The sequence below is a fragment of the Dyella japonica genome (genome assembly GCF_040545895.1).
Lineage (GTDB): Bacteria > Pseudomonadota > Gammaproteobacteria > Xanthomonadales > Rhodanobacteraceae > Dyella > Dyella japonica_D.
In genome coordinates, this window is record NZ_JBEPMU010000001.1 from 745511 (window position 1) to 801875 (window position 56365).

Sequence of the window (56365 nt, forward strand, 5' to 3'; positions counted from 1 at the left end):
ACAGGTCGGAATGATCGACCGAGAGCACGAGGCCTTTTTCGCGCGCCTTCCCGATCATGGCGTCGCACTCGGCCACCGAATCGGCCATCGGCTTCTCCACGAATACGTGACAACCCATGTCGAGCGCACGCAAGGTCAACGCACAATGACTGGACGGTGGTGTGAGCACGTAGATGGCCTGCGGGCGGCAGTCGGCCAGTTCGGCAAGATCCGACACCACATGCTCGATGCCGAACGCCTGCGCCAGCTTGCCCGCGGCCTCGCGGTCGAGATCGCAGATGCCTACGATCTCCACATAGTCGAGCCGCTTCAGCGCCTCGATGTGATAGCGCGCCACGTAGCCGGCACCGACGATGCCGATGCGCAGACGATGGTCGACGGAAGCATTCATCCAGGTACCCGACGGTCAGCAAAAGTCATGTCCGCCGCGGCGAGCGTGGTGGCGACTTCGCGCAACACATCCTCCACACGGCGATCCCAGGTTTGATCGGCCACCGACGCCATGCGCTCGGCCGCGCCCTTTTCCGGCCCGTCGGCAAGCACTTGCTCAAGGCCGGCGAGGAAGTCCTCGTGCCCATCGGCAATGCGCACCACGTGGGCGAAGCGCGCAATCTCCGGATTGCCCACGGCCACCACGGGTTTTCCGGTGGCGAGGTATTCGCGCAGCTTCAGCGGATTGGCGTTTTCCACCTGGCGGTTTCGGCGATACGGAATGATGGCCGCGTCGAACGCCTTGGCCCACGCGGGCAGGCTGCCGTACGGCTGCGCGCCGGCCAACACCACGTTGGGAAGCGCCTCGAGTTCGGGCAGCTTGATGGCGGCATAGCCCACCAGCAGGAAGGTCCACTGCGGACGCGAACGCGCCAGAAAGGCAATCAGCTCCACATCGATCCACTCGTGGATGGAACCGAAGTAACCCACTACCGGACCACGCAGGCTGCGCGCGAGTTCGGGAACCTTCGTTGCCGGATCGGACGCGCGCGCGAAGAGCTGCGCATCCACGCCGTGCGGCGAGAACCGCGTCTGCGGGTTCTGGGCCTGCTTGGTGGTCAGCAAGGCCGGCGGCGCGACGAACACGATGTCCGCGCGTTGCGTCAGGGCAAGGTCGCTGGCGGCGATGACTTCGGCATCCACGCCGGGATGCGCAGCGTAGTCGTCGATGCAGTAGTACACGCAGAAGCTCTCACCCAGCCGTCGCGCGAGAAAACCAGGATGCGGCGTCACGAACCAGGAGATGCGCTGGCGCGTGCCCAGCACACGCATGGCGCGGCGCAGCGCCCACTGGCTGAACAGGCGGTTGAACAACGGCACACCCGGAATACGGCGAAACGGCAGCTGCGGCACGGTGCAGTGCCAGAAATTGGTGTCCACGCGCTGCGGCGCACGCAAAGCCTCGCGCAACTTGCGGAAGGCGCGGCGCAGGTCGCGACCGCTGGCCTGTGGCGCGCGCATGCCCGGTGAATCCACGTAGAGCACCGGCATGTGAGCCGCCAATCGCGTGGCCACGTGATGGCTGCTGGTGCGGTTCTCGGCAAACCAGTCGTTGCCGAAATAGACGACGCCGTAACGCTCTAGCATGCCCCCTCCCGCGCGAGGGTCGGGCGTGTAGCCACCATGACCTGTCCCCTGTCCAGGTTGATCACGAGATGTGAAGACGGCGCATGGAACACGACGCGCCCTCGGGTCTGTCGGGCACGCTGCTGAGCCCGATGTCGACAGCACGAGCCTAACGCAACGCCCCTGGTGCTCCCATAAGTCGAATTGCCAAGGCGGAAGCGAGAAAAGCGCCTGATTTGGCGGTTTCCATGCGGTCGCTCCGTGTGCGCGGCGGGTCCATCGGCCGTTCGTCATAGCCTTTCGGTCGCATGCCCCATTGACTATGTGCCCAATGGATATCGAGGCGGCTTGGCGACAAAGTGCTCTTATCGGCTGGACCGTGTGTTCGCCGCCGACCGGCCTTTCCGGGGCACTCCCGGGGACCGGCCCTTCCACATCCTTTCCGTGCGAACTGTCTTCATGACGCTCCGACCGAAAAAGATGCAACTGCTGCAATGGATGCCACACGCCGTGGTGTTCACCCGCGCGCCCGACGCGGACAAGGCGCTGTACCTCACGTTCGACGACGGCCCCAATCCGGACCACACGCCTGCGTTGCTCGAGCTGCTCCGCACGCACGGCGCCAAAGCCACCTTCTTCCTGATCGGACGGGAAGCGGAGCGCTATCCACAACTGGTGGAGCGCATCGTCGAAGAGGGGCACGCGCTGGGCAATCATTCGTACAGCCATCCGATGTTCGATGCGCTCACGCATACCGAGCAATGGGTGGAGGTGGAACGAACCGATCAGGTTCTCTCGCATTTCGATGGACGCAGCCACCATGGCTTCCGTCCGCCGCGCGGTGTGTTCTCGCTGCTGCTCACGCTGCGTTTCGCCTTCAGCAGGCGCAAGCTGGCCTATTGGTCGTACGACTCGCTGGACTACCAGAAGCGCGAGCCCGATGAATTGACCGAACGCCTGCGCGCGCAACCGCCCCGCGCCGGCGACGTGATGTTGATGCACGACGACAGCGACTGCTCGCGCCGCATGCTCGAACAATTGCTGCCCGAGTGGAAGCGGCGCGGATTCACGTTTCGCGCGTTGCCTGCATGACGCCAGGCAACGCACCTTGCGACGCGCGCGTGCCAGGGCACCGCGGTCGCTGACAGGGGATGTGCAATGAATTGGGTGGCCATGGCATTGCTGGTATTGATCGTCCTCGCGGCCGCGTTGTGCGCCGTGGCATGGATGGCCATCCGCTCGCGCAACATGCAGGTGTGGCTGGGCAGCTACCTGAGGCGGCGTCCGCGCCCCGCGGTGAAGGGGCCCACGCACATCATGTTCTGTTTCGTGGATCACTACGAACCGGCCTGGGGTCGCGTGGATCTCGACACCCAGCGACGCCGTGTGGATCGCTGGCACACGGGCTACCCCGCCATGGCATCGCGGCATCGCGACGCCGATGGCCGTCCGCCGCAGCACACCTTTTTCTATCCCGAAGAAGAATACCTGCCCGAGCACCTGGACAAGATCGCCGGGCTTTGCGCGCAGGGTTACGGCGAAATCGAAATCCACCTGCACCACGACAACGACACGCCCGAGAATTTCTGCGCCACCATCTCGCGCTTCAACGAATTACTGCACGCGCGCCATGGCGCGCTGTCACGCGACCCGCGCACCGGCCAGTTGCGCTTCGGCTTCATCCACGGCAACTGGTCGCTGGACAACTCGCGCGCCGACGGCCGCTGGTGCGGCATCAACAACGAGCTGATCCTGCTGCGCGAACTTGGCTGCTATGCCGACTTCACCCTGCCCTCCGCGCCCAGCGAAACACAGACGCGCACCATCAACGCGATCTACTACGCCACGGACGATCCCTGCCGTCCGAAATCCCACGACACCGGCACACCGGTGCGGGTGAATGGCACGCCCACGGGCGACCTGATGATCGTGCAGGGGCCGCTGGGTCTGGACTGGAAGCGTCGACGCAAGCTGATCATGCCGCGCATCGAGAATTCGGATGTGCGCCACAGTTGTCCGCCCACGCCGGAACGTGTCGACGCCTGGGTGCGCACGGGCATCCATGTGGAAGGTCGCCCCGAATGGATCTTCATCAAGATCCACACGCACGGCACGCAGGAACGCGACATGGACACGCTGCTTGGCGAGCCCATGCACGCCATGCACGAACATCTGGAAAAGACATACAACGACGGGCAGCGCCACGTGCTGCACTACGTCACCTCACGCGAGATGTACAACATCATCAAGGCCGCGGAGGCCGGGATGGAAGGCAATCCTGTGCGCTATCGCGACTTCGAACTTCCCCCACCGCCCGGCGTCACCCGGTGGACATCGCCGGCACGGTCGCCTGACCACGCCACCGAAGCCGTCGCGAACGTCCCCGGCATGGAGTAATCACGATGCATTGGCGAGCCAAAGGCGTGCTGCAGAAAGTGCTGGGCCACGTGCCGGGCGGCGAGCACGCGCATTACGTGCTGCAACGCCGATTTGGCGGCTTGCGCGGCTTCACGCGCGAGTTCGACATCAAGATGGACGACTGGCGCCTGATGGCCGGCCACCTGCGCGAGGCGGGTGTCCCCATCAAGGGAGCGCGGCTGTTCGAGATCGGCAGCGGCTGGTATCCCACGTTTCCGTTTGCCTGCTATCTCGGCGGTGCACGGCAGGTCATCACGGTGGATTTGAATCGCCATATCAAGCTGGACCTGGTGAGGGAATGCGCGGCGAATCTCGGGCGCCACACGGCACTCATCGCCGAGGCGTGCGGCCTGGCCGAGGACGATGTCCGTCGACGCCAACAGCAACTGGTCGAACGGCTGCAACGAAGCGACGACGTCACCGCTGCCACCGACGGCGTGGTGATCTACGAGGCACCGGCGGATGCCTCGCGCACGACCATTCCTGCGCATGAACTCGATTGCGTGTTTTCCAACAGCGTGCTCGAACACGTGATTCCCGAAGCGGTGGATGGCATCTTCCGCGAGGCCATGCGCATCCTTGCTCCCGGCGGCATCATGTTCCACTCAGTGAACTGCGGCGATCACTACGCGTATGTCGACGGCAAGATCAACCAGCTCAACTACCTGAAGTACTCCGACCGCGAATGGCGGCGCTGGGACAACGACTTCCTCTACCAGAACCGCATGCGTGCCTACGAGTTCGTGGATCGCGCGACGGCGGTGGGTTTCGACATCGTGCTCAACACCGAGTGCCCGCGCGAGAAACGTCTGGCCGAACTGGCCGCGATGCAGGTGCACCCGCAATTTGCGCACATTCCGCCCGAACGGCTGTGCGTGACGTCGATCGACTTCATCGGTCGAAAGCGTTCCGCAGAGGCATCGCCATGACCTCCGCCCTGGTCAGCGTGGTGATGCCTGCCTACAACGCGGCGAAATACATCCGCGGCGCCGTGGCGTCGGTGTTGTCGCAAACCTATGCGTCCTGGGAACTGGTGATCGTCGACGACTGCTCCACCGACGACACGCCGGCGCTGCTCGATTCGCTCGCCGATGTGGACGACCGCGTGCGCGTGATCCACGCCAAGCAAAACGGCGGCGTGGCGGCGGCACGCAACGCTGCCATCGACGCGGCCAGCGGCAGCCATATCGCCTTCCTCGACAGCGACGATGGCTGGCATCCGCGCAAGCTCGAATGGCAGATGGAACACATGGAAGAAACGCGCGCCCGCGTTTCCTATACGCCGTACGATCGCGTCACCGAGCAAGGCCACCTGCTCTCGTGCGTGCGCCCGCCGGCTACCGTCAGCTACGCCCAGATGCTGCGCAGCAACCACATCGGCAACCTCACCGGCCTCTACGACCGCAGCCTGGGCGACGCCGCCTTCCGCGCCGTGGGCCACGAAGACTATGTGTTCTGGCTGGAAATGGTACGCCGCGCCGGCGCAGCCTCCTGCGTACCCGGCGACCAACCCCTCGCCTACTACTGCGTACGCGACGGCTCCGTCTCCGCCGACAAATGGCGCGCCGCCTGCTGGCAATGGCGCATCTACCGCGACATTGCACAACTGAGCTGGCTTTCTTCATCGCAGCATATGTGCCACTACGCGTGGGAAGCGGTGAGGAAGAGGATGGCTTAAGCAGCCATACGTTTCTTGCGCCTTCTGCGATACGCAATGCGGTGACTCGCCTTTAGAGCGGCAAACTGAAAGTCTTTAGCGAGCACCCGCCCGTCACCACCGTAAAGCTGGCAATGCCCCGGCCTTCTCCCCGAAAGGGAGAAGGACAAGTGCGGTGCATGGAGAGGACGTAAGAGCGAAGCCAAAGCAAAGGCCGATGCGAAGCGAGGCCCCGCTTTAAGTCCTCAGCGACTCGGGCGCGTTGTGCAGCGCTACGAATTGCCCGCTGTGTGGCCTCCCATGGGTGTCCCGCCACAACCATCCTCGAGCATTCGGGCTTATCCCAGCACAATGCTGCGAGCCTTTGCCCTGAAGGCCATTTTCTTTGGGTTACTTTTCTTTTGGGCCAGCAAAAGAAAAGTGACTCGAGCGGCGGCAGCCGATCGAAACGCCCGCTGCGTAGGCGGCGCGCTGGTGGAATCGCGACAACCGAAGCGCAAAGTCACTGGATCCCGGCCTACGCCGGGATGACGAACCTGGGTTGGCCTGCAACCCAAAGTTCCGCAACGCCCGGGCCTCCCGACAAAAACCACACCATCAAGGCACCCTCGGCATCGGCCCCTGCAACACCCCCAACACCCTCTTCGCCACTCTCCCCACCGGCCCCAACTTGTCCGTAATCATCCCCATCAACCGGAAATCCTCCTCGCTCCAGTAACGCACGAGGAAACTCGCCGGCAAGAAGATCGCAACAAACGTGATCGCCCCCGTGATGAAGGCGAAATGCCCAGGCGTCACATCCGCCACCAACCAACCCGCGCCCGTCGCCACCAATCCCACCGCAAGCAAGCGCATCATCACGGCCACCGGCAAACCCGCGCTGGCCACGCGACGGATATAGAACGTGCAGATCGCCAGTTCCGCCAGGCGCGTTCCCGCATAGCAGAGCACCGCACCCAGCAAGCCGAAATGCGGAATCAGGCTGAAACCCAGGATGACGTTGATGATCAGCGCCGAGCCCGAGATGCGCAGGCGATCGCCCTGGCGATCGGTTACCACCTGAAACGCAGCGATGCTGTTGGTGATGAGCAGCAGGCCGGCCAGCACCAATGTCACTTCGATGGCCGGAATCGCATCCACGTATTTGTTGCCGTACATCAGCGTGACCAGGCCAGGCGTGGTGACGAAGCCCAGGCCGGCGATCATCAGTCCGGTCGCCCAATAGAAACGCGTGGCTTCCGAGAGCACTCGGGTCGCTTGCGATTGCCCGCTTTGGCCGAACGCGCGCGCCATGTACGGCAGCAACGTACTGGTAAGGCCCACGGAGAACAGTTCCACTGCGCCGCGCGTGAGCGTGCCCGCGATGGCGAAGAAACCCACCGCCGTGGAATTGGCATAGGTGTTGAGCAGGAACACCTCGATGGTGTTGGTCTTGAGCCCAATCAGCAGGATGAGTACCGCGGTAAGACGTAGGTGGCGCGTCATGCGCCGCGACATCTCGTCGGGCACTTCGCCGGGACCGAACGGCAGGCAGTAGCGCCGGTACGCCATGCGGTTGATCAGGTTCAGCGTGAGGCAGGAAATGGCGAAGATGCCGACGAAGGCGAGCAGCCCCGCGCGGAACCAGGTCGCCAGCCCCACCAGTGCGAGCATGATCACGCCGGAGATCACCGTGGCGATCGACACCGGCTCGAAATGCTCCTGGCCTTTCGATATCGCCACCAGCAGGCTGTAGTTGGCCTTCGCCACCACGCCGATGGCGACCAGCACCGAAATGGGCATGATGACGCCCGTCCACTCCTGCGGCTGGATGATGGCCACGCCGGCAAAGAACAGCGCGACGACGATGGCGCAGCTCCACAACTGGTTGCGCATCAGCCGATAGGAAAGGTGCGAGGCAACCTCGGGCTGGCCTGCGCCATACGCCTCGGCGATGAACTTGGTCGACGACGTGGTAAGCGCGTGGTTGCTGCACGTCATCAGCCAGCCGCACAGCCACACGGTGAACGCGTAGCGGCCGAAATCCGCCGGACCCAGCGCACGCGCGATCCACACGCTGATGAACAGGCCCAGTGCGTACTCCACATAGGTGGAGGCCGACACCAGCGCCACGCTCCGTAGTGCTGCCATCCGACGATTCATCTCGACTTGCCCCTGCTCATGCCCTTGCCTTCCACTCAGCGCTACGGTGAGGTGTGTGCCGCCAGCGGCGACGTCGATCCGCTCCCGGGCGGTTGCTGCTGCAGCCACATCGCCACGCCGCTGCCGCGGTTGTTCCAGTTGAAGCGGCGCAACGTGTCGCCGATCTGCGCGCACTCGGTGTTGTACGACGAGGCCAGTGCATCGAGACGCCGTTTCAACGCCTCGCTTTCCTGAGGATCGCGTTCGAAGTAGTAGGCCGCCGCCACCGGCATGACCAGTTCAACGTTATGCGAATCGCTGTACCAGCCGTCGGAATCCTCGATATCCGCCAGCTTGCTGCGAGTGGCCTTCGACGATGCCCAGTACCAGGCGATCTGTCCCTTGTCACCCGAGCAAGGATTGCGCCATTCGTGGCCCTGGACGATGGTGTTCACGTCGATCCAGCCGTAGCGCTCCATGTAGCGTCCGAACGCCGTGATCATCTCCGGAATGCGGCGGTCGCCCGTCACCAGCCACGTGTGCCACAGGCCGTCGATGATGTTCTCGCTCATCCACGGCGACGATCCGCGCACGTCGGTCTCGGGTTTCCAGGAATCGTCCTCGTGGAGATTCCAGCTGTTGCGCCACGAGCCGTCGTCGCCGAGTTTGTCGGGATTGCTGCGCTGATGGTCGTACAACCAGCCCACGCGCTCGCGCGCGTAGCCGAGATAGCGCGCGTCGCCGGTCAGTTCGTAGGCATTGATGGTGGCCAGCAGGCCCAGGCCCGCGAGTCGTTCGGTAAAGCGCTCGCCAGGGCCGGTGTAAGGGCCTGGCGTGCCGCTCCAGCCGCCGTGCTGCCAGAGCGTGACCATCTTGTCGACGGTCAACGCATCATGTTCGCTGTCATCGCCGGTGAGCGCCAGCGCCAGCAGGATCGGCTCGACGTAGACGTACTTCACGTCGCACGGTTCCTTGCCGTACGTCCAGCCGCCACCGCAAAAGGGACTGAACGGCAGTCCGTCCCGTTTGATGTACTTCATGTAGAAGTGATAACTCTGGTCGGCAGCCTGCAGGTAGTCGAAACGGCCGGTGCGCACATATGCCTTGAACAAGGTGGTGGGGCGATCGAACAGCCACGCCGTGTGATCGTCCACCGGCAACTTCTTCGCCCACTCGAATTGGGTCGACACGTAGTTTGCGTACGCCTCGCCCTTGGTGGCAGGCGTCTGGGGACCGGCGATCAGCGACGCGCACAACCACGCAGGATCGAGCGTGGCGAGGGCTGCCGCCACGCGCACGCCATGCGAATCGGCAACCAGTTCCTGCGCATACGGCCAGCCGGGCGCCTCGCGCGTGCGTGGCTTGCCGGTCGAGAAGTAGTAGGTGCCCTCGCCCTTCACGAGTTGGGCCTGGAACTGTGCACGCACGGCACGAATGCTGCGGTCCCGCGCGTACCAGAGCAGCGTGACGTCGACGTGCGACGGCACTTCGTTGCCAGCGGCATCGAGGATGCGCAGCTGGTGCACGTCATGTAGTGCGGATGGCGGAAAGGGGATGCCGACCGTCACACGCACGTCCGTGGCATCCCCGACATTCTGGTGCACCACGATGCGTTGCGCCGCGGCACTATCGGCCGGCGCCTGCACGGTCGCTGCGGCCGGTGCCTTGGGGGACTCCGGCTTGGTGCGATGTGAATGTGGAGCCGACCAGGAGACCATGGGAAACAACAGGAGAACCAGACACGAAAAAACGATTGCCAGGCGTCGCAGTACCCGCTGAGAGCCAGGACCCGCCGCTGGCACCATCCACGTCATCACGCCACCGACGATAGCGGCGCGCGCTTGCTCACCATCTTGCGCTCCCACAACAGGGCCGTGCGCACGATGAAATCCAGGTCGTCGTACTGCGGCTGCCAGTCGAGCACCTGCTTCAGGCGGTCGCTGCAGGCGATGAGCATGCCCAGGTCGCCTTCGCGCCGCGGCAGCTCCACGATATTCAGCGGATGACCACCCACACGAGCCACCGAATCGAGCACCTCGCGCACGCTGTAGCCATGGCCATAGCCGCAATTGAGCTTGAGCGATGAACCATCCTCGCGCAGGTGATCGAGCGCGCGCAGGTGTGCGGTGGCGAGATCTTCCACGTGGATATAGTCGCGGATGCCGGTACCATCGGGCGTGTCGTAATCCGTGCCGTAGATGGCGAGGGATTCGCGCTTGCCCACCGCGTGCTCGCACGCCGCCTTGATCAGCAGCGTGGCCGACGGTGCGGAATGTCCAATGCGGCCCTTCGGGTCACAGCCGGCCACGTTGAAATAGCGCAGGATCACGTGGCGCATCGCGCCAGCTGCGCAGTAGTCGCACAACATCATTTCCGACATCAGCTTGGAACGGCCATAGGGGTTGGCCGGCTGCGTGGGCGTATCTTCGTCCGCCACGCCATGCTCGGTCAGGCCATATACCGCCGCCGTGGACGAAAAGATGAACTTGTCGACGCCTGCCTCCGCGCACGCAGCCAATAGGTTGCGCGTGTTGCAGGTGTTGTTGCCGTAGTACTTGAGCGGGTCGCTCACCGATTCGGGCACCACCGTATGCGCCGCAAAATGCATCACGGCATCGATGCCGTGGTGCTGCAGCACCGATGCCACCAGCGCGGTGTCGCCCACGTTGCCCACCACCAGCTCGGCGCCCTGCACCGCTTCGCGGTAACCGGAACTGAGGTTGTCGATCACGACCACGTGCTCGCCGCGTGACGTGAGCTGCTGTACGACGTGGCTGCCGATGTATCCGGCGCCACCGGTGACGAGTACCTTGTTCATGCTCACGACCCTGGCCGAGTGATGGGAAAGTGGTGACCCATCCACTGCGCGACATGATCGAGCAGGCGCTGGCGGTCACTGCTGAGAACGTAGGTGTGGTCCGCTTCCTTGAAGTAACTGACGCTGATGCATGGGTGATCGGCGAGACGGCCGAAGCACTCGCGAAACTGCCGGATATGGTTGAAGTAGCGCGCCACGCCGCCGCTGTAGATGAAATCGAGCTTGAGCCCACGCTGGAGCATGTCGGCCAGTTGCGCGCGCACCACTTTCGGCGGCAGCGGCTCCACCACGAAGGCAGGTTCGACCGGGCGCAGCGCCACCGGTATGCGCTGACGCGTGAACCGTTGGCGCCAGACGGAAAGGCTCAACAGGCGCGGCAGGTAATGGCGCACGCGTTGGCCGAAGGTGCGATGGCCGTACCCGTCGAGGAAGAACGCACCCGCCACGCGCGAATCAACGTAGGCGGTGGAGTGCGCATTCTGCGCGCCGGAACACAGGCCGAACAGCACGAAACGCGTGCAACCCGATTGCTGTTTCAGCAGCTCCATCGCATCGCGCACATCGGCAACCACTTGCTCTGGCCGCGACAGGCGCTGGCCGCTTGCACCGCTGTCGCCGATGGTGGACTGATCGAAGCGCAGCGTCGGATAGCCCAGGCCGTTCAATCGTCGTGCGAGTTCCACGTGCAAACGGAACGGACCCACGCGATACACCATGCCCGCGTTGAGAAGAATCACGCCCACGCCATGCTCGATCACCGCAGGCAAGCCCACCACCCCGACCAGATGCCGAGCGCCACCGAAGCGAAAGGCCTGTTCGTGCATCACGCCATCTCCTTCAGGTGGCGCCTGGCGGATTCCAGTAGTGGATGCGAAAGAATCGCCAACTCCAGGCTGTCAACGTCGTCCCAGCGCGGCGATACGTCGACACGGATCTGCTTACTGGCGTAGGGCTCGTCCAGACGCGACGCCTCATCCGGCGACGACGACGTCAGCCATGCCGAGGAAATGCCCGGATCGAGCAGGCGAAGCCCCAGCAGCTGTGAGCGCAGGCGCTCGCTCGTCTCGAAGCCGGGCCATTGCGTGCTTACATCGAGATCGGGTCGCGCGACCTCGAAACGATTCAGGTCAACCTTCAGCGCCTCCTGCATCCAGTCGTACTGCCGGACCAGTGCAGCGCCATCGGTAATCGCATCCCACGCCACCACGCCATCCAGTCGCGCCGCCTGCGCCACGGCCAGCGCGGCATTGGCACCCAGTCGCGCACCAAAGGCCAGCATGCGGCTGCCGCCGTAACGGTTGCGCAGTTCGGCCGCGGCGGTCGCCACGTCCGCCAGGCAACGCGGCCATTCGAACGAGCTGCTGTCGCCCGCGGAATCGCCGGTGCCGAAGTAATCGAAACGCAGCACCGGAAAGCCGCTCTCCGCCAAGCCGTGCGCCAATTGCCGGTACAAACGGTGGCAGCGGATGTGCTCCACGCCGAACGGAGGACACAGCAACACGGCCGTGCCCGTGACCGCAGCGGCTGGATGATAGAAACCGAACAGCTCCCTTCCGGGGCCGAAATAGAACGGCAGTTCGGCTTCGATGCGCGCCTTCATCGGTGATACACCAGCGAAACGAGGAATTCGTTCTCGTGATAGCTCTGCTGGACGGCGGTGCTGTTGCGTATTTGCCTGGTATAGGCGACGCGCCAGCTCCAGCGCTGCGTGAAATCGTGGCTGAGCGTCAAGCCGAAGCGGCTCGTCTTGTCCGTGCGATCGATATTGGTGTAGTCGAGGTGCTGGTAGTTGGCGAACGCGGTGAGAAAGTACGTCGGCTGCAGTTTGTACTCGACGCTGACGGCACCACTCTTCTCTTTCTGGTTGAAGGTGGTGTCGTTGAGGTAGGACAGCTTTCGATAAAGCGGCTGTACGGTGATCGACAGACGGTCACCGCGGTAGCTGTAGGTACCCTCGACGCTCTGGTCCAGGTACACCTGCGAATCCACCACCATGGTCCCGGTATTGATACCGCCGCGCGTGGGATCGCTGATCAGGTCCAATGGATTGGTCGGGACATTGGTCATGCTGTCCACGATGGTCTGGCCTGGCTGCAGCAACATGTCCTGCGCGGCGTCCGAATACTCGTAGCGCCCGGTGAGGCTGAAGCTGTTGTCCACGCTGGGCCGCCAACCCAGCGTGACGTTCGCCATCGGCTTGGAAGCGCTCGGTGCGTGGGTGAAGTCGATATAGGCCCAACCCAGCGAGGCGTCCACGTCGAAGTCGCGCAAAGTGTGGACGTAGTGCGCATAGAACTCGTTGCGCGTGTAGTCCGGGCCGGCACCGTTGTTCTTCAGGTCGACACGCTGTGCTTCCACGTTCAGCGACACCTGCGTGGTCGGGTTCACGTCGCGGATCACGCGAAACGCGCCCAGCCCGCGGGACGAATCGAAATCGTCCACCTTCGATGCGTAGCTGTTGAGGTACTTCAACTCGGCCTGGCCGCGCGTGGCTTCGTTGAACTGGAAGTGCAGCACCGGTCCCAGCGAAAGCACGTTGGTCTGCTGCTGGTTGTCGGGCGCATTACTGGCCAGCGTATCCACCGGCTGCACGCCGGCATCGTCCTCGATGGTGAAATCCAGACGTTGCGGAATCACCGACCAATTGGCCTGCGCACTGAGCGTGCCCAGCAGCTGGCTGTCGAAATTCTTGTTGCTGTAGTCGAGATACTCCACCGTACCGACCACGTTCGCCTGGAGCGTGGAGCCGAACTGCCGGTAGGCGAAGTTCACGCCGGGCACGAAGACGTTCGTGCTTTGCGGGTTTTCCGTGGAAAGCGCAATGTTGTCGCTGTGTTCCACGCTGCCGAACACCGAATATGCGAAGTCGCCAGCCCACGCACTGCCAGGCACGACGACGAGCGCAATCATGGTGGCGCGGGCGAGCCTGTTGTAAGCCGGCATATCCTTTCCTCTGACCGTTTCCCTGAGGCACCATCCCACCCTGTGACGGCGCCTCCCTCCCTAACTGTCTAGGGCGCTTGGTTGAACACGACTCCTGCGAGCTTGCTCGGTTCGAAATGACTCAATGCCTGGCTGATCGCGCCCGGCGTGTCTTTCCCATAGCCGGCCACCACCACCACGAAATCGGCGAGGTCCGCGAGGATCCGCGCGTCCGGCGCGCCCTTGATGGAAGGCCCATCGAGGAAGATGTAGCGGTCCGCATAGCGCGAACGCAGCGAGTCGATGACCGCGCGCATGCGATGCGAGGTGAAGTACTCGCTACTGCTCTCGCGCGATTTGCCGGCGGGAATCAGGCGAAGATGCGGCACGCCGGTGTGGTAGATGATCGATTCGATGCCGATGGCCGGATGGTCCATCAGGTCGATCAAGCCGCCACGTGCCGGCTCGACGCCCATCACCTTGTGCTGGTTCGGGTAGCGCACGTTGCAGTCGATCAGCAGGCTGGTCTTGGCTTCGTCGAACGCGAACGCCGCGGCCAGGTTACGCGCCACGAAACTGCTGCCCGAGCGTGGGCTCACGGCCACCACCAAGGTCACGAAGTTGTGGTTGCCGCCCATGGCGAGCAGGCGCGTGCGGATCTCGCGGAAGGCATCGGATTGTTGCCGCACCGATTCCTCGCGGTGAATCATGCGCCGCTGTTCGAGCTGGATAGGTGCCAGCGCTCCGCCCGCCTCGTGCATGCGCGCGATGGACTGGCTCGAGGTCTTGCGCAGTTCCAGGTTGTGCGCGGCCGCTTCCAGCACTTCGCTGATGCGTTCGGACATGTTGTCGTCTTCTAGGTTCTTCATGGTCATCCCTTCAGCCGTATCCAGACGGCAATGAGGTAGACGGCGCCCACACCGATCACGATCAACCCCACGATCGTGTTGCGCATGCGATCGCGGCGGCGATCACCTGGCGTCGGATAGAACGGAATCGTGGCCAGCACCGGCGTTCCGATGGCCTGTTCCAGTTGCCACACGGAGCGCACGCGCGGGTCGAACCACACCAGCGCAAGCAACAGACCCAGCGGAAGCGCCACCGAAAGCCCCATGCCCGCGAGGCCGAAATGCAGGAAGCGCAGGCCGGTCGGTGACAGCGGCATCACGGCCGGGTTCTGCACCAGGAAGTTCAGGCCGCGCTGCTCGGCGTCCAGGTTCATCGACACGCGTGCGTTTTCGCGGCGCTTGAGCAGATCCTGGTAGACGTCGCGGTTGACGTTGTAGTCGCGCGTGAGTTCGGCGGTGACGTTCTCCGAGTTGGCGATGCGCGCGCTACGCTGCAACTCGGCCTGCAGCATCGATTCACTTGCGCCCATGCGGGCGGCCGCCGCCGCACTGGCGGCGCGTGCGGAGGCCAGCTGCGTCTTGATCTGCTGGTACGCCGGATTGAAGGTCACGTTGTTGTCCAACGTGGTGGGCGTGCCGGCCAGTTGCGCCGCCTGCTGGCGCTGGTCGGAGGCTGCCAGCTGCTTCTTCAGGTCTTCGATCTGATGGCGGATGCGCACCACGTCCGGGTAGGAATCCGTATAGGTCAGCAGCAACTTGTTGAGCTGCGACTGCAGTTCGCCCAGCTGCATCTGCAGCACGCCATCGGCGGTCTGCACGGTGCTCACTTCGGATTCGCCGTTGAGCTGCGCGGCGAGCGAGCCTTCCTGCGAGCGGCGTTCCATCATGTCCATGCGCGCCGATTCGATCTGCGTGCGCAGCTGGCTGATGCGCGCGGCGGTGTCGGCTTCGCTGCCGGGACGCGCATCCGCGTTGGCATCGCGATACGCCTTCAGCTTGTCCTCGGCATCGGTAAGCTTGGTGCGATAAGCCTCGACCTGGCTATTGATGAACTCGTAGGCTTCGCGGCTTTCGCGCTGCTTCGATGCCAGGCTTTCGCTGATGAACAGCTGTGCAAACGCACGCGCCACTTCAAAGGTGCGCTTGGCGTTGTTGTCGCTGTAGGCGATGGTGATCAGGTTGTCGCGCGTGATCTGCACCTGCGTGCGCGACTTGATGCCTTCGGCCAGGCGATCCTGCTCCACCGGCGAAGGATTCGTGGCCATCCAGCCGCCCGCTTCGAGGATCTTCGCCATCACCTTGCGGCTGAAGATCACATCGCGCGCCATGTTGGCGCGATTCTTGTTCGCCGTGGGCGCGGCAGCGCCCTCCATCAGTGGCGTGATGATGCTGCTTTCCTGCGCAAGAATCGTCGTCGATGCGACGTACTTGCGCGGCCACAGCATGCCGGCCGTCAGTGCGGCCAAGGCGATCAAGGCAAACGCGATACCGAGCGCGAGGCGGCGTCGACGCGCCTCGTTGATCAATGCCGGCACAAGGCTTGCCATCGGCCTGAGTTCTCCACTCATGGCGACGTCCTCCCTCTTCCCCTGCGAGCGGCGTCAGAACGCACGCATCGGTACGGTGACAACATCCCCCGGTTGCACCGGGTAATTGGTGGCCAGGTCGCCCTTCTGCAGCACGTTGTCCAGACGCACCGCATAAGGCGTGGTCACGCCGTTCTTGTCTTCGCGATACAGTTCCGTGCGATCGGGCGCCGCGAACTCGGTGGTGCCACCGGCCGCCAGCACTGCATCCAGCACGGTCATGCCCTGTCGATACGGAATGGAGACGGGCGTGCGCACGGCGCCGGTAACGCGCACGCGCGAGAGGTATTCATGGCTGCGCAGCGCCGTGAGGATCACCGCCACCTGCGGGTCACGTACGTACGACTGCAGCTTTTCCTTGATCTCGGCCGCTACTTCTTCCGGCGTCTTGCCGCCGGCCATCACGTCGCCGATCAACGGCACGGTGATCTTGCCGTCCGGCCTTACCGGAACGCTGACGCTGAGATCGGGGTTCTGCCAAACGGTGACCTGCAACTGGTCGTCCACGCCGATCTTGTACGTGGATACCGCTTGCGCGGCCGGATCGATCTTGGGTGCCTCGGTGGAACCGCGCCCCGTGGCGCAGCCGGAAAGCACGACAGCAACGCAAACAGCAAAGAACAGCGAGAGAACTTTCATGGCGGGCCCCCTGCGTACAAAATGTGAACTGCGTCACTTACGAGTATATCCACGGCCCAAGAAAACTTGACAAAGCCATTCGTTCTATGTCTTGACGCACATGGATTCCAGGAAAACACGCTCGCGCAACGGCCACCGAAAAAGTGGCGGCCACGGCAACACCGGCCCGGCTCAAGGGAACGGCAAACCCTTGCAGCGCGCTCCGCAAAACCACGCCTTCCGGGTTTAGGCCGTTTGGCCGATAGCCCGGCAGACGATGCGCGAGCAGCAGTCGCTGGGAAGGCATCAGGAAACGTCGTCCACCCCGCCTATGCACGACATTCGCCAAGCTTTCGTCCCCATCCGCCAGGACACGTCCATGACGAAAACGCCTGACATCGCGCCCTTCGACGCCCAGCCACTGAAAGGCAAGACCGTTCTCATCACTGGAGGCGCACAGGGCATCGGCCGCGGCATGGCGCAAGCGGTGCTTGGCGCGGGCGGCAACGTTTTCATCGGTGACTTGAATGTCGACGCCGGCAAGGCCTGCCTCGACGAATGGAAGGTTGGCAAGCGCGCCGGCTTCGCGATGCTGGATGTGTCGCGCGAATCCATCGTCAAGCGATGGACGGCCGCAGCACTCAAGCATTTCGGCCACGTCGACGGGCTGGTGAACAACGCGGGCATTGCCAACCCGCATACCGGCCCGCTCACGGAGCTATCGCTCGAGCAATGGAACCGTTATTTGGCCACCAATCTCACGGGAGCATTTCTCTGCGCGAAGCACGTGCTTCCGGAACTGCGGCGTCATGGCGGCGCCATCGTGAATATCGCCTCCACACGTGCCTTGCAGTCCGAGCCGGATTCCGAAGCCTATGCGGCGACCAAGGGCGGACTGCTCGCCTTCACGCACGCCCTGGCCATCAGCGCGGGCCCCGACGTGCGTGCCAATGCCATTCTTCCGGGCTGGATAGCCACCGACGCATGGCGTGCGCCACCCGAACGCAGTGCTCCGAGGCTCAGTCGTCGCGATCACGCACAGCATCCTGCCGGCCGCGTCGGCACGCCGGAAGACATCGGTACTTTGGCCGTCTATTTGCTATCGGCGCAATCGTCGTTCGTCACCGGGCAACACTTCGTCGTCGACGGCGGGATGACGGTGAAGATGCAGTATGCATAACCACGTGGCGCGTCGTGCGCGGTGCGCACCCCGTGCACTCCCGAACACGACGTCACGCACCATCGCGCATCACTGAAGAGCACGCAAAACAAAAGGCACCTAGATTTCTCTAGGTGCCTTTCGAATTGGTGGGCCGTGAAAGATTCGAACTTTCGACCAATTGATTAAGAGTCAACTGCTCTACCAACTGAGCTAACGGCCCTGAAACTGTTTGTACTTACTCGATCAACTGGGGTGGAAGATGGGACTCGAACCCACGACCCTCGGAATCACAATCCGATGCTCTAACCAGCTGAGCTACATCCACCGCAAATCTTGAACTGGCGCGCCCGACAGGAATCGAACCTGCAACCGTCGGCTTAGAAGGCCGATGCTCTATCCGGTTGAGCTACAGGCGCTTGTGCACATTGTGCATAGCATCTGCATGGTCGGGGCAGAGGGATTCGAACCCCCGACATCCAGCTCCCAAAGCTGGCGCTCTACCAGGCTGAGCTATACCCCGATTTCGAAACCCTCAACCTTTTCGGGCTGAAGCTTTGAAATGCTACGGGTGACGCCTAGCCTAGTCAATCCGTATCAAAGCAACCGAACTTCCAATGTTACGCTCGGTCCGCGTGGCGATGGATTGCCTTGCGGTGCAAGCCGTGATGCGAACATCACAACCTGCTCTCAAATGGCGCGCCCGGAGAGATTCGAACTCCCGACCACCAAGTTCGTAGCCTGGTACTCTATCCAACTGAGCTACGGGCGCGTTTTTAACCTTTGCCTTGTCGCTTAACCACCGGAGTGGAAAGCGCCGAAGCGAGAAGCGGAATTATTCAGATTCGAGGGCAGTGCGTCAACACTTTTTTTCAGATTTTTTGCATCGCCGTCTGAGAATCTTCACGTTCGGCGACAACTGCACTTCCGTCGAGCCGCTTATTTTAGCCTTCTGTTTCACTTTCGGCTACACCTTCGCGCAAAAAAACGCACACGTCGAAACATCGCCGGCAACACCGAAGTGCCCTTCCGATACGCCGCTCGCGCTGAATGACGGGCGCTCGCAGCCATCTTCAGCGCGCCACATGATTCCGAGGCACCCAAAAGAAAAGGCGGCACATGGCCGCCTTTCTTCGATGCATGCAGTGCGCGATCAGCGATCGGCGATACGGCTCTGCGTGGCCGGATCACCCACCTTGGCGCCGGTGTCGCCACGCGGCGGCGGAGGCGGCGGCGTGGACCCGGTGCTGGAGTTCTTCGACCAATCCGCCGGCGGGCCCGGCACGCGGCCAGCCATGATGTCGTCGATCTGGCGCGCGTCGATGGTCTCGTACTGCAGCAGCGCGTCAGCCATGACATGCAGCTTGTCGATGTTGTCGGTCAGCAGCTGCTTGGTGCGCGCGTAGTTGCGGTCGAGGATGGCTCGCACCTCTTCGTCGATCTTGCGCGCGGTCTCGTTGGAGACGTTCTTGTGCTGCGTCACGGCGCGGCCGAGGAACACTTCGTCCTCTTCCTCGCCGTAGGTCACCGGACCGAGCTTGTCGGACAGGCCCCACTTCGTAGCCATGTTGCGGGCCATCTTGGTGGCGCGCTCGATGTCGTTGGATGCGCCGGTGGTGACCTTGTCTTCGCCAAAGATCAGCGCTTCAGCCACGCGTCCGCCGTAGAGCGAGCACAGCTGCGACTCGATGGCCACGCGGTTCATGCTGTACTTGTCGCCTTCCGGCAGGTACATCGTCACGCCCAGCGCACGACCGCGCGGAATGATGGTGACCTTGTAGACCGGATCGTGCTCGGGTACGAGACGACCGACGATGGCGTGACCGGCTTCGTGATACGCCGTCAGCTTCTTCTCGTCCTCGCTCATGGCCATCGAGCGGCGCTCGGCACCCATGAGGATCTTGTCGCGCGCCTTGTCCAGATGGCTCATGCGCACGTCGCGGGCGTTCTCGCGCGCGGCGAACAGCGCAGCCTCGTTCACCAGGTTGGCGAGATCGGCACCGGAGAAGCCCGGCGTGCCGCGTGCGATGGTCATCGGATCGACGTCCGGCGCGGTCGGCACGCGGCGCATGTGCACCTTGAGGATCTGCTCGCGACCCTTCACATCGGGCAGGCCGACCACCACCTGGCGATCGAAACGGCCCGGACGCAGCAGCGCCGGATCGAGCACGTCGGGACGGTTGGTGGCGGCGATCACGATGACACCTTCGGTGCCTTCGAAACCGTCCATTTCCACCAGCAACTGGTTAAGCGTCTGCTCGCGCTCGTCATGACCGCCGCCCAGGCCAGCGCCGCGATGGCGACCGACAGCGTCGATTTCGTCGATGAAGATGATGCACGGCGCGTGCTTCTTGGCCTGCTCGAACATGTCGCGCACGCGGCTAGCGCCCACGCCCACGAACATCTCGACGAAGTCCGAGCCGGAGATCGAGAAGAACGGCACCTTGGCTTCGCCAGCGATGGCCTTGGCCAGCAGCGTCTTGCCTGTGCCCGGCGGACCAACCATGAGCACGCCACGCGGAATCTTGCCGCCCAGCTTCTGGAACTTGCCCGGATCGCGCAGGAACTCGACCAGCTCGCCCACTTCTTCCTTCGCTTCGTCGCAACCGGCGACGTCGCTGAAGTTCACCTTGATCTGGTCTTCGCCCTGCAGCTTGGCGCGCGAGCGGCCGAAGCTCATGGCGCCGCGACCGCCGGCACCAGCCTGCATCTGGCGCATGAACCAGATGAACACGCCGACGATAAGGATGATGGGCAGCCAGTTGAGCAGCAGGCCCAGCAGCGAGAAGCCGTTGTTCGAGGGCTCCTGGCGGACCTCCACGCCCTTGTCCTGCATCTGCTTGACCACCGAGTTGGTGGACCAGCCCAGGACCGGCGCGACGGTGCGGAACGAGCTGCCATCCTTCAGCTTGCCGCTGATGGCGGCGGGCTGGTCGGCACTGATGTTGGCCGAGGCCACGTTCCCGTTGTCCACGCTCTGCACGAAGCTGCTGTAAGGCAGGTCCGACGAGGAGGCGCCATGCGGGTTGAAGCTCTGGAACACGGTGAGCAGCACCACCGCGATGATCAGCCAGAGCAGCAGGTTTTTCGCCATTTCATTCATGCACGGTTCTCGCCAGATTGCCTGCCAGGGATCTTTCGTCCCACGGCCAATGCATACACCTCCCGCGAACGCGCGCGGGAGGCCTTGGGTTTACGCATCGTTACGCGGGTGAAGTCTGCGCGCAAGCTGCGGATGTATTCGTCAAAACCTGTCCCCTGGAACAACTTGATCAGAAACGAGCCCCCGGGCTTGAGCCACTGACGGCTGAAATCCAGCGCCAGCTCGGCCAGGTCCATCGCCCGAATCTGATCGGCCAGGGCCACACCACTCATATTGGGGGCCATATCAGACAGCACAAGATCGACCTGCTGGCCTTGCAGGCGGCTTTCCAGCTCGCGCAGCACCGATTCCTCGCGGAAGTCGCCCTGAAGGAAGTCCACCCCGCCAATGCCCTGCATGGGAAGGATGTCCATGGCCACCACGTGGCCGGTGTCGCCCAGACGCTGGCGCACCAGCTGCGACCAGCCGCCCGGCGCGGCACCAAGGTCCACCACGCGCATGTTGGGCTTGAGCAGGCGATCCTTGTCGACCAGCTCTTCCAGCTTGAAGACGGCGCGCGACCGCAGGCCTTCGGCCTGGGCTTTCTTCACATAAGGATCATCGAAGTGCTCCCGCAGCCAGCGGGAACTACTTTTGCTGCGAGACATGAGTCGGCGACTGCCACGGATACGGGGGAGATGGCTGCATGATACCCTTACCGGTCCTATCGCAGTGAATCCGAGACTGAACGCATGGCACTTTCCCCTTCGCAGCGCCGCTACCTGCGTAGCCTTGCGCATGATCTGAACCCGGTCATCCTGCTGGGCGCCAAGGGTGCAACCGAGGCTGTGCGCAAGGAACTGGACCTGGCGCTGTCCCAGCACGAACTGGTCAAGGTGAAGCTCTCCGGTGGCGACAAGGAAGAGCGCCAGCAGCAGATCGATTTCCTGGCCGAGGGCACGCAGTCCGAAAGCGTGCAGCAGATCGGCCACATCGTGGTGCTGTTCCGTCGCAACGAGGACGAGCCCAAGCTCGCCCTGCCCCGCTAAGAGGCATACCGCGATGGACTTGTCGCTTGACCGACCCGAGGGCTACCTCTTCGTGCGCCGGGTAGGCGCACGAGGCATTACCGTGGTCGACCGCGAATTCACCCGCAGCTTCCTGCTGTCGCCCGAGCAGCTGGTGGAAAACTGGCCCGTTGCGACAGCCGCCGAACTTGATGCCGGCCATATCGACGCCATCCTCGCGCTGAAACCGGAAGTGGTCCTGCTGGGCACCGGCGAACGCCAGGTATTCCCAGCTCAGGCCTTCATGGCCGGCCTGCTGAAGAAAGGCGTGGGCGTGGAAGTGATGGACAACGCCGCCGCCGCCCGCACCTACGACCTGCTGGCCGGAGAAAGCCGCCGCGTGGTCGCTGCTTTCATCTTGCCGGCTGAAAGGCGGGAGTGAGCGGAGAGGAGTGAGAAGTGGGAGCACCGCCATCCGCTCTCACTTCTCTTCCCTGTTTTCTCGCTTGTTTTCTCGCACTCAACGCGATGGCAGATACCCCAGCGGGTCCACCGGATTGCCGTCCTTGCGGATCTGGAACTGCAGTTCGTCGCGCGACGCGCCGGTCGAACCCATTTCCGCAATCTGCTGCCCCGCGGTCACGCGCTGGCCTTCCTTCACCAGTCGCTTGCTGTTGTGCCCATAGGCCGACAGGTAGCTGTCGTTGTGCTTGACGATGACGAGCTCGCCATAGCCAACCAAACCGTTGCCGCTGTAGACGACCACGCCATCGGCCGCCGCGCGTACGGGATCGCCTGACTTGCCGCCGATCTCGATGCCGGGAATGGCATCGCCCGACTGGAAGCGCTTGATCAGCGTGCCGTCGGCCGGCCAACGCCAGCTCACGCCACCGTTGCTGCGCGTGGCACCGGGCGCTGCCGGCACGGGCGGAGCCGGCGGCGGCGTGTTCGCGGCCGTGGCGGCAGGCGCACCGGCGACGGGAACCACCGGCGTGGTGCTGGCGGCCGGCGCAGGCGTGGACGCGTGTGCCGGCGTCGCTGCGGCCGGCGCTGCAACCACCGCAGGATTAGTGGTCGAAGCTGGTGCCGACTGAACACCTGGCTGCGATTCTGGTGCGGGCGTCACGACATGTGAGGTCGACGCAGGCGGTTTGACGGCGGTCGCCACCACCGGCGCCGTGTGCATGGCCGACGCTGCGGGCGGCTTGCCATCGGCGGGAGCCAGCTTCAGTTCCTGCCCCGGCCAGATGGTGTACGGCGAATCGATGTGGTTCCAGCTGGCCAGATCGCGGAAGTCCACGCCATTGCGGAAGGCAATCGAATACAGCGTGTCGCCCTTCGCCACCTTGTAAGTGCCGCTCGACGTTGGACGCGGCGCCGGCGTGACGACGCGCGACGACCCGCTGGATGCAGGTTCGACAACGACGGAGCGCTGGGTGCCGCAGGCAACCAGCAGGACGGTGGAGGTCAGGATCAGTGACCGGAGATATCCATTCATGTGAGCAGCATAACGAGGCGCCGCGTCATTTTCATGCGGACATTGCCGACAGACGCATCGTTCTGCCGGCCGGCGTTCAGCGCGACAGGAACCACCAGGCTGCCAATGCAGCCAGAATCAGCAGCGCGGCCCAGCCGATCCGCTCGATGTGCTTGTGCAGAATGCGCTCGGCACGCTCGCCAAAGATGCGGATAAGCAGGGCCAGCAACCACACACGCTTGCCACGGCCCACCGCCATGCACACCAAGAACGGAATCACCGGCACGCCCACGATGCCCGATGCCCAGGTGACGAACTTCATCGGCACCACCGGCTGCAACGCGGCCAGTGCAAGCACCAGCATCAGGCCCAGCCAATGCTCGTTCATCTGCAGACGCAGGTTGTCGACGCCCTTCTCGATGGGCGCGAGCAGGTGCAGGCTGTCCAGCAGCGGCGACAGCGCGTGGAACGCCCAGTGACCCAGCGCGTAGCCGACCAGCGAACCGAGCAGCGAGAACAGCAGGCTGATGTTGGCGTAGAAGAACGCCTTGTGACGCTTGCCGAGCATCATCGGCGCAAGCATCACTTCCGGCATGATCGGGAAGATGAAGGCTTCGATGAAGCTCAGGCCACAGAGGTAATACACAGCCCTGGGGTGGCGCGCCCACGTGAGTGCACGCGCGTAAAGCGGTCCGAACAGACGCATCAGTGGTGGCTTCCTTGTGGGCCGCGTGTCATCAGCCGATGCCGCCAAGCAGGGGCACGAAACTGACGGCGGCCAGTTCTTCCTGGATGAAATCGCCCTGCCCGTCGCCACGCATGCGGATCAGGGTCTGGTTGCTCGGCGAACCCACCGGCGCCACCAGCACGCCCGTGGGGCTGAGCTGATCGAGCACGGCGTGCGGAATCGCATCGCCTGCGGCGGTAAGAATGATGGCGTCGAACGGCGCCTCGTCCGGCCAACCCAGCTTGCCGTCGTCGTGTCGCGAGCGGATGTTGTTGAGGCCGAGCTGGCGGAAACGGCGACGCGCCTGGCGCAGCAGTTCCTCGATGCGTTCCACCGTGAAGACCTGCGGCACCAGTTGTGCGAGCACCACGGCCTGGTAGCCCGAGCCGGTGCCGATTTCGAGCACTTTCTGCGGTACGCCCTGCTTGCCGTCAGGGCGCTCGAGCAAGGCCTCGGTCATGCGCGCCACCACCCACGGCTGGGAGATGGTCTGTCCATGGCCGATGGGCAGCGCGGTGTTTTCGTAGGCGCGCGAATGAAGCGCCTGGTCGATGAAATGGTGACGCGGCGTGTTGCGGATCACGTCGATCACGCGCTGGTCGCGAATGCCTTCGTCCTTGAGCTTCATGGCCAGGCGGTCACGCGCGCGCTGCGAGGTCATGCCCTCGCCTTTCAACGCGGATGGCGGCAAAGGATGCACGTTCATGCCCTCACGCTGCCTCGTCGGCGGGCTTGCCGCCGGCCACGCCCTTGTTCAACCCGCCGATCCAGCTGCTGACCTTTTCCAGCGCCTGGAAGCGCGTGAGGTCCACGTGGATGGGCGTGACTGACACGTAACCACGGCGCACGGCGTTGAAGTCCGTGCCCGGGCCGGCGTCGTCCACGTCGCCAGCCGGGCCGATCCACCAGATTTCCTTGCCGCGCGGATCGGTCTGCTTGATGCAAGGCTCCGAACGGTGGCGCTTGCCCAGTCGCGTGACTTCGAAGCCGCGGATCTCATCCCACGGCAGGTCGGGCACGTTGACGTTGAGAATGGTGTCCGCCGGCAGCGGATCGACCAGCAACTGCTGCATCAACAGCAGCACGGCATTGGCCGCGGAATCGTAGTGCTCGCCCTTATGGTCCTTGCTGACCAGCGACACGGCGATGGCAGGCAGGCCAAGGAAACGACCTTCCATCGCGGCCGATACCGTGCCCGAATAGATCACGTCGTCGCCGAGGTTGGCCGAATTGTTGATGCCCGAGACGACCATGTCCGGCTCTTCGTCCAGCATGCCGGCGAGGGCCAGATGGACGCAGTCGGTGGGCGTGCCCGCCACGCGGTAGTACCCGTTGTCCATGCGCAGCGCGCGAATGGGCGCGTCGAGCGTGAGGGAGTTGCTGGCGCCGGAGCGATCGCGGTCGGGTGCCACTACGGTCACCTGGCCGACCGCGCCGAGGCGCTCGGCGAGCACGCGGATGCCCGGTGCATCCACGCCGTCGTCGTTGGAAACAAGAACTCGCATGATGATCCGTTCAAAGCCAATCGTGGCGGCGCGGGTTGGACGGCGCACGCCGGGTGAAGCCTGAAGTCTACCGGACCGGCGCAGCGGTTTCACATCAGCCTGCCTCACGTTTCCAGCCGCCGATGTGCCGCCATTCGTGGTCGCCGGCTCAACCGCGACGCGACGCCGCCGTAACGCAGGTGCATTAGGATTCCAGGCATGAAACCGCGCCCGCCCACTCCGGTAACCGACGACGATGCCCGCCTGTTCCGCGAGGCGATTGGCGACGTGAAACCCATCGACCCGGTCGAACCCGCGCCATCGGCACCCAAGCCCGAGCCGCTCCCGCTCATGTTCGAGGCGGACGAAGCCGCCGTGCCCGGCGAACTGCTGGACATGGCCTTCGACCCCGGCCTGCTCGAAGTCGGCGAAGAACTGAGCTACCTGCGTGACGGCTATCCGCCCAAACTGCTGCGCCAGCTCAAGCGCGGCCAGTACAGCATCCAGGACGAGATCGACCTGCACCAGATGAACGCCGCCACCGCGCAGGCATGCATCACGGATTTCCTCGCCGAAGCTAAACACCGCGGCATCCGCTGCGTACGCATCGTGCACGGCAAAGGGCTACGCTCCCGCGCCGCCGGCCCCGTACTGAAAGTGCTGACCGATCGCATGCTGCGACGCCGTGACGATGTGGTGGCGTTTGCTTCGGCCAGGCCGATGCAAGGCGGAACCGGAGCGGTTGTCGTGCTGCTGAAGGGGCACTAGGACGTGTTGCCGAACAAATCAGCCGCTCGTCGCGCCGGGAAGTTCGGCTTCACCGTCCCGTCTCGGTATCAGATGGACATGCGCGTGAAATATCTTCTGCCCAGCGGCGTGACCGATATTAGACCCGAGATTGAAACCTAGGACGGTGGCGTCTTCGCGCAGGATAGTTTCGCGGCACGACAAGATAAGCTCATGCATTGCTTCTCGTTCCTGCGCGGTCGAAAAGAACACGTCCGTGATATGTCGTTTGGGAAGGACGAGCGTATGCAGAGGCCTGACTGGATATTTGTCATACAGCGCAAATGCGAAGTCATTTTCAGCAACCACGGCCGCCGTACCAAGCAACAGGCAAAAAATGCATCCCTCTCGTCGAGCGTGCCATTCCATGGGCGGAACTAACTCCTCAAGCCTAAGCGCAGGTCTAACGCTTCTTCGTACATGTGCACAGCAGTAACGACCGCGCAGCTTCGCGGAAAGGCATTCGATTCGGCCCGAGTGTATATGACGGCCTATTTAGCCCGTAATCGCCAACTCTCTTACCACAGTAGTGGCGTACGCCCCCGCGGGTAACCCGAAGCTCAGCTCCAGCGTGCCGCCGTCGAGCCAACGCCACGTCAGGTCCTGAGGAATCATCCGCAAGGCGCGACGCTCCTGGTCCATCTTCGCGGCTACAAGGCCTTCGGCAAGATCGGCATTGTCCGCAGCGATGGCGTTCTCCAACAACGCCACCTCAGCCTGAGCCGGCGTCTCGCCACGGCCCCACAACGGACCTGACGGATGAATGTCTCCCGTCGCCAACCGCTGCGACAGCGTGGCATCAAACGGCTCCGGTCCAAACCACGAACGCGAACCGGCCAGCGACCAGATCTCGCCTTCCATCGGCGAATCCCATGCATCGCGCTCCACGCGTGCCGCCAGCACGGCGTTGAAGATGTGCGAACGCGCGGCCGACAACAGGAAGTGACGCTTGTCGCGATCCACGCGGCGCCCCGCGAACATTGCGCGCGCCTGCGCCACGTTGCCGCCCTCGCGACCGAAACGCTGCTCGCCGAAATAGTTGGGCACGCCGCGCTGTGCGATCTGCTTGAGGATCTGATCCGCCACCACGCGATCGCCATCGACCTGGCGCAACACCAGCACGAAGCGATTGCCGCGCAACGCGCCACGCTTGAGCTTGCGCTTGTGACGCGTCACCGCCAGCACCTTCACGCCCTCGGCGGTCAACGTCGACCAATCGGGGTCGGTCTTGCCTGCCAGCTGCACGGAGAAGGTCTGGCGCGTGACGGCATGGCGATCCTTGAGTCCCGCATAGCCCACGTTGAGCGGCGGAATGCCAGCGAACTTCGCCAACTCGCGTGCCACCCAATCGGTGTTGGCGCCGCGCTTCTCCACCCACAACAGCGCGTGCTCGCCTTCGCCATCGGCGTCGTAGCCGAGGATTTCCTCGACCTGGAAATCCTCTGGAGTGCTGCGCAGTACGGCGGACAGCGGCGGGTTGCCGTAGGCATAGGGCAATTCAAGATCGGACATGAGACTCCACCGGCGTGCCGGCAACAAAGAAGAAAAGCGCCGGGGCGCATTACATCAGGAACAGCGTGGCGAGACCGAGAAAGATGAAGAAGCCGCCCGAGTCGGTCATGGCGGTGATCATGACGCTGGAGCCCAGCGCCGGATCGCGCCCCATCCGCATCATCATGAGCGGAATGCCGACGCCGCAGAACGCCGCAAGCACGAGGTTCAAGGTCATCGCCGCGGTCATCACCACGCCCAGGGGGAAGTTGTCGTAGAGCAGCCACGCCACCACGCCAATCACGCTGCCCCACACCACGCCGTTGATCAGCGCCACGGCGATCTCCTTGCGCCACAGGCGACGCGCGCTGGCCGGCGTGATCTGGTCCAGCGCGAGTGCGCGCACGATCATGGTGATGGTCTGGTTGCCCGAATTGCCGCCGATGCCCGCGACGATGGGCATCAACGTGGCCAGCGCCACCAGATGCTGGATCGAGCCTTCGAACAGGCCGATCACGCGCGAGGCGATGAAGGCCGTCACCAGGTTGATTGCCAGCCACGCCCAACGATTTCGGATCGATTTCCAGACGGAGGCGAAGACATCTTCCTCTTCGCGCAGGCCGCCGCGACTCAGCGCTTCGCTTTCGCTTTCTTCGCGCAGCACGTCGACCATGGAGTCGATGGTGAGTCGGCCGATGAGATGCCCGTTGCCATCCACCACCGGCGCCGTGACGAGGTCGTAGCGTTCGAAGGCCTGGGCCACTTCGTAGGCATCGTCCGTGGGATGGAACGTGTTCACGTCCGGTGCCATCACCTCGCTCACGCGCTTCTCGGGCGAATTGACCAGCAGCCAGTGCAGCGGCAGTACACCGGTGAGCAGGTTGTCGTGATTGATCACGAACAGCTTGTCGGTTTGCGCAGGGAGTTCCTCAAAACGGCGCAGGTAGCGCAGCACGGTTTCGAGGCTGATGTCGTCGCGGATGGTGACCATCTCGAAATCCATCAGCGCGCCGACCTGATCGTCCTCGTACGACAACGCCGCCTGCACGCGCTCGCGTTGCTGCGCATCGAGGCTGGCCATGAGTTCGGGCAGCACTTCGGTGGGCAGGTCGTCGACGAGATCGGCCAGCTCGTCGGCATCCAGCGGTTCGACGGCGGCGAGGATCTCGTGCTCGTCCATGTCCGCGATGAGCGACTCGCGCACCGCGTCGGAGACTTCCAGCAGAATCTCGCCGTCGCGATCGGCCTTGACGCGCTGCCAGATCGCCAGGCGGTCGGTGAGCGGCAAGGCTTCGAGCACATAAGCGATGTCGGCCGGATGCAGGGCGTCGAGCAGGCTTTGCAGTTCGACCTGCACTTCGCGAAAACCCTGGTCAAGATCGGGCTCGGGCAACTGGCCAAGACCACGCAACCGCCGCAGCAACTCGGCGATGTCTTCCAGCTGATCGTGTAGACGCGAGGCCGAAGAGCGGCCTCCTGTCTCGCTCATGCCAGTACCAGCAGCACGCAGGCTTGCGCCGCAATGCCCTCGCCGCGGCCGGTAAAGCCGAGCTTTTCGGTGGTGGTGGCCTTGATGCTGATGCGGTCCAGTTCGCAGCCCAGTTCTTCGGCCACCGCTTCGCGCATGGCCAGCGAGTGCGGACCGACCTTCGGCGCTTCGCAGATCACGGTGACGTCCGCGTTGCCCAGCGCATAGCCCTGTTCGCGCATCAGCTTGGCGGCATGACGAAGGAACACGCGGCTGTCGGCGTTGCTCCACTGTTCCTGGCTCGGCGGAAAATGACGGCCGATGTCGCCCAGCGCCAGCGCACCGAAGATGGCATCGCACAAGGCGTGAATCACCACGTCGCCATCGGAGTGCGCCACCACGCCGTGCGTGTGCGGCACGCGCACGCCGCCCAGCATCACGTGGTCGCCTTCGCCGAACGTGTGGACGTCGAAGCCCTGTCCGATCCGCATCATGGGGTACTCCTTGGAGCCGTGGCGGCTCATCTCATACGCGACAACAGGAATTCCGCGAGCGCGAAATCCGTTGCCGTGGTGACCTTGATATTGTCTTCGGCGCCTTCGACGAGCAGCGGCGCGAAACCCGCGCGCTCCATCGCCATCGCCTCGTCGCTTACGGTGACGCCCGCCGCGTGGGCGGCCTGCAGCGCTGCCGACAGTTCGCCACGACGGAACATCTGCGGCGTGAAGGCCCGCCAGCGATGATCGCGCGGTTCGGTGACTTCGCTGCGACCGGCAGCGTCCGCGCGCTTGAGCGTGTCGCGCAGCGGTGCACCGAGCAAACCGCCGCCAGCGGGCACGCCAAGATCGATCAGCCGCGTGATGTCGCCTTCGCGCACGCAGGGACGCGCGGCGTCATGTACCAGCACGAATCCGTCGTCGCCGATGGTATCCGGCAAGGCACGCACGCCTGCCAGCACCGAGTCGCAACGCTCGGCACCACCCAACGTGGTGAGCACGGGTTTTCCATACAGATGGTCGATACCAGGCCAGTGGGCATCGTTGTCGCCCAGCACCACCATCAGGCCGGCAATGCGCGGGTGCGTGGCCAGCCGCTCCAGCGTATGCACGATGAGCGGACGACCTGCGAGCGGCAGGTATTGCTTGGGGATGCTGCCACCTACGCGCGTGCCGCGCCCCGCCGCCGGCACCACGCACCAGAGCGGCGCGCTCATGGGTTGCCGTTGGTAGAGGCTGCGGACGCGGGCGCCTGCGTGGCGCCCGGCTTTTCGACCACCTGGTAGAACGTTTCGCCCGGCTTGATCAGGCCAAGCTCGGCACGGGCGCGTGCCTCGACGGCCTGTTCGCCGTGCTTGAGGTCACTTACATCCGCGCCGAGGGCCTGGTTGCGCTGGGTCAGCTTGTCGTTGTCCTCACCCTGTTTCTTCACCGCGGCGCGCAGCGTTTCCACGCCATGCACACCACCGGTGCCGCTCCACAGTTTCACCTGCAGGGCGATCAGGACGAGGACCAGGACCAGGGCGACCCAACGCAGCATGGGCGAGACGCGCTCCTATCAGCCCGGCAGCTTAGCCAGATTCGGGAACGCGTCACGACCAGCGTAACGTGCCGCCGAGCCCAAGGCTTCTTCGATGCGCAGCAGCTGGTTGTACTTGGCCACGCGATCGGTACGGCACAGCGAGCCGGTCTTGATCTGTGTCGCGGTGGTGGCCACGGCGATGTCGGAAATGGTGGTGTCTTCCGTCTCGCCCGAGCGGTGCGACACGATGGCCGCGTACTTGGCGGCGTCGGCCATGGCGATGGCTTCCAGCGTTTCGGACAGCGTGCCGATCTGGTTGACCTTGATCAGGATGGCGTTGGCAATCTTCTTGTCGATGCCTTCCTTGAAGATGGTCGGGTTGGTGACGAACAGATCGTCGCCCACCAGCTGGATGTTCTGGCCGAGCTTGTCGGTAAGGTGCTTCCAGCCGTCCCAGTCGCCTTCGCCCATGCCGTCTTCGATGGTGACGATGGGGTACTGCTTGGCCCAGCTGGCCAGCACATCGACCCACTGTTCCGGCGTGTAGACCTTGCCTTCGCCTTCCAGGTCGTACTTGCCGTTCTTGAAGAACTCCGAGCTGGCCACGTCAAGGCCAAGCAGGATCTCGCTGCCCACCTTGTAGCCGGCCTTGTTCACGGCTTCGAGGATGGTGTCGAGCGCTTCGATGTTGGAGCGCAGGTCCGGCGCGAAGCCGCCTTCATCGCCCACGGCGGTGTTGAGGCCCTTGCCCTTGAGCACGCTCTTGAGCGCGTGGAAGATCTCGGCGCCGGCGCGCAGCGCCTCGCTGAAACTCGACACGCCCACCGGCAGCACCATGAATTCCTGCACGTCGACATTGTTGTCGGCATGCGCGCCGCCGTTGATGATGTTCATCATCGGCACCGGCAGCGAACCGGGCTTGCCGGTGGTGCCGTTGATGCTGGCGAGGTACTGCCACAGCGGCTGGCGGTTCTGCGCGGCCACGGCGTGCGCGGCAGCCATGGAGACGCCCAGCAGCGCGTTGGCGCCCAGCTTGCCCTTGTTCGGCGTGCCGTCGAGGTTGATCAGCTTGGCGTCGAGGCCGCCCTGGTTGGCCGCATCAAAACCCTTCAGTGCGCTGGCGATGGCACCGTTGACGTTGCCCACGGCGTTCTTCACGCCCTTGCCCAGGTAACGCGCCTTGTCACCGTCGCGCAGTTCCACCGCTTCGCGCGAACCCGTCGACGCACCGCTCGGCACGGCCGCGCGGCCAAAGCCGCCGCCGGCAAGGGTCACTTCCGCTTCAAGCGTGGGGTTGCCGCGGGAATCGAGGATTTCACGTGCGTGGATGCGGGTGATTTCAGTGCTCATGGGGTCCGTAGCTTGTGAGGTGAATGAAGCGAGGGGGAAACATCCTGCCTGATTTGCGGGGGATGCGCTTCACTCGCCTCCCCCAAGACGAATCACAGCGTATGTTCGAGGAACGGATGTCGCTTGGTGACCTGGTCGAGTTCGAGCAGGGTTTCCAGCAGCGCCTCCATCTTGTCCAGCGGCCACGCATTGGGGCCATCGCTGAGCGCCTTGGAGGGATCGGGATGCGTTTCCGCAAACAGGCCGGCCACGCCCACGGCCACCGCCGCACGCGCCAGCACCGGCACGAATTCGCGCTGGCCACCCGAACTGGTGCCCTGCCCGCCCGGCAGCTGCACCGAATGCGTAGCGTCGAACACCACCGGGCAGCCGGTGTCGCGCATCACGCTCAGCGAGCGCATGTCCGACACGAGGTTGTTGTAGCCAAAGCTGGCGCCGCGCTCGCACACCATGATGTCGTCGTTGCCGACGGCCTTGGCCTTCTCGACCACGTTCTTCATGTCCCACGGCGCGAGGAACTGGCCCTTCTTGATGTTCACCGGCTTGCCGGCGCGCGCCACGTTCTGGATGAAGTCGGTCTGGCGGCACAGGAAGGCCGGCGTCTGCAGCACGTCGACCACGGCGGCCACTTCGTTCATCGGCGTGTATTCGTGCACGTCGGTGAGCACGGGCACGCCGAGCTGGCGCTTCACTTCGCCGAGGATCTTCAGGCCCGCTTCCATGCCGGGACCGCGGAAGCTGGTGCCCGAGGAGCGGTTGGCCTTGTCGAAGCTCGACTTGAAGATGAAGTTAATGCCCAGCTTGGCAGTGATTTCCTTGAGCTTGCCGGCCGTGTCCATCTGCAGCTGTTCGGACTCGACCACGCAGGGGCCGGCGATCAGGAACAGCGGCTGGTCGAGGCCGACATCGAAGCCACACAACTTCATGCCACGGACTCCTTCGCAAGACGCTCGCCTTCGCGCACCGCCTTGAACTCGCGCGCTGCCTGCACGAAGCCGATGAACAGCGGATGGCCGTCGCGCGGGGTGGAGGTGAATTCCGGGTGCGCCTGGCAGCCGAGGAACCACGGGTGCTTCTGCTGCGGCAGCTCGACGATTTCGACCAGGAGATCGTCCATCGACTTGCCCGAGATCACCAGGCCGAGGTCTTCGAAGGTCTGACGATAGCGATTGTTGAATTCGTAGCGGTGACGATGGCGCTCGCGCACCACGTCCTGGCCGTACAGCTCGCGCGCCAGCGTGCCGGCCTTGAGGCGGCATTCCTGCGCACCCAGGCGCATGGTGCCGCCCAGGTCCGAGCGCTCGCTGCGCTGTTCCACTTCACCGGTGGCCGTGGTCCACTCGGTGATCAGCGCGATCACCGGATCGGGACTGTTGCGGTCGTTCTCGCTGGAATCAGCTTCGGGAAGACCGGCCACGTTGCGGGCGAAGTCCACCACCGCGGCGTGCATGCCGTAGCAGATGCCGAAGTACGGCACGCCCTTCTCGCGGGCGTACTTGGCCGCCAGCACCTTGCCTTCGAAGCCGCGCTTGCCGAAACCGCCCGGCACCAGGATGGCGTCGGCGTTGCCCAGCACCTTGGCGGCGCCCTCGGCCTCGACCTGCTCCGAATCAACCCAGTTGAGATTCACGCGGGTGAGCTGCTTGATGCCGCCGTGACGCAGCGCCTCGCCCAGGGACTTGTAGGCGTCCTTGTGCTCGACGTACTTGCCGACGATGGCGACGTTGACCTCGTCCTTCGGATGCTCGACCGCGTCGACCGTGCGCTGCCACGAGGAAAGATCCGCCGGACCGGCCTGCAGGCCCAGGCGCTTGACCACGATTTCGTCGAGGCCCTGCTTGTGCAGCCACAGCGGCTGCTTGTAGATGATGTCCACGTCGGCCGCGCTGATCACGGCGTTTTCGGGCACGTTGGTGAACAGGGCGATCTTGCGGCGCTCGCCATCGGGCAGCGGCTGTTCGCAACGGCACAGCAGTACGTCGGGCTGGATACCGATGGAGCGCAGCTCCTTCACCGAATGCTGGGTGGGCTTGGTTTTGATCTCGCCGGCGGCCTTGATGTAAGGCACCAGGGTCAGGTGCATGAACATCACCTTCTCCGGGCCGTGCTCGATACGCAGCTGGCGGATGGCCTCCAGGAACGGCAGCGACTCGATGTCGCCCACGGTGCCGCCGATCTCGACCATCGCCACGTCATAGCCGCGGGTGGCCTCATGGATGCAGTGCTTGATCTCGTCGGTGATATGCGGAATCACCTGCACGGTGGCGCCGAGGTAGTCGCCGCGGCGCTCCTTGCGGATCACCGACTCGTAGATCTTGCCGGTCGTAATCGAATTCTTGCCGGTAAGCCGCGTGTTGACGAAGCGCTCGTAGTGACCGAGGTCGAGGTCGGTCTCGGCACCGTCGTCGGTCACGTAGACCTCTCCGTGCTGGAAGGGGCTCATGGTGCCGGGATCCACATTGATATAGGGATCCAGCTTCATCATGGTGACCGAGAGGCCACGCGCTTCCAGGATGGAAGCCAGCGACGCCGCGGCGATGCCCTTGCCAAGAGAGGACACCACACCGCCGGTGACGAAAATCAGGGGGGTCATGGGATGCAGCCGTGCTGGAAATTTGTATTTTAGGGGAAGAACGGTTTCACCGCGAGGGTTTGCGGGGTCTAAATGACTGAGGCGTTCAAGTTGGCGCCTCCCGGCACCGCCCCACGACCCTCACAGTCATTCCGGCGAAAGCCGGAATCCAGTGAGTTCCGCCCGGTCTCAAAGGCGCTGGATTCCGGCTTCCGCCGGAATGACGGTGAGCGGCACCAAACGGGAATGAAGGTCGGAGTTCCCCCTGAAACAACAAAGGCGCCCATAGGCGCCTTTGTCATCAAGCAGAAACCGGCTTACTCCACCGGCACCATCTGCGAGGTCGGATGCATCATGTTCACATTCATGTTGTGCAGCACCCACAGCGAGCCCACCACCACGATGGCCAGGATCAGCAGGGTGAACAGCATGATGGCGAGGTTGCCTCGCTGCGACGGCGAGGTGCCCATGTGCAGGAAGTACACCAGCTGCACCACCAGCTGGGCCACGCCGAACACGATGATGCCCGGCATCATCAGGTCGTGCGGCACCTTGCCGCTCATCACCACGCCGAACGAGGCGAGCGTGAGCACCACCGACAGCATGAAGCCGACGAGGTAGGACTTGGTGCTGCCGTGGTCGGCATGGTCGGCGCCGTGGTGGGCCGCGTCATGGGAAGAGTGGTTGCCGGACATCAGATGGCCCCCCGCAGGTAGACAAAGGTGAAGACGCAGATCCAGACGATGTCCAGGAAGTGCCAGAACAGGCTCAGGCAGGACAGGCGGCGACGGGTCGCGTCGGTCAGGCCGTAGCGGCGCATCTGGTCCATCATCACCACCAGCCAGATCAGGCCGCAGGTCACATGCAGGCCGTGCGTGCCCACCAGGGTGAAGTAACTGGAAAGGAACGCGCTGCGGCTCGGACCGGCGCCGTCGGCGATCAGCTTGGCGAACTCGTGCACTTCCATGCCGATGAAGCCGGCACCGAACACGAAGGTCACCGCCAGCCACGCCAACAGCTGGTTCTTCTTGCCGGCGTGCATGGCGAGCATGGCCATGCCGAAGGTGACCGACGAGATCAGCAGCAGCATGGTCTCGCCGAGCACGTACGGCAGCTCGAACAGCTCCTTGCCGCTCGGGCCGCCGGCGGTGGCGTTGGCCAGCACGGCGAAGGTGGCGAACAGGCCCGAGAAGATCAGGCAGTCGCTCATCAGATAGATCCAGAACCCCAGCAGGGTCTTGGATCCGTCGTCGTGGTGATGGGCGTCTCCACCATGGGAGACGCCGTCAAGCGCGCCGTGGGTGGCGCTTACTGCAGGACTGCTCATGACTTACGCCACCTTCTGACGCTGCGGCGCGGCCACCGGAGCCACCTGCGTGGTCTGGAACTGCTTGAGCTGCGCGTGACGCGAACGCTCGATGCGCTCGACTTCCGCCGCCGGCACCCAGTAATCGACGTCGCGGTCGTAGGCGCGGACGATGAACGAGGCGATCATGCCCAGCAGGCCGACAGCCGCCATCCACCAGATGTGCCACACGAGGGCGAAGCCCAGGACCGTACCGAACGCGCCCATGACCACACCGACGCCGGTGTTGCGGGGCATGTGAATGTCTTCGTACTTGGCAGGTTGCACGTAGGCGACTCCGTTTTGTTTGTCTTCCCAGAACTGGTCCAGTTCACGGACCTGGGGCAGCGTTGCGAAGTTGTAGAACGGTGCGGGCGAGCTGATCGACCATTCCAGGGTGCGGCCACCCCACGGGTCGCCGCTGGGATCGGTGAGCTTCTTGCGGTCACGCACGCTCACGTAGAACTGCATGAGGATGCAGAAGATGCCGGCGGCGATGATCGCCGCGCCGATGGCGGCCACGATCAGGTACGGCTGCCACTCGGGGTTCGCGTAGTGGTTCATGCGACGCGTCATGCCCTTGAGGCCGAGGATGTACAGCGGCACGAAGGCCACGTAGAAACCCACCAGCCAGCACCAGAACGACGCCTTGCCCCAGCTCTCGTTCAAGCGGAAGCCGAACGCCTTCGGGAACCAGTAGTTGATGGCCGCAAAGCAGCCAAACACCACGCCGCCGATGATCACGTTGTGGAAGTGCGCGATCAGGAACACGCTGTTGTGCAGCACGAAGTCCGCACCCGGCACCGCCATCAGCACGCCGGTGACGCCGCCCACCACGAAGGTGACCATGAAGCCGATCGTCCACAGCATCGGCACGGTGAATTCCACGCGGCCGCGGTACATGGTGAACAACCAGTTGAACAACTTCGCGCCGGTAGGTACGGAGATGATCATCGTCATGATGCCAAAGAAGGCATTGACGTTCGCGCCCGAGCCCATGGTGAAGAAGTGGTGCAGCCACACCAGGAACGAGAGCACGCCGATCGCCGAGGTGGCGTACACCATCGACTTGTAGCCGAACAGCGGCTTCTTCGAGAACGTGGCGACGATTTCCGAGAACGCGCCAAAGCACGGCAGCACGAGGATGTAGACCTCGGGGTGGCCCCAGATCCAGATCAGGTTCACGTACATCATGGCGTTGCCGCCAAGATCGTTGGTGAAGAAGTGCATGCCGAGATAGCGGTCGGCCGTGAGCAGCGCCAGCGTCACCGTGAGGATCGGGAACGCGGCCACGATCAGGATGTTGGTGACCAGCGCCGTCCAGGTGAACACCGGCATCTTCATCAGCGTCATGCCGGGCGTGCGCATCTTCATGATGGTCACGATGAAGTTGATGCCGCTCAGCGTGGTGCCGAGACCGGACAACTGCAGCGCCCAGATGTAGTAATCCACGCCGACCGTTGGACTGTAATCAAGCCCGGACAACGGCGGATAGGCCAGCCAGCCGGTCGCGGCAAAGTCGCCCACGAACAGCGACACCATCACCAGGAACACGCCCGACAGGAACAGCCAGAAGCTGAGCGAGTTGAGGAACGGATAGGCCACGTCGCGCGCGCCGATCTGCAGCGGCACCACCAGGTTCATCAGGCCGGTGATCAGCGGCATGGCCACGAAGAAGATCATGATCACGCCGTGGGCGGTGAACACCTGATCGAAGTGGTGCGGCGGCAGGTAGCCGGCCGAATCGGCCGCGGCCGTGGCCTGTTGCAGGCGCATCATCAGCGCATCGGCGAAGCCGCGCAGCAGCATCACCATCGCCACGATGATGTACATGATGCCGATCTTCTTGTGATCCACCGAAGTGAACCACTCCTTCCACAGGTAACCCCACAGACGGAACTTGGTGAGAGCCGCGAGCATCGCCACGCCGCCAAGGAGAACGGCGGCGAGCGTCACCATCACGATGGGTTCGTGATAGGGAATCGCGTCAAGGGTGAGCTTTCCAAACATGGCTTACTTCTCTGCCTTGGCCGGGGTGATGTTCGAGGACACGCTGTTTGAGATCGGAGCGCCCCCGTCCTGGTGTTCGTGCATGTCCATCTGCATGCTTTCTTCCGGCGCGTCGTGATGCATGTCCATCGACATGCCCTCGTGCGCGGCGGCGTCATGCGACATGCCGTCCATGTGTTGGTTGACGACGCTCGCGAACAGGCCGTCGGCCACGCTGCCGTAGTAGGCGACCGGCGTTTTCTCGCTGGGCTTGGCCAGCGTCTTGTAGCTGTTGATGTCCAGCGTGGACGGCGCGGCCTTGGCCTTGGCGATCCAGTCCTTGAAGCCATCTTCCGAGGTGGCGATGGCCTTGAAGTGCATGTCCGAGAAGCCTTCGCCACTGAAGTTGGTCGACAGGCCGTCGTACGCACCCGGCTCGCGGGCGATCAGGTGCAGCTTGGTTTCCATGCCCGCCATCGCATAGACCTGGCTACCCAGCTGCGGGATGAAGAACGCATTCATCACCGAATCGGAGGTGATCTGGAAATTCACCGGGCGATCGGTCGGGAACGCCAGCTCGTTGACCGAGGCCACGCCGTATTCCGGGTAGACGAACAGCCACTTCCAATCCATCGACACCACTTGCACGGTGATCGGCTTGGCTTCCGATTCCAGCGGCTTGTACGGATCGAGCGCGTGCGAGCTGGTCCAGGTGATCACGGCAAGAATCGCCACGATGATCGCGGGAATGGTCCACACCACCACTTCGATCTTGGTGGAGTGCGACCACGTCGGCGCGTAAGTGGCCTTCTCGTTGGCCTTGCGATAGCGCCAGGGAAACCACAGCGTCATCGCGATCACCGGAATCGCCACGATGGCCATCAAGCCCAGCGCGATCAGGATGAGGGACTTCTCCTGAGAACCCACGTCGCCCTTGGGCGTGAGGACTTCCAAGTTGCAACCGCTGAGCAACACAGCGGCGCCAACGCCTGCGTAGCGCAAGCGCGAAATAAGGGCATGCATGTTCACTGACTACCTGGGGTACAGCGTGGGGACGGGCGGCATGGTAGCGACTTGTCCGCGCGTTTTCGCCTCTTTGAGACACAATGCCGCACGTGCAACATTTTGCGCACGGCGCCGCGACCACTTGACTAAAAAAAGCAAGCGCGCGCACCCGCATTCCACCGTCGAACCTGATCGAAAAACAAAGAAAATCGAGGCTGCGGCGCCCCTGCTACCATGCGCCGATGGACCTCACCACGCCGACGAAACTGGCCGCCCTGCGGCAAGCCATGCAGCAAGACGGCATCGCTGCCTGTCTTGTTCCCAGTGCCGACCCGCATCTTTCCGAATACCTGCCCGCGCACTGGCAGGCCCGCGAATGGCTTTCTGGCTTCACCGGTTCCGCCGGCACCCTGGTGGTCACCACGAAACACGCGGGCTTGTGGACCGATGGCCGCTATTTCGCACAGGCCGCCAAGGAACTGGCCGGCAGCGGCATCGAGCTGATGAAGCAGCGCGTGGCTCACGCGCCCGAACATATCGACTGGCTGCTGGACAACCTGGGCGAAGGCCAGGTGTTGGCTGTCGCTGGCGACAGCTTCCCGTTGAGCGCCGCGCGCCAGCTGGAGCGCCGCCTGGAACGCATCGGCGCGCGCCTGCGTACCGACCTCGACCTCCCTGCCCTGATCTGGCCGGATCGTCCCGCCCTGCCGCACGCCGCCATCGTCGAACATCCCGCGCGCTACGCCACCCAGCCGCGCAGTGACAAGTTCGGCCGACTGCGCACCGCCATGCGCAAGCTGGGCGCCACGCATCATCTGCTGTCCAGCCTCGACGACATCGCGTGGCTGACCAACCTGCGCGGCAGCGATGTGGAATGCAATCCGGTGTTCCTCGCCCACCTGCTGGTGCAGGCCGAGGGACACGCCACGCTGTTCGTGGACCGCGGCAAGCTCAGCGACGCCCTGGTGCAGGCGTTGGCCGCCGACCAGGTGCGCATTGCCGATTACGCCACGGTGACCGACGCGCTGTCCGAACTCGGCGCGCAGGACCGGTTGCTGCTCGATGGCAACCGCGTGGTGGTCGCCGTCGCCTCGGCCATTCCCGAGACCACCGCCACGATTGAAGCCGCCAATCCCTCGACGCTGTTCAAGGCGCGCAAGACGGAAGCGGAGCTGGAACACATCCGCGACGCGATGCGCCGCGACGGCGCGGCGCTGGTGCGCGCGTTCCGCCGACTGGAAGAACGCGTCACCGCCGGCATGACGCAGACCGAGCTGGATGTGGATGCACTGGTGCGCGAGGCGCGATCCGCGCAGCCCAACTTTGTGGGCGAGAGCTTCTCCACCATCGCCGGCTACATGGCCAACGGCGCACTGCCGCACTACCGCGCCACGCCTGAGGCGCACAGCACACTGAGGGCGCAGGGCCTGCTGCTGATCGATTCCGGCGGCCAATACCTGGGCGGCACCACCGATATCACGCGTGTGCTCGCGCTGGGTGAAACCACCGCCGAGCAGCGTCGCGACGCCACCCTGGTGATGAAGGGCCTGATTGCACTCAGCCGCGCCCGTTTCCCCAAGGGCGCCAGCGGCCCGCAGCTGGACGCGCTGGCGCGCGCGCCGCTCTGGGCCAGCGGCATGGACTATGGCCACGGCACCGGCCACGGCGTGGGCTACTTCCTCAACGTGCACGAAGGCCCGCACGGCATCCGCCCGCCCGCTTCCGGCGCCACGCTGGTGCCGCTGGATCCGGGCATGATCACGTCGATCGAGCCTGGCTTATATAAGGCAGGCCGCCACGGCATCCGCCACGAGAACCTCGCGGTGGTGATCGAGGCGGACAAGACCGAGTTCGGCGAGTTCTACGCGTTCGAGACGCTCACGCTCTGCCCGTTCGACCGCCGCGCCCTGGAGCCGGGCTTGCTCAACCCCGAGGAACGCGCCTGGCTGGACGACTACCACGCCACCGTGCGCGCCGCGCTGGCGCCCCTGCTGGAGGATGCCGACCTCGCGTGGCTGGAGCGGCATTGCGCACCGATTTAGAGGTTTGCCCGTCATCCCGGCGCAGGCCGGGATCCAGTAGCGAACCCGCTGGGTTTTCGCCCAAAACCAGCCTGTACATGGTTTCACCAAAACTGCGTACTGAAGCCACTGGATCCCAGCCTGCGCCGGGATGACGGGCAAAACACCGGCTTCGTCGGCACACAGGCGCAGCCATCTTGACCCCTTCCCCGCGCCCCGCCATTCTCCTCCGATTCCCGAGCTTCGACCCCGCACCCATGAGCAGTCGCTACAACGCCGCCGACATTGAAGTCCTCTCTGGCCTTGACCCCGTCAAGCGCCGCCCGGGCATGTATACCGACACATCGCGCCCGAACCACCTGGCGCAGGAAGTCATCGACAACTCGGTGGACGAGGCCATTTCCGGCTACGCCAAGACGCTGGAAGTGATCGTCCATACGGACGGCTCGGTGGAAGTGAGCGACGACGGCCGCGGCATGCCGGTGGATATCCATCCGGAAGAAGGCGTGCCGGGCGTCGAGCTCATCCTCACGCGCCTGCATGCGGGCGGCAAGTTCTCGGGCAAGAACTACAACTTCTCAGGCGGCTTGCACGGCGTGGGCGTGTCGGTGGTGAATGCGCTGTCCAATCGCGTGGAAGTCACCATCCGCCGCGACGGCAACGAATACCGCATGGCGTTCGAGAACGGCGACCGCGCCAGTGAACTGGAAATCATCGGCTCGGTGCCCAAGAAGAAGACCGGCACCACCGTGCGTTTCTGGGCCGACCCGAAGTACTTCGACTCGCCGAAGATTTCGCTGGGCAAGCTGCGCCACCTGCTGCGCGCGAAGGCGGTGCTGTGCGCCGGCCTCAACGTGAAGCTGCTCGACGAAGCCACCGGCGAAGTCAACGAATGGCATTACGAGGACGGCCTGCGCGACTACCTGCGCGACGAACTCGCCGGCGCCGAAGCTATTCCGACCGAACTGTTCGTGCACCATGTGCAGCGCGAAGCCGATGGACTCGATGTCGCTCTCGCCTGGGTGCCGGAAGGCGAGCTGGTGCAGGAGAGCTACGTCAACCTCATTCCCACCGCGCAGGGCGGCACGCACGTGAACGGCCTGCGCTCGGGCCTCACCAATGCCATCCGCGAATTCTGCGACATCCGCAACCTGCTGCCGCGCGGCGTGAAGCTGGCGCCGGAAGACGTGTGGGAACGCCTGGCCTTCGTGCTGTCGACCAAGCTGCAGGATCCGCAGTTCGCCGGCCAGACCAAGGAACGCCTGTCCTCACGCAACGCCGCGGGCATGGTCGAGAACGTCATCCACGACGCTTTCAGCCTGTGGCTCAACCAGCACGTGGACCTGGGCGAACGCATCGCGCAGCTCGCCATCGAGCGCGCCAGCGCGCGCCTGAAGGCGGCCAAGCAGGTGGTGCGCAAGAAGATCACCCAAGGCCCCGCCCTGCCCGGCAAGCTGGCCGACTGCACCGCCACCGACCTCACCCGCACCGAGCTGTTCCTGGTGGAAGGCGACTCGGCCGGCGGCAGCGCCAAGCAGGCGCGCGACAAGGAATTCCAGGCCATTCTTCCGTTGCGCGGCAAGATCTTGAACACGTGGGAAGTCGAATCCGGCTCCGTGCTCGCTTCGGAAGAAGTGCACAACCTGGCCGTGGCCATCGGCTGCGATCCGGGCAAGGATGATCTGTCCGGCCTGCGCTACGGCAAGGTGGTGATCCTCGCCGACGCCGATTCCGACGGCCTGCACATCGCCACGCTGCTGAGCGCGCTGTTCCTGCGCCACTTCCCGTCGCTGGTGCGCGAGGGTCATGTGTTCGTCGCCATGCCGCCGCTGTTCCGCGTGGACGTGGGCAAGCAGGTGTTCTACTGCCTCGACGAAAGCGAAAAGAACGCGATGCTTGAACGCGTGCAGCGCGAAAAGATGAAGGGCGCCGTCAGCACCACGCGCTTCAAGGGTCTGGGCGAGATGAATCCGTCGCAGCTGCGCGAGTCGACCATCCATCCGGACACGCGCCGACTGGTGCAGCTCACCGTGGATGGCGACGACGGAACCACGAAGTTGATGGACATGCTGCTGGCCAAGAAGCGCGCCAGCGACCGCAAGGCATGGCTCGAGGAAAAGGGCGACCTCGCAACGCTGGAGGTCTGACCGCAAGCCACCGCCGAATTGCTATGGATTTGCCAGCATTGGCCGCCGCTTCAACACAATCGGCGGCCATGCTTATGGAAACGGACCTCCAACCAAGAGCGGCAACATGCTACTCGCAGACTATCCACAGGACGTGGAATCTCCCTCCGACATGGCTGTCGCTGTCACGGATGAACCTCCACCTTCCCCACTACCTGTACGCCTGTCGGGACTCGATGGCCTGCGCGCCATCGCCGTCACGGCCGTCGTGCTGTTCCATGCCGATTTCTATTGGGTACGCGGTGGGTACCTCGGCGTCGACCTGTTCTTCGTCATTTCGGGCTTCCTGATCACGGGATTGCTCGCTCGCGATTGGGACAGCACCGCGCGGGTCGACTTGCGCGACTTCTACTGGCGACGCGCCAAGCGCCTGCTGCCGGCGTCCTGGCTGATGATGGCGGTGGTCGTCATCGCCGCCGCCTGGGTGGCCAGCGATGCCTTGCCTCATCTGCGCCGCGATGTTGTCGCCTCGCTCCTTTACGTGACGAACTGGGAGCTGTTGCACTCCAACACCTCCTACTTCGAGTCCACCGGCCGGCCGCCGCTGCTGCAACACCTGTGGTCACTCGCCATCGAAGAGCAGTTCTATCTCTTGTGGGCACCGCTCGCCGCACTCTTGCTGCCGCGCCTCGGGCGTCGCGCGCTCGGTGTCGTCGCCATCGTGATCGGCGCGGCGTCGGTGGTATGGATGGCGGTGCTGGCGCACACCATGGGTTATCCCGGGCAAGGCGACCCTTCGCGTCTCTATTTCGGTACCGACACCCACGGCTTTGCCCTGCTGTTCGGCGCGGCGCTGGGCCTGTTGTGGCAGCCGGCACAGCGCATGCAACCGCTTCGACTCGCACGCCGCGGCGTGGGCGTGATGTTCGGCGTCATGGCGCTGGCCGGCATGGTGACGCTGTTCACCGCGATGGGTGAAGACACGCCCACGCTCTATCCCTGGGGTTTCCTGCTGGCTGCCGCGGCGAGCAGCCTGTTGATCGTGACCGCCACTCATCCGGGATTGCCGCTGGGTCGCTGGCTCGACGTGCGGCCATTGCGATGGATCGGCGAGCGCTCCTACGGCATCTATGTGTGGCACTGGCCGGTGTTCATGCTGGCGCGCCCGGGCATTGATCTGCGTGCACTGGATGGCACTGCCGTGCTGGCATTGCGCATCGCGCTGACGCTCCTGCTGGCGGCGCTGTCCTATCGCTACGTGGAAATGCCGATACGCCACGGCGCGATCGAGCGCATCCTCCGCGATGCACGCGCCGCCTCTCGTCGTCGCCATGCGTGGTGGCGAGGGTTGGCGATGGCGTGCACGGTCGTGCTGGCTTTCGGTGCGGTGGGCGCGATCCTCTGGCAGGCGCCGGCAACGGCGAGTCCGGCGCAAGACGTACGCGAAGCGTTGAGCGTCGATACGCCGGCGGCCGCGAACGCGTTGCCGGAAGTCACCGAACCGGTTGCAGCGCTCAGGGTCGATGACAAGCTCACACCCATTCCTGCGGCGTCGGTCGAAGACCACGCCGACCCGGTGACGCCAACGGATGCGCCGCCACCGTCCGACGAACCTGGCATGGAAAGTTTTACGGGCAATGACGTTACTGCCGTCGGCGACTCGGTGCTGCTCGGTTCGAGCCGCCTGCTGAAGGCCACGCTGCCGGGCGTGGACGTGCATGCCACCATGGGCTGGCAAGCGGCCGACGTGATCCGCCAGCTCAAGGCGCTCAAGAGCGCGGACATGTTGCGCTCGGTGGTGCTCATTCACCTCGGCACCAACGGCTACGTCACCGAAGACCAGTTGCGCGACATCCTTTCCATGCTGGCCGATTGCAAACGCGTGGTGCTGGTGAACACCCACGTGCCGCGTCGCTGGATGGAGGCAAACAATGCGCTCATCGATCGCGTCGCACCGGATTTCCCGAACGTGGTGGTCGTGCGCTGGAGCGATGCATCAGATGACCAGCCCGACTATTTCGTTTCCGACGGCGTGCACCTGACGACCATCGGGCAGCGCGTCTTCATCACCGGCATCATGCGCACCGGGCATCTGGTGCGCGACAACGAAGCGACGCAGACGGCGTCCGCCAATGAGGATTCGTCCAGCACCGCGACGGCAGCAGGCGACCTTTCCAGCACCTTGGTGCTCGCGCCGCAGCCCACCGCCAGCGACGCCTATTGGCGAAAACTGGCGCAGTGCGAGACCGACGCCAACTGGCGCAATGCGGGTCGGCATTCGGGTGGCCTGGGCATATCCATCGAAGACTGGAAAACCTGGGGCGGTGTCGAGTACGCGCCCACGCCAGCGGAAGCCACGCCTGCGCAGCAGATCGACGTGGCCAATCGCATCGCCACCGAGGGCTGGACCAATGCGCAAGGCGTTACCGTCAAACCGGCCGGCTTCGCCCGCTGGCGCTGCGTGGTGGCGCTCGGACGCCCACACTCGACCTCACCCAATATCTACACGCAGAAAAGTGTGATCGCCCAGACGTTTCACCTCGGTGAGCGCGGCGACGTGGTGCGCGATCTGCAGCTTATCCTTGGCGAAACGCCCGATGGCATCTACAGCAAGAAACTGCGCAAGAAGCATCTTGCCTACCTGAAGCAAAATGGCCTGGCGGAAGAACTGGCAGGATCGGATCCTTGAATGAACGGAGAACACGGCGCATGGCACCTGTTTCGCGCTTACTGATCATCAGTGCCTGGTGCGCTGGACTTCTCGCCCTCTCGTTGCCTCATTCCGCGCAGGCGCAGGACGCCAGGCTGGCGAGCCCGGTGGACGATCTCGTGTGTCCGCACGCAGCGCCTGCACCCAAGGCAGTCACCACGCATCCGGCCGCGAGCGTGTCCATGGCCGGCAACCAGATGCCCAGCGACGCGGAACTGGGCCCGCTGGTGCGCACCACTGTGCGCGAGCAGCCTGCGCTCGATCCGCAAGCCATCGCCGGATTCGCGATTGGCAACGGCACGCCACGGCGCATGGCGTTCTGGGGCGACAGCCATATCGCTGGCGGCCCGTTCATGCCTACGCTGATCAGCGTGCTGCGCGACAAGGGCCTGAGCGTCGCCCCGCGTTTCCTGCCGCCGACGATGGGACGAGCGAACGTCAACCTGCCTGGACTGCGTGCGTATTGCATCGGCTCGGACTGGAACACCGATATCGCCTACACCTCGCCCAACCCCATCGACATCGGTCCGGCGTTGGTCAATCGCGTGGCCGTTGCGGGGCCGGAAAGCTATCTATGGCTGGACCTGCGCGACGCATCGCGCCAGCCCGACGTGCAGCAAGTGCAGGTGGTGTACAACGCACCCAGTGGCGCCACCATTGACTACGCCATCGACAATGGCGCCTTGCATAGCGCATCGCTGACATCCGGCGGCACCAGCCAGACGCTGACCGTGCGCAGCGATCGCCCCATCTCCACGCTCAAGCTGCGCGTGTCGCAAGGCAAGCTGGTGCTCTACGGCTTCGTGCTCGATCCGGTACAGCCGCCCGCCGTCACCTTCGACGTGTTCGGCCTGCCCTCGGCCACCGTGAAGGGCTGGGCCAATGCCAATCCCCAGCTCATCGCGCAGGCGCTGCATGGCGTGAGCTACGACGGCGTGGTGTTGGAGTACGGTACCAACGAAGGCGCCGATCCGGATTTCGACAGGGACAAGTACGCCGCCCTGCTAAGCAAGGCGCTCACCAATATGCGCACGGTGTTCCCTTCCGCCTCATGCGTGCTCGTGGGGCCGCCCGATCGCGGCGTGCTTCGCCAGGGCAAGGGCGCGCCGCTGCCGCTGCTCGCCTACAGCCGCGTGCACCAGCAGATCGAGAACACGCAGCGCGAGGTCGGCAGCCGCTTCGGCTGCGTCGCGTGGAGCTGGCAGGGGCTGATGGGCGGCCAGGGCGGCAGTTACGGCTGGGCGCACGCGCAGCCGAGCCTGATGGGCCGCGACCTGATCCATCTCAGCCCCGACGGCTACCGTCGCACGGGCCGCGCGCTGGCCAAAAGTTTGGGCTGGACGCCGTAATCTCCTGCGCGGGCGCATGGCGATCGCTGGATCGCCTGCGCCCGCGTGCTTACACTGGTCCGTGCCGCTCCCGGCATCCCCTTCATCACGGAACGTGTCATGGCCCTCACGCCGCCCATCGACCTGCAGCGCTGGATCGACGAGCACCGGCATCTGCTCAAGCCGCCCGTGGGCAACAAGTGCATCGTCGATGGCGACTTCATCGTGATGATCGTCGGCGGCCCGAACTCGCGCACCGACTATCACTACGACGAAGGCCCAGAGTTCTTCTACCAGATCGAAGGCGAGATGGTGCTGAAGGTGCAGGACGAAGGCGCGGCGCGCGACATTCCCATTCGCGCCGGCCAGATGTTCTACCTGCCGCCCTGCGTGCCGCATTCGCCGCAACGCATGCCCGACTCCATCGGGCTGGTGATCGAACGGCGCCGGCTTGCCGGCGAAAAAGATGGGCTGATGTGGTACTGCGAACGCTGCAACCACAAGCTGTACGAGGAGTACTTCACCCTCGACAGCATCGAGCGCGATTTTCCACCGGTGTTCGAACGCTTCTACCGCTCGATCGACGCGCGCACCTGCGTCGAATGCGGGCACTTGAATCCTGCGCCCGCCAAGTACGCCTGAATCATTGCGCGGTGGGCCGCATCAGGCGCGCTGCAACCACTTGAAGGCCATCCGGCGAAGCGAGACATCACTGGCTGGATCGTCGGCGATCTCGCGAATGGAACGCCATGCGAGCGCCAGCGATTCCTCGTTGATCTCGAATGCCTCGTTCGCCCCCGCGCGCACCACATAGCGCACGTCGTAGTGCCAGTGTTCCGGCTCATGGCCGCGCGCGGGAATGCGATGGCGATCCAGGTCGAAGGGTTCGGGATCGACGCTCAGGCCGGTCAGACCGGATTCTTCTTCCGCCTCGCGCAAGGCGACGCGCGACAGTTCGTCATCGCCGTCCGCATGACCGCCCAACTGCAGCCAGCGTTGCAGCTTCCGATGATGCGTCAGCAACACGCGTTCGCCGTCGGCACTCACCAGCCAGGCGGACCCGGTGAAATGCCCTTCCAGGGCGTCGCGAAAGAAAACCCGCGGGCCTTGCGCCAGGAACACCTCGAAATGCGCGGCGTCGTTCTCGTGAGGCCATTGCTGGCGGTATTGCTGAAACTGGGCGAGCAAGGCGCTCATCGGCGATCCGTGACAGTCGAAAACAGGCCGCGCGGGGCACGCGGCGGGGCCGCATTATTCCAGACGCCGCCGAGACTGGCACGGCCCGGGGGCCGCCCGCAGTGCAGCTTGTCCCCTCCCGGCCCGCTGGGCTATGGTTCCGTGTCGTCGCAGGGGAAGCGACGTAAAAGCCATGGCGAAAGTCACGGTAGCGCGCTTTTTCATAAGAAACGAAAAATCCGGCGGTAGGGGAGAAACATGCTGAAAAACCTGTTCGCGACGCACCCGATTCAGGCGTCGCCACACGTCGACGCGGGTGAACTGCCGCACGACAGCCTCCAGGGCGAAGCCAGCCTCAAGCGCGTACTCACCGCGCGCCACCTGGTGATGCTGGGCATCGGCGCGGTGATCGGCGCCGGTATCTTCGTCATCACCGGCCAGGCTGCCGCCGAACACGCCGGCCCCGCACTGATCATCAGCTTCATCGTCGCCGGCATCGCCTGCGCCTTCGCCGGCCTGTGCTACGCCGAGTTCGCCGCGATGATTCCGGTGTCGGGCAGCGCCTACGCCTACTCCTACGCCACGCTGGGCGAGATCGTCGCCTGGTTCATCGGCTGGAACCTCGTTCTGGAATACCTGTTCGCCGTGGCCACGGTCGCGGCGGGCTGGTCCGGCTACTTCAACGAGTGCCTCTCCATCCTCGGCCATTGGACCGGGATTTCGATGGCCCTGCCCGACTACCTGTCGAGCGCGCCGCTTAAGTTCACCGACACGCACCAGATCGTGACCACCGGTGCGCTGATCAACCTGCCGGCCGTGCTCATCGTGAGCGGACTCACCTGGCTGTGCTACGTGGGCATCACGCAGTCGACCTTCGTCAATTCGCTCATCGTGACGATCAAGGTGCTGGTGATCGCGCTGTTCCTGATCTTCGCGTTCCGCTACATCGATCCGGCCAACTGGCATCCGTTCATTCCGAAGGAAGAGGCCCCGGGCCGCTTCGGCACCAGCGGCATCTTCCGCGCCGCGGTGCTGGTGTTCTTCTCGTACGTCGGCTTCGACGCCGTCTCCACGGCGGCCGGCGAAGCGAAGAACCCGCAGCGCGACATGCCGATCGGCATCCTCGGTTCGCTCGCCATCTGCACCGTGCTGTACATCGCCATGGCGTTGACGCTGACCGGCATTGCGCCGTACCGCATGCTGGGCACGCCGGAGCCCGTGGCCACCGCACTGAGCATCCATCCGGAACTGAACTGGCTGAAGGCCATCGTGTCGTTCGGCGCGCTGGCGGGTCTTTCGTCGGTGATCCTGGTGATGTTGCTGGGCACCTCGCGCATCTTCTTCAGCATGGCGAAGGACGGCCTGCTGCCCAAGGGCATGTCGAGCGTCCACGCCAAGCACCGCACGCCGCACGTGGCCACCATCATCGCCGGCGTGGCCGCGCTGGTGATCGCCGGCCTGTTCCCGGTGAGCATCCTTGGCGAGCTGGTGTCCATGGGCACGCTGCTGGCCTTTACCACCGTGTGCATCGGCGTGCTGATCCTGCGCTACACCCGCCCTGACCTGCCGCGCTCGTTCCGCGTACCGGGCATCTGGGTGGTGAGCGTTCTGGGTTCGGTGATCTGCCTGTATCTGTTCTGGCAGTCGTTCCGCGCCAACTGGCCGCTCATGCTGGGCTGGACCACCATCGGCATGCTGATCTATTTCCTCTATGGGTATTCCCATAGCAAACTGCGCAAGCAAAACTCCTGATCCGACACGAAGGGCCGGCTGCACGCCGGCCCTCTCGTTTTGACCCCGTGGCACCAGGCCGTCGCATGCTCAAACAGCTCTTCGCACGTAAAACCGATTTCTCCGACGCCGACGACGCGTCGCATGGCCCTACCCTGCGCCGCACGCTCGGCCCCTGGGGCATCACCGCGCTGGGCATCGGTGCGGTCATCGGCACCGGCATCTTCGTGGTCACCGGACAGGCTGCGGCCGAACACGCCGGTCCGGCGGTACTGATCTCTTTCATGCTCGCGGCAGTCTGCAGCGGCTTCACGGCGCTGTGCTACGCCGAGTTCGCCACCCTGATCCCCGTCTCGGGCAGCTCTTATTCTTATGCGTACGCCACGCTGGGCGAGTTGCTGGCGTGGTTCATCGGCTGGAACATGGTGCTGGAATACGGCATCTCCGCCTCCGCCGTGGCGGCCAGCTGGACAGGTTATTTCACCAGCATGCTCGACCAGGTGGGCATCCATCTGCCCACGTCGCTGACCGAAGCGCCGCTCGCCTTCACCGACGGACACCTGGTCACCACCGGGCACCTGATGAACCTGCCGGCCGTGGCCATCGTGCTCGCGCTCACATGGCTGTGCTACGTCGGCATTCGCGAATCGGCCGGCCTCAACGTGCTGATGGTGGCGCTCAAGGTGGGCCTGATCATCGTGGTGGTGGTGGCCGGTTATCGCTACATCGATCCGGCCAACTGGCACCCGTTCATTCCCGCCAACGAGGGGCCGGGCAAGTACGGCTGGTCCGGCATCATGCGCGGCGCGGCGATGGTGTTCTTCGCCTATATCGGCTTCGAGGCCACCTCCACCGCGGCGCAGGAATGCAAGAACCCGCAGCGCGACTTGCCGTTCGGCACGCTGGTGTCGCTGGTGATCTGCACCATCCTTTATCTGGCCATGGCGGCCGTGCTCACTGGCCTGATCTCTTACACCGAACTGGGCACCAGCGAGCCGGTGGTCACGGCGATCAAGAATCATCCGGAGCTGGGCTGGCTGCGCTGGGTGGTGGAGATCGGCGCGATGATCGGCCTGTCGTCGGTGATCCTGGTGATGATCATCGCGCAGCCGCGCATCTTCATGATCATGTCGCGCGACGGCCTGCTGCCGCCGGTGTTCAATCGCATCCATCCCAAGCACCGCACACCGCACATCAACACGGTGATCACCGGCATCGGCATCGCCGTGCTCGCGGCGGTGTTTCCGCTGGATCTGCTCGCCGACCTCACGTCGATGGGTACGCTGATCGCCTTCGTCGCGGTGTGCGCGGGCGTGCTGATTCTTCGCTACACCTCGCCGGAACTGCACCGCGGCTTCCGCGTGCCGTGGGCCTGGGTAATCTGCCCCGCCGGCGTGCTCAGCTGCCTGGCCCTGCTGGGCGCCATGGCCTGGTTCAATTGGCTGTTGATGATCATATGGACCGTCATCGGCCTGGCCATCTACTTCGGCTACGGCATCCGCCACAGCCGTCTTCACACCCGTTCCTGAAGGGCCAAACGGCTTTGGCGGCGATCTGCCGCCAACGTCGCCGAAAATGCGGAAAGGCACACCACACGCCTGGGGAAGGAATCCTCCTCCCTTGGCGATCATTCGTGAGGCCTGGTCTTTAATAATTAAGCAAGTGATTGTTTTTAAACGCTTTAACGAGACTTTTTCAAGAAAATTTTGAGGCCCGCGGGCCCCAAAATGCCCCGCCCGGAGTATCATCTGTGCTCCGTGGGTTGATCACTTGGCAGTGGGCCCCGGATTGCCGCCCGGCGCGTCAGGCGGGTCAGCTCCTCGGCCTGACGCGTCTGGGCAGCATCTTCTCTCTCACCGAGTTCTTCGGTTCGAGTTTCTCTCCGTGTGTACGCAAACGTTCGACGCATCACGCGTGATCGCGTGCGTGACGATGACGTCATGGAAAAAAGAAAAGCCGGCATCGATGCCGGCTTTTCATCACGCGATGCGCGCAGCGATCAGGCCTTCTTCGGCGCGTGCGACACGCACCAGCCCTTCGCATTCACCGCCTTGCCGGGGAACAACTGGCACGGGCCGTAACCCGTCGGCGCACCGGAATAGAATTGGCAGTTGGAACACACGTCGCCGGCCTTGCGCTTCGCATCGGTCGACTTGTTGGCATCTTCCACGTAACCGAGCGCCTTGGCGGTCGGATCGGAATCAGCCAGGTGCGGCAAATCGGCAGCGCGCGACACGCGCGGCAGCGTGCCGATCACGGCGGCAGCGACAGCCGTCCCGGCTGCGGCCTTGAGAAAACGGCGACGCGATTCAATATCTTTTTCTTGCGACATAGGTCCAACCTCCGTCTGGAACATTCATATTCGCCGCACCCGCGACGAACCTCCGGGAATGCTACTCGGCCCAGCGATAAGTCGTGAGAATGGATCGCATTTTCGGCATATGCCTGAAACCGGCGTGGTATAGTGTCAACTCATTTGGACGTCCATACATCATGAGCCAGGTTCTTCCCGACACCATTTCGCCCGCGCTGTTCGCCGAGCGTTCCGACGCCATCGCCGACGCCGCGCGCGAGCTCGCCGCCGCCGGGTGGACGCCCGCCACCAGCAGCAATTTCTCCATGCGCGTGGATGGCGATCACGCCGCGATCACCATCTCCGGCCGCGACAAGGGCAAGCTCGGTCGCGACGACATCATGCTGATCGACATGAACGGCAAGGCCGTGGGCACCAGTGCGCGCCCCAGCGCCGAAACGGATCTGCACACGCAGGTCTACCGCCGATTCCCCGAGATCAACGTGGTGCTGCACACGCACTCGCGCACGCAGAGCGTGGCCTCGCGCCTGTTCGCCACCGAAGGCGTGGTGAAGCTGGAGGGCTGGGAACTGCAGAAGGCCATCGCCGGGCAGACCACGCACGATGCCGAACTCGCCATCCCGGTGTTCCCGAACACGCAGCACATGCCGGAACTGGTCGCGCAGGTCGAAGCGTGGCTGGACAGCGGCCGTCCGCTGCACGCCTATCTCATCAACGGTCACGGCATCTACACCTGGGGCCGCGACATGGCCGAGACGCGCCGCCATCTGGAGGCGTTGGAGTTCCTGCTCGGCTGCGAACTCGATCTGAGGAGACTCTCCGCATGAGCCGCCTGCGCATTTTCAGCGACACCCAACCCCAGACACCGCTCTCGGTGCACCACGACCACGCCGACATCTCGCACGAGCTGTCGAAGATCGGCGTTCGCTTCGAGCAGTGGGAGGCGAACCAGCCGATCGCGCCTGGCGCGAGCCAGGACGAGGTGATCGCCGCCTACCGCAGCGACATCGATCGCCTCATGTCCGAACAGGGCTACCAGGCCGTCGACGTGATCAGCCTCAAGCCCGACCATCCGGATCGCGCCACGCTGCGCCAGAAATTCCTCAGCGAACACACGCACAGCGAGGACGAGGTGCGCTTCTTCGTTGCCGGTGCAGGCCAGTTCACCCTGCACGTGGACGGCAAGGTCTACGACGTGCTGTGCGAACAGGGCGACCTGATCGGCGTGCCCGACGGCACCCGCCACTGGTTCGACATGAGCGAGGCGCCCTACTTCGTGGCCATTCGCCTGTTCACCAACAAGGAAGGCTGGGTGGCGCAGTTCACCGGCGAGGACATCGCCCAGCAGTTTCCCCGCATGACGCCGCACGAGTCCGCCGCGGTCGCCTGAGTCCGGCGCGCCGGTCGCCTACGGCCGGACGGGTGAACAGGATCATGAACCGGAAGGCCGCCCCTCGCCCGGGGGAGCGGCGCCCGGTAAGCTTGTGGCCCCTGCAACCCGGCTTTTCCGCATGACCGTCATCCGCGCCATCGTCACCGATATCGAGGGCACCACCAGCTCGATCAGCTTCGTCAAGGACGTGCTTTTTCCGTACGCCTACAAGCGGCTGCCCGCCTTCATCGAAACGCACGGCGACACGCCCGAAGTGCAGCACTGGCTGCACGAAGCGGCCAAGGAAGAAGGCATCGTCGAGGCACCGCGCCAGGACGTGATCGAACTGCTGCTGCGCTGGATCCGGGAAGACCGCAAGTCCACCGCGCTCAAGGCGCTGCAGGGCATGATCTGGCAGGAAGGCTACGAAGGCGGCGACTACCAGGCGCACGTCTATCCGGAAGTATCCGCGGCGCTGCATGCATGGCGCGCCGACGGCCTGCACCTGTACGTGTATTCCTCCGGCTCGGTGCCGGCGCAGAAGTTGTTCTTCCGCTACAGCGACGCGGGCGATCTCACGCCCATGTTCTCCGGCTATTTCGATACGGAAACCGGCCCCAAGCGCGAGCGTCGTTCCTACGAGCTCATTGCCGAGGCCATCGGCGAACAGCCGGCACACATCCTGTTCCTCTCGGACATCGTCGAAGAACTCGATGCTGCCCGCGAGGCCGGATTGCGCACGGGCTGGCTGTTGCGCGAGCCGCTGGACGTTCCCGACGCGCCGCGCCACCCGGCGTATCGCACGTTCGACGACATCGTTCTCTGACCTTCTCGGGTTCCCGCCATGCGTACAGCCCTGATCGCCCTGCTCGCCTTCGCAGCCGGCGTATTGCTCATGGTGGCGGTATCCCGCCATGCGCCGGCTCCGCTTGCCGTCGAGCCGAGTCACCCGGTCGCGGCCGCCGACACGGCGCCGGCACCGGCGAGCACGGCCACCACCGACGAAGACGACGCCACCAGCGATAACTGGCCGCAGCAAGCGCCCTCGCCCGAACAGGTGATGTATTCGCAGCGCGGCATGGTGCAGAAGGCGCTGGCCGAACTGGGGCCGCGTACGGCCGGACGTCCCAACCTGTACGTCGTTGCGTTCGGCGCCGATGGCGGCGAAGACGTGTTCCGCAACGAGGCCGAATACGCCGCGAAGATGTTCCCACAGCGCTTCGGCAGCGACACGCACGTGATGGTGCTGGAAAACAATCCGGGCTCACTGGAACGCCATCCGCTGGCCTCGTGGACCAATCTGGAAAGCACGCTCGACGGCCTCGCCAACGTGATGAAGCCGGACGAGGACATCCTGCTGCTCTACCTCACCACGCACGGCGACGAAGACCACAACCTGCTGGTGGACATGGACCCGCTGCCGCTGGACCAGATCGGCGCCACCGATCTCTCCGACATCCTTGGCAAGCGCCCCTTCAAGTGGAAGGTGGTGGTGGTCAACGCGTGTTATTCCGGCGGTTTCGTTCCGTCGCTGCAAGGCGCGGGCACCCTGGTCATCACGGCAGCGAGGTCGGATCGCAGCTCGTTCGGCTGCGGCACGGATTCGGACATCACCTACTTCGGCCGCGCCTGGCTGGTCGATGGACTCAACCGCACGCCGGACTTCATGGAAGCCTTCCGCCAGGCGTCCGCTGAAATCGCCCAGTGGGAAGCGAAGGACAAGCTGACGCCGTCGGAGCCGCAGATGAACGTCGGCGCCGGCATCGCTGCGCAGCTCGCCCAGTGGCGCAAACACGTTACGCCCGGTCCGGCAGTGGCGTTCAAGCCGGCATCGCCCGCCGCCGTGCTGGATCGCCCGACCGGCTCACGCTGAGGCGCGGACTCACGCCGGCACCGGGCTGCGTGCCTGCCAGATCCAGCGTTCCGCGCTGAGCGGCCGGCCATCGCGATCCAGCGGAAACAGCACGGCGCCACGCGGCGCCACGCGCAGCTCCATGCCTGCCTGCAAGCCCAGCCGCGACAGGTCTTCGCTGGCCACGTCGGATTCCAGCGACAGGTCGAGCGAGGCGACATGCAGATCCAGGTGCGCCACGCTGCCGGCGAGGTAGATATGGCGCAAGCGTGCTTCCCACCCCGGCTGCGAGGCCGGCGCGGCGAGGCGCAACTGCTCCGGCCGCACATAGACGATCGCCTCGGTGAAGCGGCCTTGCCAGGGATCGGTCTGCGGCATCCAACCGCCGGCCGCAAAGCCATGGTGGGCGAGCTTCACGTTGAACCGGTTGACCTTGCCGATGAACTCGCACACGAACGGTGTCGCCGGTTGCTGGTAAATAACCTCGGGCGTGCCGACCTGCTCGATGCGCCCGTTGTTCATCACAGCCACGCGATCGGCCAGTTCGAGCGCCTCTTCCTGATCGTGCGTGACGAACACCGTGGTCAACTCCAGCTCCTCGTGCAGCTCGCGCAACCAGCGGCGCAGCGTGACGCGCACCTGCGCATCGAGTGCACCGAACGGCTCGTCCAGCAGCAGCATCTCCGGCTCCACCGCGAGCGCACGGGCCAGCGCGACGCGCTGGCGCTGA

The 56365-nt window shown here is 64.2% G+C and carries 52 protein-coding genes and 5 tRNA genes (2 of these 57 cut by a window edge); 19 read left to right on the forward strand and 38 right to left on the reverse strand.

The window, feature by feature from the left end; all coding sequences use genetic code 11:
• Positions 1 to 391, reverse strand: partial view of an NAD-dependent epimerase/dehydratase family protein gene (locus ABIC75_RS03120; protein WP_354012394.1) — the beginning only. It extends 1712 nt beyond the left edge of the window; 391 of the gene's 2103 nt are visible here — the first part of the coding sequence; its start codon is at positions 389 to 391; the stop codon falls past the left edge of the window.
• Complete coding sequence (locus ABIC75_RS03125; protein ID WP_354012395.1) at positions 388 to 1578, reverse strand: glycosyltransferase; 1191 nt, start codon at positions 1576 to 1578, stop codon at positions 388 to 390. The genes ABIC75_RS03120 and ABIC75_RS03125 overlap by 4 nt, the downstream gene beginning before the upstream one ends.
• Before the next feature lie 438 nt (positions 1579 to 2016).
• On the opposite strand from ABIC75_RS03125, the gene ABIC75_RS03130 reads away from it, so the two are divergent.
• From ABIC75_RS03130 to ABIC75_RS03145, 4 genes are all read left to right on the forward strand, one after another.
• Complete coding sequence (locus ABIC75_RS03130) at positions 2017 to 2649, forward strand: polysaccharide deacetylase family protein (protein ID WP_354012396.1); 633 nt, start codon at positions 2017 to 2019, stop codon at positions 2647 to 2649.
• Positions 2650 to 2715: 66 nt separating this feature from the next.
• Positions 2716 to 3954, forward strand: coding sequence for a hypothetical protein (locus tag ABIC75_RS03135; protein WP_354012397.1), 1239 nt, complete (start codon positions 2716 to 2718; stop codon positions 3952 to 3954).
• A gap of 5 nt (positions 3955 to 3959) precedes the next feature.
• On the forward strand, positions 3960 to 4904 hold the full coding sequence (locus tag ABIC75_RS03140; RefSeq protein ID WP_354012398.1) for a methyltransferase domain-containing protein: 945 nt from the start codon (positions 3960 to 3962) through the stop codon (positions 4902 to 4904).
• A complete protein-coding gene (locus ABIC75_RS03145; protein WP_354012399.1) occupies positions 4901 to 5653 on the forward strand; it encodes a glycosyltransferase family 2 protein in 753 nt (250 codons plus the stop codon). Before ABIC75_RS03140 ends, ABIC75_RS03145 begins: the two co-directional genes overlap by 4 nt.
• 576 nt (positions 5654 to 6229) lie before the next feature.
• Here the strand turns inward: ABIC75_RS03145 and ABIC75_RS03150 are convergent.
• The 9 genes from ABIC75_RS03150 to ABIC75_RS03190 all read right to left on the reverse strand — a co-directional run bounded on the left by ABIC75_RS03150 (position 6230) and on the right by ABIC75_RS03190 (position 16566).
• Positions 6230 to 7762, reverse strand: coding sequence for an oligosaccharide flippase family protein (locus ABIC75_RS03150; RefSeq protein WP_354012400.1), 1533 nt, complete (start codon positions 7760 to 7762; stop codon positions 6230 to 6232).
• A 53-nt stretch (positions 7763 to 7815) separates the two neighbouring features.
• Positions 7816 to 9471, reverse strand: a complete 1656-nt coding sequence (locus ABIC75_RS03155) for a hypothetical protein (RefSeq protein WP_354012401.1) — start codon at positions 9469 to 9471, stop codon at positions 7816 to 7818.
• Between the two features lie 95 nt (positions 9472 to 9566).
• Positions 9567 to 10571: a UDP-glucose 4-epimerase GalE gene (gene galE / locus ABIC75_RS03160; protein ID WP_354012402.1), complete on the reverse strand. Its 1005-nt coding sequence runs from the start codon at positions 10569 to 10571 to the stop codon at positions 9567 to 9569.
• 2 nt (positions 10572 to 10573) lie between these two features.
• Complete coding sequence (locus ABIC75_RS03165; RefSeq protein WP_354013056.1) at positions 10574 to 11395, reverse strand: alpha/beta hydrolase; 822 nt, start codon at positions 11393 to 11395, stop codon at positions 10574 to 10576.
• Positions 11395 to 12171 (reverse strand): serine aminopeptidase domain-containing protein, encoded by a 777-nt coding sequence (locus ABIC75_RS03170; protein ID WP_354012403.1) that lies wholly within the window; start codon positions 12169 to 12171, stop codon positions 11395 to 11397. The genes ABIC75_RS03165 and ABIC75_RS03170 overlap by 1 nt, the downstream gene beginning before the upstream one ends.
• The gene (locus tag ABIC75_RS03175; RefSeq protein ID WP_354012404.1) at positions 12168 to 13514 is read right to left on the reverse strand and encodes an outer membrane beta-barrel protein; all 1347 of its coding nucleotides are present in this window, start codon (positions 13512 to 13514) and stop codon (positions 12168 to 12170) included. Before ABIC75_RS03175 ends, ABIC75_RS03170 begins: the two co-directional genes overlap by 4 nt.
• A 68-nt stretch (positions 13515 to 13582) precedes the next feature.
• Positions 13583 to 14362, reverse strand: a complete 780-nt coding sequence (locus ABIC75_RS03180; protein WP_354012405.1) for a polysaccharide biosynthesis protein — start codon at positions 14360 to 14362, stop codon at positions 13583 to 13585.
• A gap of 2 nt (positions 14363 to 14364) precedes the next feature.
• On the reverse strand, positions 14365 to 15888 hold the full coding sequence (locus tag ABIC75_RS03185; protein ID WP_354012406.1) for an XrtA system polysaccharide chain length determinant: 1524 nt from the start codon (positions 15886 to 15888) through the stop codon (positions 14365 to 14367).
• Positions 15889 to 15942: 54 nt separating this feature from the next.
• Positions 15943 to 16566: an XrtA/PEP-CTERM system exopolysaccharide export protein gene (locus ABIC75_RS03190; RefSeq protein ID WP_354012407.1), complete on the reverse strand. Its 624-nt coding sequence runs from the start codon at positions 16564 to 16566 to the stop codon at positions 15943 to 15945.
• 358 nt (positions 16567 to 16924) lie between these two features.
• Here ABIC75_RS03190 and ABIC75_RS03195 point away from each other — a divergent pair, with 358 nt between their 5' ends.
• The gene (locus ABIC75_RS03195) at positions 16925 to 17725 is read left to right on the forward strand and encodes a glucose 1-dehydrogenase (RefSeq protein ID WP_354012408.1); all 801 of its coding nucleotides are present in this window, start codon (positions 16925 to 16927) and stop codon (positions 17723 to 17725) included.
• 126 nt (positions 17726 to 17851) lie between these two features.
• Here ABIC75_RS03195 and ABIC75_RS03200 read toward each other — a convergent pair.
• The 7 genes from ABIC75_RS03200 to rlmE form a co-directional block, all read right to left on the reverse strand.
• A tRNA-Lys gene (locus tag ABIC75_RS03200) sits at positions 17852 to 17927 on the reverse strand.
• A 28-nt stretch (positions 17928 to 17955) separates the two neighbouring features.
• A tRNA-His gene (locus ABIC75_RS03205) sits at positions 17956 to 18032 on the reverse strand.
• 14 nt (positions 18033 to 18046) lie between these two features.
• Positions 18047 to 18123: transfer RNA gene (locus ABIC75_RS03210), tRNA-Arg, on the reverse strand.
• Positions 18124 to 18150: 27 nt separating this feature from the next.
• Positions 18151 to 18227 (reverse strand) — tRNA-Pro (locus ABIC75_RS03215).
• A 172-nt stretch (positions 18228 to 18399) separates the two neighbouring features.
• Positions 18400 to 18476: transfer RNA gene (locus tag ABIC75_RS03220), tRNA-Arg, on the reverse strand.
• Between the two features lie 381 nt (positions 18477 to 18857).
• Positions 18858 to 20807 carry an ATP-dependent zinc metalloprotease FtsH gene (gene ftsH / locus ABIC75_RS03225; protein WP_354012409.1) on the reverse strand — a complete coding sequence of 650 codons (1950 nt, stop codon included), beginning with the start codon at positions 20805 to 20807 and terminating at the stop codon, positions 18858 to 18860.
• A complete protein-coding gene (rlmE, locus tag ABIC75_RS03230; protein ID WP_354012410.1) occupies positions 20804 to 21454 on the reverse strand; it encodes a 23S rRNA (uridine(2552)-2'-O)-methyltransferase RlmE in 651 nt (216 codons plus the stop codon). Before rlmE ends, ftsH begins: the two co-directional genes overlap by 4 nt.
• An 84-nt stretch (positions 21455 to 21538) precedes the next feature.
• On the opposite strand from rlmE, the gene yhbY reads away from it, so the two are divergent.
• Positions 21539 to 21835: a ribosome assembly RNA-binding protein YhbY gene (gene yhbY, locus ABIC75_RS03235; RefSeq protein ID WP_354012411.1), complete on the forward strand. Its 297-nt coding sequence runs from the start codon at positions 21539 to 21541 to the stop codon at positions 21833 to 21835.
• A 13-nt stretch (positions 21836 to 21848) separates the two neighbouring features.
• Positions 21849 to 22235: an Mth938-like domain-containing protein gene (locus ABIC75_RS03240; protein ID WP_354012412.1), complete on the forward strand. Its 387-nt coding sequence runs from the start codon at positions 21849 to 21851 to the stop codon at positions 22233 to 22235.
• Between the two features lie 78 nt (positions 22236 to 22313).
• On the opposite strand, the gene ABIC75_RS03245 is transcribed toward ABIC75_RS03240, so the two are convergent.
• The 4 genes from ABIC75_RS03245 to surE all read right to left on the reverse strand — a co-directional run bounded on the left by ABIC75_RS03245 (position 22314) and on the right by surE (position 25502).
• Positions 22314 to 23291 (reverse strand): peptidoglycan DD-metalloendopeptidase family protein, encoded by a 978-nt coding sequence (locus ABIC75_RS03245; RefSeq protein ID WP_354012413.1) that lies wholly within the window; start codon positions 23289 to 23291, stop codon positions 22314 to 22316.
• A 76-nt stretch (positions 23292 to 23367) separates the two neighbouring features.
• The gene (locus ABIC75_RS03250; RefSeq protein ID WP_354012414.1) at positions 23368 to 23976 is read right to left on the reverse strand and encodes a YqaA family protein; all 609 of its coding nucleotides are present in this window, start codon (positions 23974 to 23976) and stop codon (positions 23368 to 23370) included.
• Between the two features lie 31 nt (positions 23977 to 24007).
• Positions 24008 to 24703, reverse strand: coding sequence for a protein-L-isoaspartate(D-aspartate) O-methyltransferase (locus ABIC75_RS03255; RefSeq protein WP_354012415.1), 696 nt, complete (start codon positions 24701 to 24703; stop codon positions 24008 to 24010).
• A 4-nt stretch (positions 24704 to 24707) separates the two neighbouring features.
• On the reverse strand, positions 24708 to 25502 hold the full coding sequence (gene surE, locus ABIC75_RS03260) for a 5'/3'-nucleotidase SurE (protein WP_354012416.1): 795 nt from the start codon (positions 25500 to 25502) through the stop codon (positions 24708 to 24710).
• Between the two features lie 198 nt (positions 25503 to 25700).
• Between surE and ABIC75_RS03265 the strand changes: the two genes are divergently transcribed.
• On the forward strand, positions 25701 to 26249 hold the full coding sequence (locus tag ABIC75_RS03265) for a Smr/MutS family protein (RefSeq protein ID WP_354012417.1): 549 nt from the start codon (positions 25701 to 25703) through the stop codon (positions 26247 to 26249).
• Between the two features lie 18 nt (positions 26250 to 26267).
• Here the strand turns inward: ABIC75_RS03265 and ABIC75_RS03270 are convergent, their stop codons facing one another.
• From ABIC75_RS03270 to cyoA, 13 genes are all read right to left on the reverse strand, one after another.
• Positions 26268 to 26636: an HIT family protein gene (locus ABIC75_RS03270; protein WP_354012418.1), complete on the reverse strand. Its 369-nt coding sequence runs from the start codon at positions 26634 to 26636 to the stop codon at positions 26268 to 26270.
• A gap of 126 nt (positions 26637 to 26762) precedes the next feature.
• On the reverse strand, positions 26763 to 27779 hold the full coding sequence (gene truD / locus ABIC75_RS03275; RefSeq protein ID WP_354012419.1) for a tRNA pseudouridine(13) synthase TruD: 1017 nt from the start codon (positions 27777 to 27779) through the stop codon (positions 26763 to 26765).
• A gap of 49 nt (positions 27780 to 27828) precedes the next feature.
• Positions 27829 to 29247: a magnesium transporter gene (gene mgtE / locus ABIC75_RS03280; protein ID WP_354012420.1), complete on the reverse strand. Its 1419-nt coding sequence runs from the start codon at positions 29245 to 29247 to the stop codon at positions 27829 to 27831.
• A complete protein-coding gene (gene ispF / locus ABIC75_RS03285; protein ID WP_354013057.1) occupies positions 29244 to 29717 on the reverse strand; it encodes a 2-C-methyl-D-erythritol 2,4-cyclodiphosphate synthase in 474 nt (157 codons plus the stop codon). The genes mgtE and ispF overlap by 4 nt, the downstream gene beginning before the upstream one ends.
• A 29-nt stretch (positions 29718 to 29746) precedes the next feature.
• Positions 29747 to 30439: a 2-C-methyl-D-erythritol 4-phosphate cytidylyltransferase gene (ispD, locus tag ABIC75_RS03290; protein ID WP_354012421.1), complete on the reverse strand. Its 693-nt coding sequence runs from the start codon at positions 30437 to 30439 to the stop codon at positions 29747 to 29749.
• Entirely contained in the window at positions 30436 to 30762 is a 327-nt protein-coding gene (gene ftsB, locus ABIC75_RS03295; protein WP_046971484.1) for a cell division protein FtsB, read from the reverse strand. The genes ispD and ftsB overlap by 4 nt, the downstream gene beginning before the upstream one ends.
• A gap of 18 nt (positions 30763 to 30780) precedes the next feature.
• The gene (gene eno / locus ABIC75_RS03300) at positions 30781 to 32094 is read right to left on the reverse strand and encodes a phosphopyruvate hydratase (RefSeq protein WP_354012422.1); all 1314 of its coding nucleotides are present in this window, start codon (positions 32092 to 32094) and stop codon (positions 30781 to 30783) included.
• A 92-nt stretch (positions 32095 to 32186) separates the two neighbouring features.
• On the reverse strand, positions 32187 to 33020 hold the full coding sequence (gene kdsA / locus ABIC75_RS03305; protein ID WP_354012423.1) for a 3-deoxy-8-phosphooctulonate synthase: 834 nt from the start codon (positions 33018 to 33020) through the stop codon (positions 32187 to 32189).
• Complete coding sequence (locus ABIC75_RS03310) at positions 33017 to 34687, reverse strand: CTP synthase (protein WP_354012424.1); 1671 nt, start codon at positions 34685 to 34687, stop codon at positions 33017 to 33019. Before ABIC75_RS03310 ends, kdsA begins: the two co-directional genes overlap by 4 nt.
• 296 nt (positions 34688 to 34983) lie before the next feature.
• The gene (gene cyoD, locus ABIC75_RS03315; RefSeq protein ID WP_354012425.1) at positions 34984 to 35361 is read right to left on the reverse strand and encodes a cytochrome o ubiquinol oxidase subunit IV; all 378 of its coding nucleotides are present in this window, start codon (positions 35359 to 35361) and stop codon (positions 34984 to 34986) included.
• A complete protein-coding gene (cyoC, locus tag ABIC75_RS03320; protein WP_354012426.1) occupies positions 35361 to 35993 on the reverse strand; it encodes a cytochrome o ubiquinol oxidase subunit III in 633 nt (210 codons plus the stop codon). The genes cyoD and cyoC overlap by 1 nt, the downstream gene beginning before the upstream one ends.
• Positions 35994 to 35996: 3 nt before the next feature.
• Positions 35997 to 38021: a cytochrome o ubiquinol oxidase subunit I gene (gene cyoB / locus ABIC75_RS03325; RefSeq protein WP_354012427.1), complete on the reverse strand. Its 2025-nt coding sequence runs from the start codon at positions 38019 to 38021 to the stop codon at positions 35997 to 35999.
• A gap of 3 nt (positions 38022 to 38024) precedes the next feature.
• Entirely contained in the window at positions 38025 to 39023 is a 999-nt protein-coding gene (gene cyoA, locus ABIC75_RS03330) for a ubiquinol oxidase subunit II (protein ID WP_354012428.1), read from the reverse strand.
• Between the two features lie 224 nt (positions 39024 to 39247).
• On the opposite strand from cyoA, the gene ABIC75_RS03335 reads away from it, so the two are divergent.
• The 5 genes from ABIC75_RS03335 (at position 39248) to ABIC75_RS03355 (ending at position 47832) form a co-directional block, all read left to right on the forward strand.
• Complete coding sequence (locus tag ABIC75_RS03335) at positions 39248 to 41047, forward strand: aminopeptidase P family protein (RefSeq protein WP_354012429.1); 1800 nt, start codon at positions 39248 to 39250, stop codon at positions 41045 to 41047.
• A 236-nt stretch (positions 41048 to 41283) separates the two neighbouring features.
• A complete protein-coding gene (parE, locus tag ABIC75_RS03340; protein WP_354012430.1) occupies positions 41284 to 43173 on the forward strand; it encodes a DNA topoisomerase IV subunit B in 1890 nt (629 codons plus the stop codon).
• A 151-nt stretch (positions 43174 to 43324) separates the two neighbouring features.
• Positions 43325 to 45841, forward strand: a complete 2517-nt coding sequence (locus ABIC75_RS03345; RefSeq protein ID WP_354012431.1) for an acyltransferase family protein — start codon at positions 43325 to 43327, stop codon at positions 45839 to 45841.
• A 20-nt stretch (positions 45842 to 45861) separates the two neighbouring features.
• Entirely contained in the window at positions 45862 to 47211 is a 1350-nt protein-coding gene (locus ABIC75_RS03350) for a hypothetical protein (protein WP_354012432.1), read from the forward strand.
• Positions 47212 to 47310: 99 nt separating this feature from the next.
• Complete coding sequence (locus ABIC75_RS03355) at positions 47311 to 47832, forward strand: 3-hydroxyanthranilate 3,4-dioxygenase (RefSeq protein ID WP_354012433.1); 522 nt, start codon at positions 47311 to 47313, stop codon at positions 47830 to 47832.
• A 21-nt stretch (positions 47833 to 47853) separates the two neighbouring features.
• Here ABIC75_RS03355 and ABIC75_RS03360 read toward each other — a convergent pair whose 3' ends face one another.
• A complete protein-coding gene (locus ABIC75_RS03360) occupies positions 47854 to 48387 on the reverse strand; it encodes an NUDIX hydrolase (RefSeq protein ID WP_354012434.1) in 534 nt (177 codons plus the stop codon).
• Positions 48388 to 48624: 237 nt separating this feature from the next.
• On the opposite strand from ABIC75_RS03360, the gene ABIC75_RS03365 reads away from it, so the two are divergent.
• Together ABIC75_RS03365 and ABIC75_RS03370 are read left to right on the forward strand one after the other, a co-directional pair.
• Positions 48625 to 50118 (forward strand): APC family permease, encoded by a 1494-nt coding sequence (locus tag ABIC75_RS03365; RefSeq protein ID WP_354012435.1) that lies wholly within the window; start codon positions 48625 to 48627, stop codon positions 50116 to 50118.
• A gap of 65 nt (positions 50119 to 50183) precedes the next feature.
• The gene (locus ABIC75_RS03370; RefSeq protein WP_354012436.1) at positions 50184 to 51626 is read left to right on the forward strand and encodes an amino acid permease; all 1443 of its coding nucleotides are present in this window, start codon (positions 50184 to 50186) and stop codon (positions 51624 to 51626) included.
• Positions 51627 to 52096: 470 nt separating this feature from the next.
• Here the strand turns inward: ABIC75_RS03370 and ABIC75_RS03375 are convergent, their stop codons facing one another.
• A complete protein-coding gene (locus tag ABIC75_RS03375; protein WP_354012437.1) occupies positions 52097 to 52429 on the reverse strand; it encodes a high-potential iron-sulfur protein in 333 nt (110 codons plus the stop codon).
• Positions 52430 to 52590: 161 nt separating this feature from the next.
• On the opposite strand from ABIC75_RS03375, the gene ABIC75_RS03380 reads away from it, so the two are divergent.
• The 4 genes from ABIC75_RS03380 (at position 52591) to ABIC75_RS03395 (ending at position 55656) form a co-directional block, all read left to right on the forward strand.
• The gene (locus tag ABIC75_RS03380; protein ID WP_354012438.1) at positions 52591 to 53238 is read left to right on the forward strand and encodes a methylthioribulose 1-phosphate dehydratase; all 648 of its coding nucleotides are present in this window, start codon (positions 52591 to 52593) and stop codon (positions 53236 to 53238) included.
• Complete coding sequence (locus ABIC75_RS03385) at positions 53235 to 53801, forward strand: 1,2-dihydroxy-3-keto-5-methylthiopentene dioxygenase (protein WP_354012439.1); 567 nt, start codon at positions 53235 to 53237, stop codon at positions 53799 to 53801. The genes ABIC75_RS03380 and ABIC75_RS03385 overlap by 4 nt, the downstream gene beginning before the upstream one ends.
• A gap of 121 nt (positions 53802 to 53922) precedes the next feature.
• Complete coding sequence (mtnC, locus tag ABIC75_RS03390; protein WP_354012440.1) at positions 53923 to 54609, forward strand: acireductone synthase; 687 nt, start codon at positions 53923 to 53925, stop codon at positions 54607 to 54609.
• A gap of 18 nt (positions 54610 to 54627) precedes the next feature.
• On the forward strand, positions 54628 to 55656 hold the full coding sequence (locus ABIC75_RS03395) for a C13 family peptidase (protein WP_354012441.1): 1029 nt from the start codon (positions 54628 to 54630) through the stop codon (positions 55654 to 55656).
• A 9-nt stretch (positions 55657 to 55665) separates the two neighbouring features.
• On the opposite strand, the gene ABIC75_RS03400 is transcribed toward ABIC75_RS03395, so the two are convergent.
• Positions 55666 to 56365 carry the 3' portion of a sulfate/molybdate ABC transporter ATP-binding protein gene (locus ABIC75_RS03400; protein WP_354012442.1) on the reverse strand. The gene runs 419 nt beyond the window's last position, so 700 of the gene's 1119 nt are visible here — the last part of the coding sequence; its start codon lies off the right edge, out of view — the gene reads right to left on this strand; the stop codon is at positions 55666 to 55668.

Excerpts from the sequence above, each read along its gene's own strand:
- cyoB (WP_354012427.1), bottom strand. The coding sequence starts at position 38,021 with ATGTTTGGAAAGCTCACCCTTGACGCGATTCCCTATCACGAACCCATC.
- ABIC75_RS03165 (WP_354013056.1), bottom strand. The coding sequence starts at position 11,395 with ATGCACGAACAGGCCTTTCGCTTCGGTGGCGCTCGGCATCTGGTCGGG.
- ABIC75_RS03345 (WP_354012431.1), top strand. The coding sequence starts at position 43,325 with ATGGCTGTCGCTGTCACGGATGAACCTCCACCTTCCCCACTACCTGTA.
- yhbY (WP_354012411.1), top strand. The coding sequence starts at position 21,539 with ATGGCACTTTCCCCTTCGCAGCGCCGCTACCTGCGTAGCCTTGCGCAT.
- eno (WP_354012422.1), bottom strand. The coding sequence starts at position 32,094 with ATGAGCACTGAAATCACCCGCATCCACGCACGTGAAATCCTCGATTCC.
- ABIC75_RS03170 (WP_354012403.1), bottom strand. The coding sequence starts at position 12,171 with ATGAAGGCGCGCATCGAAGCCGAACTGCCGTTCTATTTCGGCCCCGGA.
- ABIC75_RS03380 (WP_354012438.1), top strand. The coding sequence starts at position 52,591 with ATGAGCCAGGTTCTTCCCGACACCATTTCGCCCGCGCTGTTCGCCGAG.
- ABIC75_RS03155 (WP_354012401.1), bottom strand. The coding sequence starts at position 9,471 with ATGGTCTCCTGGTCGGCTCCACATTCACATCGCACCAAGCCGGAGTCC.
- ABIC75_RS03190 (WP_354012407.1), bottom strand. The coding sequence starts at position 16,566 with ATGAAAGTTCTCTCGCTGTTCTTTGCTGTTTGCGTTGCTGTCGTGCTT.
- ftsH (WP_354012409.1), bottom strand. The coding sequence starts at position 20,807 with ATGAATGAAATGGCGAAAAACCTGCTGCTCTGGCTGATCATCGCGGTG.
- ABIC75_RS03135 (WP_354012397.1), top strand. The coding sequence starts at position 2,716 with ATGAATTGGGTGGCCATGGCATTGCTGGTATTGATCGTCCTCGCGGCC.
- mtnC (WP_354012440.1), top strand. The coding sequence starts at position 53,923 with ATGACCGTCATCCGCGCCATCGTCACCGATATCGAGGGCACCACCAGC.
- ispD (WP_354012421.1), bottom strand. The coding sequence starts at position 30,439 with ATGAGCGCGCCGCTCTGGTGCGTGGTGCCGGCGGCGGGGCGCGGCACG.
- truD (WP_354012419.1), bottom strand. The coding sequence starts at position 27,779 with ATGTCCGATCTTGAATTGCCCTATGCCTACGGCAACCCGCCGCTGTCC.
- ABIC75_RS03350 (WP_354012432.1), top strand. The coding sequence starts at position 45,862 with ATGGCACCTGTTTCGCGCTTACTGATCATCAGTGCCTGGTGCGCTGGA.
- ABIC75_RS03240 (WP_354012412.1), top strand. The coding sequence starts at position 21,849 with ATGGACTTGTCGCTTGACCGACCCGAGGGCTACCTCTTCGTGCGCCGG.
- ABIC75_RS03365 (WP_354012435.1), top strand. The coding sequence starts at position 48,625 with ATGCTGAAAAACCTGTTCGCGACGCACCCGATTCAGGCGTCGCCACAC.
- ABIC75_RS03270 (WP_354012418.1), bottom strand. The coding sequence starts at position 26,636 with ATGGAATGGCACGCTCGACGAGAGGGATGCATTTTTTGCCTGTTGCTT.
- ABIC75_RS03370 (WP_354012436.1), top strand. The coding sequence starts at position 50,184 with ATGCTCAAACAGCTCTTCGCACGTAAAACCGATTTCTCCGACGCCGAC.
- ABIC75_RS03385 (WP_354012439.1), top strand. The coding sequence starts at position 53,235 with ATGAGCCGCCTGCGCATTTTCAGCGACACCCAACCCCAGACACCGCTC.
- ABIC75_RS03180 (WP_354012405.1), bottom strand. The coding sequence starts at position 14,362 with ATGAAGAACCTAGAAGACGACAACATGTCCGAACGCATCAGCGAAGTG.
- rlmE (WP_354012410.1), bottom strand. The coding sequence starts at position 21,454 with ATGTCTCGCAGCAAAAGTAGTTCCCGCTGGCTGCGGGAGCACTTCGAT.
- ispF (WP_354013057.1), bottom strand. The coding sequence starts at position 29,717 with ATGCGGATCGGACAGGGCTTCGACGTCCACACGTTCGGCGAAGGCGAC.
- ABIC75_RS03355 (WP_354012433.1), top strand. The coding sequence starts at position 47,311 with ATGGCCCTCACGCCGCCCATCGACCTGCAGCGCTGGATCGACGAGCAC.
- cyoD (WP_354012425.1), bottom strand. The coding sequence starts at position 35,361 with ATGTCCGGCAACCACTCTTCCCATGACGCGGCCCACCACGGCGCCGAC.
- ABIC75_RS03250 (WP_354012414.1), bottom strand. The coding sequence starts at position 23,976 with ATGCGTCTGTTCGGACCGCTTTACGCGCGTGCACTCACGTGGGCGCGC.
- ABIC75_RS03175 (WP_354012404.1), bottom strand. The coding sequence starts at position 13,514 with ATGCCGGCTTACAACAGGCTCGCCCGCGCCACCATGATTGCGCTCGTC.
- ABIC75_RS03395 (WP_354012441.1), top strand. The coding sequence starts at position 54,628 with ATGCGTACAGCCCTGATCGCCCTGCTCGCCTTCGCAGCCGGCGTATTG.
- ABIC75_RS03265 (WP_354012417.1), top strand. The coding sequence starts at position 25,701 with ATGAAACCGCGCCCGCCCACTCCGGTAACCGACGACGATGCCCGCCTG.
- ABIC75_RS03125 (WP_354012395.1), bottom strand. The coding sequence starts at position 1,578 with ATGCTAGAGCGTTACGGCGTCGTCTATTTCGGCAACGACTGGTTTGCC.
- ABIC75_RS03145 (WP_354012399.1), top strand. The coding sequence starts at position 4,901 with ATGACCTCCGCCCTGGTCAGCGTGGTGATGCCTGCCTACAACGCGGCG.
- kdsA (WP_354012423.1), bottom strand. The coding sequence starts at position 33,020 with ATGAAGTTGTGTGGCTTCGATGTCGGCCTCGACCAGCCGCTGTTCCTG.
- surE (WP_354012416.1), bottom strand. The coding sequence starts at position 25,502 with ATGCGAGTTCTTGTTTCCAACGACGACGGCGTGGATGCACCGGGCATC.
- ftsB (WP_046971484.1), bottom strand. The coding sequence starts at position 30,762 with ATGCTGCGTTGGGTCGCCCTGGTCCTGGTCCTCGTCCTGATCGCCCTG.
- ABIC75_RS03185 (WP_354012406.1), bottom strand. The coding sequence starts at position 15,888 with ATGGCAAGCCTTGTGCCGGCATTGATCAACGAGGCGCGTCGACGCCGC.
- ABIC75_RS03310 (WP_354012424.1), bottom strand. The coding sequence starts at position 34,687 with ATGACCCCCCTGATTTTCGTCACCGGCGGTGTGGTGTCCTCTCTTGGC.
- parE (WP_354012430.1), top strand. The coding sequence starts at position 41,284 with ATGAGCAGTCGCTACAACGCCGCCGACATTGAAGTCCTCTCTGGCCTT.
- galE (WP_354012402.1), bottom strand. The coding sequence starts at position 10,571 with ATGAACAAGGTACTCGTCACCGGTGGCGCCGGATACATCGGCAGCCAC.
- mgtE (WP_354012420.1), bottom strand. The coding sequence starts at position 29,247 with ATGAGCGAGACAGGAGGCCGCTCTTCGGCCTCGCGTCTACACGATCAG.
- ABIC75_RS03130 (WP_354012396.1), top strand. The coding sequence starts at position 2,017 with ATGACGCTCCGACCGAAAAAGATGCAACTGCTGCAATGGATGCCACAC.
- ABIC75_RS03255 (WP_354012415.1), bottom strand. The coding sequence starts at position 24,703 with ATGAACGTGCATCCTTTGCCGCCATCCGCGTTGAAAGGCGAGGGCATG.
- cyoA (WP_354012428.1), bottom strand. The coding sequence starts at position 39,023 with ATGCATGCCCTTATTTCGCGCTTGCGCTACGCAGGCGTTGGCGCCGCT.
- ABIC75_RS03140 (WP_354012398.1), top strand. The coding sequence starts at position 3,960 with ATGCATTGGCGAGCCAAAGGCGTGCTGCAGAAAGTGCTGGGCCACGTG.
- ABIC75_RS03195 (WP_354012408.1), top strand. The coding sequence starts at position 16,925 with ATGACGAAAACGCCTGACATCGCGCCCTTCGACGCCCAGCCACTGAAA.
- ABIC75_RS03245 (WP_354012413.1), bottom strand. The coding sequence starts at position 23,291 with ATGAATGGATATCTCCGGTCACTGATCCTGACCTCCACCGTCCTGCTG.
- ABIC75_RS03150 (WP_354012400.1), bottom strand. The coding sequence starts at position 7,762 with ATGGCAGCACTACGGAGCGTGGCGCTGGTGTCGGCCTCCACCTATGTG.
- ABIC75_RS03360 (WP_354012434.1), bottom strand. The coding sequence starts at position 48,387 with ATGAGCGCCTTGCTCGCCCAGTTTCAGCAATACCGCCAGCAATGGCCT.
- ABIC75_RS03335 (WP_354012429.1), top strand. The coding sequence starts at position 39,248 with ATGGACCTCACCACGCCGACGAAACTGGCCGCCCTGCGGCAAGCCATG.
- ABIC75_RS03375 (WP_354012437.1), bottom strand. The coding sequence starts at position 52,429 with ATGTCGCAAGAAAAAGATATTGAATCGCGTCGCCGTTTTCTCAAGGCC.
- cyoC (WP_354012426.1), bottom strand. The coding sequence starts at position 35,993 with ATGAGCAGTCCTGCAGTAAGCGCCACCCACGGCGCGCTTGACGGCGTC.